This is a genomic window from Gordonia sp. GONU (assembly GCF_024733855.1).
Classification (GTDB): domain Bacteria; phylum Actinomycetota; class Actinomycetes; order Mycobacteriales; family Mycobacteriaceae; genus Gordonia; species Gordonia amicalis.
On record NZ_JANRHB010000041.1, the window covers coordinates 1 to 47481 of the forward strand.

Consider the following 47481-nt stretch of genomic DNA (forward strand, 5'->3'; position numbering starts at 1 on the left):
CGGGCGCATCCGGTGGGTACCGGATGCGCCCGCGGGGGTCGCCGCGCAGCTGGGCCCTACTCGGGCGGCGGCTGCTTGCGGAAGGTGCGCGTCGACGAATCGTCGGCCGGGGGCTCGCCACCGTCGACCTTCGGGATCTGCTCGGTCGGCCGCTCCCACGGGTTACCCGCTGACGGTGCGGCACCGGCCGGCGGGACATCCCGCTTGATCAGTCTGGTGTCGCGGTCGTCCGCGGCGGGCGGGGTGCCGACCGGACCGGCGGTCGCCACGGCGGCGTCGTCGCGACGTCCGCGGAGGAACAGCAGAACCGCGGCGGCCAGCAGGATGGCGCCGATGACGCCGAGGATGATCGGCACCCAGGTGCCGCCGATCTTCAGCTGGTTCAGGTAGCCGCTCGCCTTGTCGGCCTGGTTGGCGACGGTCTGGTCGGCCCACTTGAACGTGCCCTTGAGCGCGTCCATCCGGAACTCACGAACCGGTGCCGGAGTGGCCTCGCTCTGGTCGGGCGACTTGAAGTACTGGTGCTGGTCCTCGCGACCGTCGACGATGGTGCCGGTCTCGGGTTCGACCCACACGTGGCGGGTCGCCGCCGCGTAGCGGTGCATGGTGACCGGATCGTTCGGGCGGACCCCGCGGCCGGTGATGCCCCACCACTTGGCGGGCATGGTCAGCATGGTGCCGAGAGCGGCCTCGCCCTGGGCGTTCGGCAGCGACGACAGATCGGTCTCGGGGACGTCACACGCGAAGTGATACGTCTTGACCCCGTCGATCTCCTCCTCGCCCTGGAACTTGGCCGCGCAGTCCTGGCGGGTGTTCAGGTCGTAGTACGCGTAGTCGCGCTTCTGGACGTCGAAGCCGAACTTGTACTGGAAGCCGGTGCGGTTGTCGATGGCGACCGACACGTCGTTGACGTTGCCGCCCGGCGGGATGGCCTCGAGCTGCAACGAACTCACGGCGCCGTTGGGGACCGAGGTCTTCCGGTTCACCGACACGCGGTCGATGGTCGCGGTGAGCAAGCCGTCCTTACAGGTCCGGGTCTCACCGGCAGCGGCGACGCTCGGTTCGGTCTCCTTACCGTCGGCGTCCCGGAGCCGGTCGATCAGAACGGTCTGCGCGGACTGCAGGCTCGCCTGGCGGCTGTCCGACGGTTCGGTGATGATCGAGCGGCGTTGCTGGGTGAGGTGCGCCTCGAGTGTGCGGGCACGGTCCTCGGCCACCGAGCAACGGTCGAAGATGACGGCCGGGAACCGGTCGCCGGTCGAACCGTCGGCCGCCACCGTCGTCGCGTCGGAGGTGATGTCCAGGTCCAGCGGCACCACCTTCAGTTGCGGCACCAGGTAAAGCGGGATGGCGATGGCCGCCGCGATGAACGCGGCGCCAAAGAATGCCAGCAGTGCCGGCACGAAACGTCTCATGTGTGACTCCTGTGAATCAGCAGCTAATCGCTCTCACCCTAGCGGTCGATTCGCGCTCCGTACGCGTCAGTAGGCCCGACATGCCGCGATTTACCACCGTGCATCAGCTCATTCGTTCACGGTCGGCCCGGCGATCGCGCTCGGCCTCCTTCAGGATGCCGGCCATGTAGCCGTAGATCTCCTTGTCCGACATGGCCTTCCATCGTGGCGCCAACAGCTTCATGTATTTCTCGACGTACAGCAGCTGTTTGCCGACGAGAACCAGTTCGCGCGGCAGCCGGGCGTCGTGGGCCTTGGCCACGGCGGCGAGTTGTCGGCCCAGGTCGGTGTAGGACATCGAACCGAGATCGGTCGTCGACAGCGGGGTCGTCACCTTCTTGATGTCCTCGGCACCCTTCGCGGTCGACCCCGGCTTGTGGACGGCGCCCAGCAGGAAGATCGCGCGGCCTGCGGATTCGTAGTCGGCCCGGACCACCAGATCGACGACGAGCTGGCGAAGGATCCGGCGCGTACGCGGGGTGAACCGGCCGACGATGCCGAAGTCGAGCAACACGATCTTCCCGGTTTCGTCGACGAGGACGTTGCCGGCGTGCAGATCGCCGTGGAAGAGGCCGCCGTGGAATGCCGAGTCGAGCAGCGACAGCAACAGGTTCCGGCACAGCGCGACGCCGTCGTGACCCGCCGCCCGGACCGCGGCTGCGTCGTCGATCCGGACCGCGTGGATGCGCTCCATGGTCAGGACGCGCGGCGTCGTGAACTCGTCGTACACGTGCGGGACGCGGACACGATCCCCGAAGGGGCCCGGCTGCAGGCACTCGAACCATTCCCGCATGGTGTCCGCCTCGATCCGGAAATCCAGTTCGGCATCGAGGCCGGCCGCGAAATCCTCGACGACGTGGCGCGCGCTGAGCATCCGGCCGTACTCGGAGACCTCGACGAGACCGGCGAGCCGTTCGAGGATCGCGACGTCCGGGGCGAGCCGGTCGGCGATCCCGGGTCGCTGGATCTTGACGACCACTTCTTCGCCGCTGTGCAGGGTCGCGGTGTGGACCTGCGCGATCGACGCCGAGGCGATCGGCACCGGATCGAACTGCGCGAAGACCTCTTCGGGCGGGCGCCCGAGTTCGGCGACGAACTGTGCGCGCATCTCGTCGGGGTCGGCCGGTTTGACGCGATCGAGCAGCGTCTCGAACTCCGAGGAGAGGGCGTCGGAGAAGACGCCGGGACTCGAGGCGATGAGCTGCCCGAGCTTCACGTAGGTCGGACCCAGGTGCTCGAAGGTGGCCCGCAGTTCATGCGCCGCGCGCGCAGCAGTGGGCGCGCGACCGCGAATCGCGTCGCCTGCCGTGTGGAGGACGAACCGTCCGAGGCCCGCAGCCGCGTGGGCGGTGGTTGCCCCGAATCGCGTGACCTCGGCGATGGGCGACACCGGATGCAACTGCGTGCGCCGGCCGTCGTCGACCGAGCTGTTGATCGTCACCGTCGGCCATTGTAACGATCTCTGAAGTCCGATCCAGTGTCCGCACGTGCTGCGTCGGCTCCCGACGTGCCGTTCTGGCGATGACGCACGCGCGACGGCAGACTTGTCACGTGCCGACCCATGCGCACCTGCGCATCGGTCGCCCCGAACACATCAGCCCCCGAACACACATCAGCTCGCGAACACTTCAGTCCCTGAACATCCAGCCCTAGGAGTCCCCCGCATGCCCACGACGGTCAACGCGTACATCGCCCCGGCAGCAGATCGCCCGCTCGAGCCGACCACGATCGAACGGCGCGACCTCGGCCCGAACGACGTCGCGATCGCCATCGCCTACGCCGGGATCTGCCACTCCGACATCCACACCGCACGCGACGAATGGGGTGGCACCCGGTTCCCGGTGGTCCCGGGGCACGAGATCGCCGGTACGGTCTCTGCCGTCGGTGAGGGCGTCACCCGATACGCGGTGGGGGATCGCGTGGGCGTGGGCTGTTTCGTCGACTCCTGCCGTGAATGCGAGCCGTGCAGACTCGGTGAGGAGCAGTACTGCGAGCGCGGCAGCACCGGGACGTACAACGCGATCGGCCGCGACGGGCAACCCACACACGGCGGCTACAGCACCTCGATCGTCGTCGACGAGAACTATGTCTGCCGCATCCCGGAGGGGATCGCGCTCGACGAGGCGGCTCCGCTGCTGTGCGCGGGGATCACGCTGTACTCGCCGTTGCGGCACTGGGGTGCGGGGCCCGGCAAGAAGGTGGCGATCGTCGGTCTCGGTGGCCTCGGACATGTCGGGGTCAAGATCGCCCACGCGCTCGGCGCCGAGGTGACGGTGCTGTCGCAGTCGCTGAAGAAGATGGAGGACGGCTTGCGTCTCGGGGCGGACCACTACCACGCGACGAGTGATCCGCAGACCTTCCGCGACCTGCGCAACTCCTTCGACCTGATCCTCAACACCGTGTCCGCGAACCTGCCGATCGGCAAGTACCTGGGCATGCTCGCCCTCGACGGCACCCTCGTCGAACTCGGTCTGCCCGAACATCCGATCGACGTCCCGGCCGGTGCGCTGATCGGCAAGCGGCGCAGCTTCTCCGGTTCGATGATCGGGGGGATCGCCCAAACCCAGGAGATGCTCGACTTCTGTGCCGAGCACGGCATCGGTGCGGAGATCGAGGTGATCTCGGCCGATCGGATCAACGAGGCATATGACCGCGTGGTCGCGTCGGACGTGCGCTACCGGTTCGTGATCGACGCCGCCACGCTCTGACCCCCATCTGTTGGCCCGGCACGCCGACCGGCGGCCGGGCCGGGATGTTTGAGGGCCTCTTCGCTGGGCACCCGTAGAGGGTCGACGTGCCCGAACAACCCGTGAGGAGGCCGCGCATGAACTCGACCCGACTTCGAGCGCTGACGACCACGACAGGTCCGTTCGCCTCGGTCTACATCGACGATTCGCACAACACCGAAGATGCCGCGCACGCGATGGAATTGCGTTGGCGCGCACTGCGCGACGAACTGGTCTCGGCGGGGGCGGAACCCGCTGTCGTCGATCCGATCGGCACCGCCCTCCTCGGCCAGGTGCCGTCGGTCGGTGTCAGTGGTCGAGCGGTGATCGCCGGTCCGGAGGGAGTGATCCTCGACGAGCAGCTCATCCGTCCACCGGTGACCCCGACGGCCCGTTACTCGCCGGTGCCCTATCTCGTCCCGCTGATCGAGCACGGCACCGCGTCTCCCTGCCACGTGGTCGCCGCCGTCGACCACACCGGGGCCGACATCGAGGTCTTCGCTGCCGGTGGGGTGCCCGTGAAGACCGAAACCGTTGAGGGCGAAGGGTATCCGGTGCATCACGCGGCAAGTGCCGAGTCCCCCGGATACGGCGACCCGCAGCAGCGCAGCGACGAAGAAAGACGCAAGAACATCCGGGCGGTGGCCGAGCGCCTGACCGCCATCGTCGACGCCGACGACCCCGAGATCGTCTTCGTCATCGGCGAGACATCCTCGACCGCCGATCTGACCGCCGCGGCTCCCGAGCGGCTGGCCACGCGACTGGTCGATCTGCACCTGGGCGCGCGGCGCGGCGGAGTGGCCGCGGCCGACGTCCGCCGTGCTGTCGCCGAAGAATTCGCGCGGCGCCAGAACGAGGTGATCGCCGATGTGGCCGAACGTTTCGAGGCCGGGCTCGGTCATGAGCCGGCACTCGCCGTCGAAGGTCTCACCGCCGTCTGCGGCGCGCTGCGGAACGGCGAGGTCGAGACGCTGATCATCGGCGACCTCGACGGCGCGACGGTCGTCGACGGCGGACCGGACGCGGGTGGGATCGTGACTCTCGCACCGACTCCGGAGATTCTCTCGGAGCTCGGACTGGCACCCGAGCGGACGCTTCTGGCCGACGAGGCGCTGCCGCTCGCGGCGGTCATGATCGGCGCCGAGTTGGTGCGGGTGGACGAACGGATCGCCCCGCGTGACGGGGTGGGTGCGGTGTTGAGGTATTCGCCGCGTTCTCCGGCCCTGGGCTGAGGCCCGCCCGGCGTCGGTGATCGGAGAGGGGCAGGTTCTGATGATGCGCCGCGTTTTCCGCGACAACGGGCTGTTCCTGGCCTGTTCGGCGCTGTTTCTCGTCTTCATGCTCGGGATGATCGTGTCCGGTTGGCATGCCTTCAACGCCGAGCAGATGTCCCACGGCGCCGCGTCGGTCTCCCTGTCGGGGTACCTGCGCACCGGCGAATTCGTCGAGGCGACGTTCGAGAACTGGGAATCCGAGTTCCTCCAGATGGGCATGTACGTCGTGTTGACGGCTTTTCTGTATCAACGGGGTTCGTCGGAGTCCAAACCCGTGGATTCCGAGGCGCCGCAGGACGTGGACCCTCGCGCGGAGAAGGAGCGGGCCGGTGCCCCATGGCCGATCCGCCGCGGTGGGTGGGTTCTCGCGGTATACGAGAACTCGCTGTCGATAGCGTTTTTCGCGCTGTTCCTCGCCTCGTTCGGCCTGCACGCCTTCGGCGGCGCGCGTGCGTACAGCACCGAGCAGGAGCAACACGGTGAGGCCGCCGTAACGGTCTGGCAGTACCTCACCACATCGCAGTTCTGGTTCGAGTCGATGCAGAACTGGCAGAGCGAATTCGTGGCGGTGGCCGCGATCGTCGTGCTGTCGGTCGTACTGCGACAACGCAATTCGGCGGAATCCAAACCCGTCGCCGATCCCCACTGGCGACGGGGGCCTGATCAGGTCGTCACAGCACCATCACGATGAGCCCGACGATGATGACGAGCATCGCGATCACCAGGAGACCGACGCCGAGGAAGGCGCCGACCCCGCCGGCCGGAAAGTGTTTCGTCCGATTGGGTTGTTCGTGCGAGAGCCCCGACGTCTGGGGGGTGTCGGGTGGGGTGTCGCCGGGTGTCACACCGCCACCGGACTCCAGATCGGGTGTCTCCTCCGGCGCCGGGTCCATGGACTTGCGCTCTTCGTCAGACATGCTCGTGGCATACCCACGTCACGAAGGGCCTACACCTCGTGGGAGGCCGTCCTCTCGGATACCGGTGTTTAGAAACCGAACACCCCGGGAAGTCGCACATGTCCGGATACCCGAAACGGATTGGCGGTGAGAACACCTAGATGTCCGAAGAACTACCGATGGAGCCGGCCGAGACCGGTTCACGGGACCAGACCCCCGACGACGCCCGCCGCAAGGTGGACGAACTCGAGGAAGAACACGTCGACGAGCCTGCGGAGAAGGAGAACGTGGCTCAGCCCACGTCGGGCGACGAGGAGGACCTCGAGTCGCCGGCCGCCGGCGAGCCCGAGCCGCCGGACTGACCCCGGCGGACCGACCGTCGGTGGATGAGACAACCGTCGAGCGCCAGGAGGGCAGGAGAATCTCGAGTCTGCGAATGGTGGCCGAACACGGGTTGCCCGAGACGTTGATCACTAACGGCGAGGACCGGATTCGCGGGATCGCCGAGCAATTCGGGATGGATTTCCGCGGAGTCACCGTTACCCGTGACACCACACTCCAGATGACCCCGCGCGGCGATCTGGAGACCGTCTGGGGTGCCGACCGGGTCCCGGACGAGATCGTGGTGTTCGTGACCGAGATGCCCCGCCTGTTCGCCGTCCGCGGGGGTCTCGGCGGTGGCCGGCGTACCCGGGACAGCGTCGTGCTGGCCGAACTCGACCGGGAACGTGGGGCCGCGGTGATCTCGCTGCCGGCGCTCGGGCCATCCCCCCGGCGGCGGCTCGGCAACCTCATCGCGACGGTGGTGTCCTCGCTGAGGGATTCCTCGACCGAGTCGTTCGAGCGGTCCCGCGGACTGCTGGTCGAACGCGATGGCGAGACGGAATATGTTGTGGCCCCTGGTATCACCCCTCGGATGCGGCTGACGGCGGGAATGGTACGCGGCAACCGGCCGTGGCGACTGATCCCGACGCTCACGGGCATGACGGCGGCCGCTGCCGCGGCGGCGTCGTTCGGTGTCTACTTCTCCACCATCTGGTCGATGGCCAACGCGCTCAGTCCATGGCGTCTGGCCGCCATCTCCATACTGTCGATGGTCCTGGCAACGCTGTGGTTGATCGTCAACAACCGCCTCTGGGAAAGGACGACCGAAACCTACCGACCACGCGCCCGGCTCTACAACATGGCCACGGTCTGCACCGTCGTCTTCAGCGCGGCGGTCCTCTATGTGGGCCTGTTCGTCGCGGTCCTCATCGCCGCCATGACCGTCATAGACGAGACCTTTCTGTCCTCGCAACTCGGCTTCCGGGCCGGGCTGGGCAACTACGTCAACCTCGCATGGCTGGCGACGTCGATGGGGATCTTCGCCGGTGCGCTCGGTTCCAGCGCCGACAGCCACGACGACGTGCTCAGGGCGACATACGGCTACCGAGAACGTCTGCGACGCCGCGCCGCGAAGTCGTCACACAGTGGCGCGATGAGCGAATCCCATTGACCCGCAACCCTGTTCAATCACAAGACACGATCGGAGCCCCGACACGATGTCTCTGGATCAATCTCGAGCACCATTACTCGAAGCACTCGACGCCTACCGCCGCGAGAACCGGTACGGCTACACGCCGCCCGGCCACCGACAGGGTCGTGGCGTGGACGACCGCACGCGCACGACCATCGGAGCGGCCGCGTTCGAATCGGATGTCCTCGCGTCGGGCGGTCTCGACGACCGTCGGATGACCAACGCCTACCTGTCCGACGCCGAGGAACTCATGGCGGACGCGGTGGGCGCCGAACTCGCGTTCTTCTCCACGTGCGGCAGTTCGCTGTCGGTGAAGGCCGCGATGATGGCCGTGGCCGGTGGCGAAGGTGGGGAACTCCTCATCACCCGGGATGCCCATAAGTCGATCGTGGCAGGGCTGATCTTCTCCGGACTACGTCCGCGGTGGGTACGTCCGCGATGGGACGAGACGCTCCACCTGACGCATCCTCCGTCGCCCGCCGAGGTGCGTAAGGCGTGGGAGACGGATCCGCAGGCGTCGGGCCTGCTCATCGTGAGTCCGACGCCATATGGCACGTGTGCGGACATCCGGGCCATCGCCGACGTCTGCCACGAGTACGGCAAGCCGCTGATCGTCGACGAGGCGTGGGGCGCGCACCTGCCGTTCCACGACGAACTGCCCACGTGGGCAATGGATGCCGGAGCCGATGTCTGCGTCGTCAGCGTCCACAAGATGGGCGCGGGCTTCGAGCAGGGGTCTGTCTTCCACGTCCAGGGCGACCTGGTCGACCGCTCCCGGCTGTCACAGTGCGCGGACCTGCTGATGACCACCAGCCCGAGCGTGCCGATCTATGCCGCGTTGGACGGCTGGCGTCGATACATGGTGCGGTCTGGACGAGAAGTGCTCGGCCGAGGACTCGAGTTGGCGCGCACCATCCGTCGCAGCGTCGACGAGATAGACGGTCTGGCGGTGACACATGACGAACTGCTCCGTGAAGAGGCCAGCCACGATCTGGATGAGATGCAGGTCCTGATCGACGTGGACGGGCTGGGGGTCAGTGGTTATCAATGCGCCGACTGGCTCCGCGAACACCATTGCGTCGACCTCGGATTGAGCGACCATCGACGGATTCTCGCGACCATCTCGCACGCCGACGACGAGGACACCGCGGATCGGTTGCTGACCGCGCTGCGCGATCTCTCGTCCGCCGCAGACTCCTTTGATCCCCCTCGGGAGATCCGCCAGCCGTCTCCGGACGAGCTGCAGCTGGAGAACAGGATGCTCCCCCGTGACGCCTTCTTCGGCGACACCGAGTCGGTGTCCCTCGACGAGGCTCCGGGACGTATTGCGGCCGAACAGATCACACCGTACCCGCCCGGTATCCCGGTGGTGATACCCGGCGAGGTGCTGAACGAGCCGGTGGTCGAGTACCTGCGGACCGGGAAGAACGCCGGGATGAACCTGCCAGATGCCGCAGACGACGCCCTGGACACGATCAAGGTGGTGTGCCGCCCCTCGTGACGGCCCTCGCGTGCTCCAGCGTCCTCACCGAAGCGGAGCTACTCGTAAGCCGGGAACATGTTGTCCGACAGCACCCGTGCCAGGTGTGCAGCGTTGCGTGCGGCGGCCTGGGTCGTCTTGTCGACCGGCTCGGGGACTTCGTCGAGATCCTTGTAGTCGCGGCTGCCCATCGCCTCGTCGTTCCAGTAGGTGCTGCCCTGTCCGGCGATGGTGAAACCGATGTCATCGAGTGCGCCGAACATGTCCGCGATGATCTTGTGGGCACCGTCTTCGTTGCCGACGACACCGCACATCGCGACCTTGCCCAGCATCGCCGGGCGTCCGTGGCCGTCGGTCTCCGATACCTCGGCGTCGAGGCGTTCGAGCACTCGCTGAGCAACGCTCGACATGTGGCCGAGCCAGGTAGGGGTGGTGATCACGAGGATGTCGGCGGCCTGGATCCGTTCGAGGATCGACGGCCACTCGTCACCGTCCCCCATATCCCGTTCGACACCGGGCCGGATGTCGTGGTCGACCGCACGGATGACATCCCCGGTAACGCCCTGTTCGGCCAGTGCGTCGAGAAGGTGGCGGGCGATGAGGTCACTGCTCGACGATGCCGGTGAGGGCTTGAGGGTGCAGGTGATGGCGAGTGCTGTGGTCATGTCGGGCGGTTACCCGATACGAGTCGGATGAATCCCGGCTCTCAGCCGGGCTGACGCTCGGCGAGCATCGCCAGGCGAGTCAGGCACTCGTTCAGTCGGGGTGACATGGCGGTCTGCTGCACCACCGGCGGAACCCACTTGAGCGGGGCCGTCTCGACGAACTCCTCCATGCCGATCAGGGAGCCGTTGCCGTCCTTCTCGATCGTCATCCGGATGCGGGCGCGACCGAACGGCCAGCCGGCTGCGGACATCTCCAGCAATCCCGCCTTGGACTCCACCGACGTCGTCTCGTCGTTGAGCAGCACGGGCCAGACGCCCACCGAGTGGTGGATCTTCGCTCCCGCCTGCGGCCAGGTGGGGTCGACGTCGCGGATGCGTGATGCGCCCACGACCCAAGAGGCGTAGAGCCAGCCGTCGGACAACACCGACCAGACCTGCGCGGGGGTTGCGGATGTGTGGCGTTCGACGCGATTCATGAATGATCTCCGTTCCCTTGTGGTTTCCATGGTTTCGTGAGGTGTCTGGTGATGGTGCGGTTCAACGCTCTTCGCGGCGTTCCGCGTATGCCGTCGGAGGCAAGGGCGGCGCGTGCGGCGTTGTTGCCGCAGGCCCCGTGTACCCCGCCGCCAGGATGTGCGGCCGATCCCGCGAGATAAAGGCGGTCCACGGGTGTCGTGGCGCCCCCGAGACTCGGCGATGGACGGAAGATCAACTGCTGGAACAATTGTGCCGTTCCCCCGTTCACCGTCCCGTGGACGAGGTTGGCATCTGCGGTCTGCAGGTCGTGCGGGGTCTGCACGTGGCGGCCGATGATCATGTCCGAGACGCCCGGAGCGTGTTGTTCGAGTACCTCGTCCATCCGGGCGGCGAGAAGTCGTGCGGCCGCGTCGTCGGTGACCCCGCGGGGCAGATGGCTGTAGGACCATGCGCTCTCGGTGCCGGCGGGTGATCTTCCGGCGTCGGCGGTGGTCATCTGACCGAAGAGCAGGAAGGGGTGTTCGGGTATGTTCCCGGTCTCGATGTCGGCGGTGGAGTAGGCGATGTTGCGCGCGTCCGCGCCCAGGTGCACGGTGCCCGCGCCGCCGAGATTGGCGCTGCGCCAAGGTATCTTCCCATCGATCGCGTAGTTCACCTTCACGACCGGGGTGTCCCAGGTGAACTTCTGCAGATCGTCGAGTACGCGCCCGGGCACGTCGGCCGGGGAGAGCAGGTCCGTGTACAGCGCAGGCGCCGAGACATCGGCGAGAACGGCCCGGTCGGCCCGCCAGCGGCGTCCGCCGCTGTCGACGACACCTACCGCACGGCCGCCCCGGACCTCGATCTCGGTCACCCGGGTATCGCAATGTACCTGCGCGCCAGCACTTTCCGCGCGACGCCGAAGTGCGGCAGACAGCGCGCCCGCACCACCCACCGGGACCGGATATCCGGTGTCCTGGCCCAGCATGGTCAGCAGGTAGCCCATCACTCCGCTGCCGGGTGCATGGAGGGGAATGTCGGCGTGCAGCGCGTTGCCCAGGATGAGCAGTCCCGACTTCTCGCTGTGGAACAGTTCCCGCACCATCCGATCGGCGGGCAGGATCAAGAACCGGGCAAGGCGCAAAGCCTCCGCGGTGCCGACGGAACGCAGCAGGGACAGCACCGCGCGGACCGGCGGGAACGGGCCGAACAACGTGTCGAGGATGGCGGGCCGCAGCATCTCCCACTGCTCGACGAGATCGAGCCACGCCTGGCCGTCATGTCGGTCGAAGGCGGCGAGTTGGGCTGCGGTGTCGGCCGCGTCGGGGTGGACGACCGGTGCGTCGTCGTCCTCCGGCCCCGCCGGATGTCCGAACGCCAATGGCGCTCTGCTCCAGTTCAGGCCGTGGGCTTCGAGATCCAGGTCGGCGAACACCGGGGAGGCGACGGCGAGGGGATAGAAGGCGCTGAAGAGATCGGTCACGTAACCGGGGGTCAGCTCGGCGCTCTTGATCGCCCCGCCCACCTCGGGCGCTGCCTCGAGGACGGTCACGTCCCATCCGGCGTCGGCGAGCCGGATGGCGGAGATGAGCCCGTTGTGTCCGGCGCCCACCACGACTGCGTCTGACACTCGTTTCCCTCTCCGTGATGCGCTGCGTTCGGGTGGGTCGAGCCCACGGTGAAAAGGGGTACCCGTGCAGAGGCCGGATAAACGCGGTGAAGGTGTAGGACGGGACGGTCGGGGTAGTCCGGTGAACGTGAAGGTTTCCCTGGGTCTCGGTCGGTTGTGGCATCCGCAGGTCACCGACGATCGCCTTCGGCGGTTGTGTGCCGGACGGCCTGCCGTCATCACCGGCGCCGCTTCGGGAATGGGCCGGTCTCTGGCGAACAGACTGGCGGCGGCCGGGGTGCCGGTGCTGCTCAGTGACGTCGACGCGCAGGCACTCGCCGAGACCGCGGACTCGGCTGCGAAGAACGGAGCGACGGTGGACGCCGCCCAGGTGGACGTCGCCGACACCGCGGCCGTCACGGCTTATGCCGATGAGGTGGTCCGACGGTACGGCGCGCCGGCGCTCGTGTTCAACAACGCGGGCATCACGATGGTCGCGTCCGTCCTCGACGAGGACGACGACTATGCGCGGCGGATCCTCGCGGTCAACTTCGGCGGGGTCGTCAACGGCACCGACGCATTCCTCCGGCACCTTCATACCGCGGGGGGAGGGCGCATCGTGAACACGTCGAGCGCGTTCGGGCTGATGGGATCGCCCGCCCAATCGGCGTACTCGGCGTCGAAGTTCGCGACCCGCGGGTACTCGGAAACCGTTCAGAAACAGTTGCGAGACAATGACTCCGGTGTTCGGCTCCACATCGTCTACCCTGGCGTGGTCCACACCGCCATCGCACGACGGGCCCGGTACGTGGATTCCGCTGTGCGTGACTATGTCACCAAGGGTTTCGACCGCCGGTTGCCAGGTACCCGACCGGATGCCGCGGCGATCTCGATTCTCGCCGGTGTGCTCGGCAATCGTGACCGCATACTCGTCGGGTTCGACGCATACACCCTGGATCTGGGTGTACGAATCCTGGCCGGAGCCCTGCAGCGCCCCGTGGCGACGATGACGCGACCGGTGTTCCGGCGGATCTTGGGTGCGGGATAGTCCGGCCCGGATCAGTCGTCGGATGCCTCCTGCGAGTACAGGTTTCGCGTTGCCGGTCCTTCGAGGACCACACCGGTATGGCTGAAGCGCGACCCGTGTAGCGGACAGTCCCAGGACTGCTCGGCGTCGTTCCAGCGCAGCACGCCGTACAGATGGGTACACAGAGGCGCGACGGATCGGGTCTGTCCGGCCACCGTGCAGACGGCCTTGGGTGTCGTGCCGGAGTGCCCGACGCTGCCGTCGCCCTCGGCGGGTGAGGTGTCCGCGGGTTTCAGCAGGCCGAGGTAGCCGCCGGCCATGTATGCCGCGACCTGTGCGTTGGCCGACACCGCCGACGCCAGTGAGCCGGGCTTGGTGACCTCCGAGGTGCGCCAGGGGCGAAGGGTCTTGGACCAGGGCGGCTCCGACCCCAGGATGCGTCCGGTCATCGACAGCGCGGCCGCGACACCGTTGGTGAGTCCCCACTTCGCGAATCCCGTGGCCACCTGGACGGTCTCCATGCCGGGCAGAAGTTGCCCGACGTAGGGCAATTCGTCGATCGTCGTATAGTCCTGCGCCGACCACCGCGCGACCATTCGCGCGGTCGGGAAGTGCTTCTCGGTCCAGGCGATCATGTCCAGCGCGTGTTGGCGTTCGGATTTGGTCCGGCCCACCTCGTGACCGAAACCGCCGACCAGTAGCAGTTCGCCGTCGTGATCGTGGCGCGGAGCGGTTCGCAGGGAGACCGACGGGTTGTCGGCGCCGAGGTACATCTCGCGGGGGATCTCCCCGTCGACGACGAACGCCGCCGCATACGAACGCTGCGGGTGCACCCGGGCGAAGAACCCGGCGCGGTCGAGGAACGGGACGCCGGTCGCGAGGATCACGGACTCCGCGCGCAGGTCGCCGGCGTCGGTGGTGACGGTGTGCGGCGAGCCATTGCGCAGTCCCTGCACGTGGACACCCTCGTAGAGGTGGCCGCCGTGCGCGCGGAAGTCGTCGGCGAGGGCGCGCAGCACCACCATAGGGTCGATCTGCGCCTGTCCCTCCAGACGGATCGCGGTGTGGACGTCGAAGGGCAGCTCCGGACAGTCGACGTGCTCCACCGGGATGTCGTGCGCTCGGCAGGCCTCGAACTCCTTCTCCACCGTCTTCGCGCCCGAGGCAGTGGCTGCGAACGTCAGCGCCGCCCGCTCGTCGACCCGCAGTCCCCGGTGGGCGAGGTAGTGCCGCAGCCATGCCTGGCCTTCGCGATTCGCCTCGACGTAGTCGTGGACCGCGGCCTTTCCGTGACGACTCGAGATCGACGACAATCGAGTGCCCTGCAGGAGGGAGAGCTTGCCCGTCGTGTGTCCGGTGGCCGCGGCGCCGATGTGGCGTCGCTCGAGAACAGTGACCTTCTGACCGGCTCGAGCCAGCAGGAGTCCGGTGGTCAGACCGGTGATCCCACCGCCCACGACGACCTGGTCGTAGGTGTCGACGGTCCCGAACGGTGTGGTTTCGGGACGCACGTCCGGGAGCCCTGCGTGGTCGGTGTCATTCGCCGGGTCGAACCAGAGGGTTTTCATGGAGCTCGGGTTGCCTCGATCCGGCGCGATCAAACATTTCGCGGAGGGGAGCTGCGGGGTAGGGTTTTCGACTGGGAATCGAATACCCCCCGCCGGGGTTGTCGAGAGTACGACCGGCGAAAGGCGGATGACATGACTACGTCCACACATGGACTGGGGCGGGACGCGGCTGCCGCGGACCGTGCCGATCTCGTCGTGGTCGGGGCCGGCATCGCCGGTCTGACCGCCGCGCTCTGCGCCGCGGAAGGCGGACTGTCGGTCGTCGTCGTGAACAAGGGGCCGAGCTGGCGTCCGGATCGCGGCGAGCAGCCGACGTCGACGTTCTACGCCCAGGGCGGCGTCGCGGTGGTCATGCCCGAGGTCCGTCCCACCGACTCGGACGTCACCGACTCGATCGATCTGCACCTCGCCGACACCCTCGCCGCGGGTGGCGGCCTCAGCGACGCGGTCGCGTCGCGTCCGATCCTCGCCGACGGATGGTCGTCGGTGTCCGCACTGATCGAGTGGGGCGCCGACTTCGACCGCGATGCCGACGGGGAGCTGCTGCGCACTCGTGAAGGCGGCCACTCGGTGCGGCGCATCATCCACGCCGGTGGTGACGCCACCGGTGCCGCGATCCAGCGGGCCCTCCATGACGCCGTCGCGCAGCGTGCCGGTGCCGGTGCCGGTGCCGGTGCCGGTGCATCCATCCGCTTCCTCGACGACGCGATCGTCACCGAGGTGCGGGTGTGCGACGACCAGGTGTCCGGTGTCTCCTACCTGCGAAACGGGGGGTGGGGTGCAGTCGACGCGCCGACGGTCCTGCTCGCGACGGGTGGTGCCGGTCATCTCTACGCCGCAACGACCAATCCGGCGGGTGCCACCGGCGACGGCATCGCGCTGGCGCTCCAGGCGGGCGCGCAGGTGGCCGACCTCGAGTTCATCCAGTTCCATCCGACCATGCTCTACACACCCGGCGCCCGCGGGCGTCGGACGCTGATCAGTGAGGCGGTCCGGGGCGAGGGCGGCCGACTCGTCGATGTGTACGGACGGTCGGTGACCGACGGCGTGCACCCGATGGGCGACCTCGCGCCTCGCGACGTGGTCGCCAACGCCGTCGAGACCGCGATCGAACTGACCGGGCATCCCTGCGTCTACCTCGACATCAGTGGGGTACACGATTTCGAGCGCCGATTCCCGACGGTCAGCGCCGGAATCCGAGCGGCCGGCCTCGACCCGGCCGACCACCGCATCCCCGTCGTGCCCGGCGCGCACTATCTCTGTGGCGGAGTGGTGACCGACGACGAGGCGCGCACCGCCGTCGACGGCCTCCTCGCCGCCGGCGAGGTCGCGCGGACCGGCCTGCACGGAGCCAACCGGCTGGCGTCCAACAGCCTGCTCGAGGGGCTCGTGATGGGTCGTCGTGCTGCCGCGGTCGCCCTCGGCCGGCGTGCTCTGCGGCCGGCCACCGCGGCCGCCCCGCAGGCGCCCGGACCGATGCCGGTCCTCGACCGCGACCTGCTGCAGGACGTGATGTCGCGCCGGGTCGCGCTCCGCCGGTCCGCCGACGGACTGGCGGTCGCGGCCGAGGTGGTCGCGAACGCGCCGCGGCGTGTCCCCCGGACCGTGCGCGAGGTCGAGGATGCGGCGCTCACGCTGACCGCGTCGGCCGTCATCGCGGCGGCCACCGCCCGGACCGAGTCGCGCGGCGCGCATGTGCGCACGGACTTCCCGCAGACCGCCGAGGTCGGGGAATCCCACACGTTCCGACTCGTCGACGGCGAGATCCGCGAGACGGGGTTCGCCGGCATCGCGGTCTGACCCGATGCACGCGCAGCGATGCGTGCAAGTCGATGCGCTCGTCGGACCCGGGCGCTACATTGACGCCGATGACCCAGAGCTCACGACACCCACGCGACACCGAGCGCCGCGCCGCCGGTACCCCGGACGCTCCGCGACACGAGGCCATCGACCTCGGGCACATCACCCTCCGTGCACTGGTGTGGGGCCCGGTCGACGGACCGGTTGCGGTGTGTCTTCACGGTTTTCCCGACTCGGCGTGGACGTGGCGTCTGCTCGCCCCCGAACTCGTCGCCGCCGGCTATCGCGTCGTCGCGCCGTTCACCCGCGGATACTCGCCGTCGGACATACCGCTGGACAAGGACTTTCACGTCGCGGCCCTCGCCTACGACGCCCGGGCGATTCACCGGGCGGTCGGAGCCGGGCGGGATGCGGTGCTCATCGGGCACGACTGGGGTGCGCTGACGGTCAACGCTCTCGCACACCGCACGGACAATCCGTACTCGGCTGTGGTCGCGATGTCGGTGCCGCCGATACCCGCGATCCGGCGCGCGATCGCCGACGGTCCGGGTGCGGTCCGTCTGCTGGCGCGGCAGGCCACGATGAGCTGGTACATCGGGTTCAATCAATTGCCGTGGCTGCCGGAGCGGAGTCTGGGCTGGTTGATCCCGTTGCTGTGGCGACGCTGGCGTCTGCGGCGTGCCGGCGACCCGCGGCCCGATTACGACGGCGACATCGACCATGCGCTCGCCGCGCTGCCGACCCGCGCGCATCGATCCGCTGCCCTGGGCTACTACCGCGCGGTGCGCCGCCCACGCACCGATGCCCGCTACGCCGACCTCCGCGACGACTGGTTGGGTGAACCCCGTTGCCGCACCCTGTATCTACACGGCGCCGACGACGGGTGCATGCAGTCGAGGTTCACCGATCACGTGCGCACCGTGCTGCCCGAGGGCAGTGCCACCGCGGTCGTCGCGGGTGCCGGACACTTCCTCCACCTCGATCGCCCGGAGGAGGTGCATCGCAGGATCGTGATGTTTCTCGCCCAGACGCGCGGAGGCGGACAGGGTGGCACCGAACCGGCCTCCTTCGTAGACTGACGCCCGGGATCTTCACAGCACCGCGGGCATGGGGGACGCCGTGGCGCTTGCCGGGGGGCGCGCCGAGGTAGGCACGAGCACTCGAGAAACACTCCGAAGACCGGCGTGGCATGGCGGGATGGCGCGCAGAAGACGTGAACTTGTGCAGGTATGAAGGGGAGTCCGTATGAACGGCGAAGGCTGTTGGTCGACGGTGGTGTGCCGGCCGACCGAACGGGCGGCGCTGGGACTGTCGGGTGAGTCCGATTGGTTGCTGCAGTGCCGTCTCGCGATCGGCCACCGTGGCAACCACGCGACGGATGCGAGTACGCATCCGAGGCATGACCGCCGCCTGTGGCTGGAGTGGAACGACTTCGACGATCGCGCCCAGTCCCTCATCGAACGCAACCCCTGTCCGGTCCCGTCGCCGGAAGGTGCTGGTTGTGTCTTCTTCGTCGGTCACGGCGGACCCCACTTCTATGCGCACTCGAACGGTCACGCCCCGTCGGTGATGTCCGGCGCCGGAAACCAGCAGCGTCCGACTCCCGGACCCGAGCGCACCACGGGTTCACAGCCGCCCAACCCGCAATCGCAGCGGATGGGGTCTCACCGGTTACCCGACTCCCACCAACCGGCCCCATCCCCGACTCCGGCCGAGGCACCATCGCCAGAACCCGTGCACGGGTCCTCGCCAGCGTCGGCTCCGGGTCCGGCCTATCGGGGAGGGCGTCGTTCCACGAACGCCGAACCGCTCGTCTCCGAGGACTACCACGGTCGTCGGCACCGGTCCGGCGCACCGGATCCGGGCGGTCCCGCACGGGTGGCACAGAACACCGCGATCCCGAACCCGCCGGCACCGAACCCCGTGGCCTCGGCGCACGCCGCACCGGCACTTCCGGACATGCCGCAGATCGCACCGGCGAGGGCCGGGGAGGGCGGCGTCCCACCGCGGGCGGGAACCGCAGGCCCGAGTCCGCGGGTGGATGCCGCCGACGAACACTCGGAGTCCGAAGCCGCCCGCCGCGCTGCGATCAGCGCGGCCCTCGACGAGGTCGCCGTCGCCCTCGCGCGTCTCGCGGCAGCTCTGCGGGCCTAGTACTCGCGGTTCTCTCGGTTCGACGCGCTCACGTCGGTGCGTTCAGTGCCGCCCGAGTCGTCTGCAGCCCACCCCGCCGCCAGTACGGTAGGGGGGTACCGTTGGCGGGCGGATGCTGGTATACCTGAGTGGCATACCCCTGAGGGGTACCCGTACAACAGGAGCGACATGGACGAGCACCAGCACGGCTACATCGGCCGCAAGGACGACTATCTCAAGCGACTCCGTCGCATCGAGGGCCAGGCACGTGGGTTGCAGCGCATGGTCGAGGAGGACTCGTACTGCATCGACATCCTCACCCAGGTGTCGGCCATGACCAAGGCTCTGCAGGCGGTCAGCCTCGGTCTGCTCGAGGAGCACATGGCCCACTGCGTCGTGCACGCGGCGCAGGAGAGCGACGCTGCGGGCAAGGAGAAGGTGGACGAGGCCATGGCCGCGATCGCCCGCCTGGTGAAGTCCTGACGTCGCCCCCACGTCATCGCGCACGACATCAACCGACCACGAGGAGTACGCATGAGCACCACCAGCACCTACACCGTCACCGGCATGACCTGCGGCCACTGCGTCGCCTCGGTCCGCGAGGAGATCGCCGAGATCTCCGGGGTGACCAGCGTCGACGTGACCCTCGAAGACGGAGCCGTACGCGTCGTCGCCGACCGTGAGATCCCGCGGGAGGAGATCGCCCGAGCGGTCGCCGACGCCGGGTACTCACTGGTGTGACATGAGCATCCCCAAGGGTCCCCTGGCCTACGTCGTCGCGCTGATCGCCGCGTTCGTGATCGCCTTCGGCGTCGGCCGGGCATGGGGACCACAATCCGAACCGGTGACCCACGACGCGCCCTCGCACGGTGTCGTCGAGACGACCGGCGGCAACACCCACGGTGACATGACGAATGGGGGCGATCACTGATGTCTGCGAGTCCTGGCCTGCAACTGGTCGACCTCGACATCTCCGGCATGACCTGCGCGTCGTGCGCGAACCGCATCGAGCGGAAGCTCAACAAACTCGACGGTGTCACCGCGTCGGTGAACTACGCGACCGAACGTGCCCACGTCGAGGTTCCCACCGGGCTCGCCGCCGACGACCTCGTCGAGGTGGTTCGGGCCGCGGGCTATGACGCGTCCCCGATCCTCCCGGAACCGCCGGCCGGATCGACGGACGCGAACGTGGCGGGCACCGCGACGACCGCCGACGCGGAACTCGACGCGCTGCGTCAGCGGCTGATCGTGTCCGCGGTGCTGTCGGTCCCGGTGATTGCGCTCGCGATGATCCCGGCCTGGCAGTTCACCTACTGGCAGTGGCTGTCCCTGACGTTGGCCGCGCCGGTGGTCGTGTGGGGCGCCTATCCGTTCCACCGCGCGGCGTGGATCAATCTGCGTCACGGTGCGACGACCATGGACACCCTCGTCTCGGTCGGCACGCTCGCCGCGTTCGGCTGGTCGCTCTATGCCCTTTTCCTCGGTACGGCCGGCACGCCCGGACTCACTCACGGCTTCGACCTGCTGCCCCAACGCGCCGACGGGGCGTCGCACATCTATCTAGAGGCTGCCGCGGGCGTGACGACCTTCCTGCTGGCAGGCCGCTACTTCGAGAAGCGGGCCAAGCGTCGCGCCGGCGACGCGCTGCGTGCGCTGATGGACCTCGGCGCCAAAGACGTCGTCGTCCGACGAGGCGGCACCGAGAGTCGGATTCCGATCGGTGAGTTGGCCGTCGGCGACGAGTTCGTGGTGCGCCCGGGTGAGAGGATCGCGACCGACGGGGTCGTGGTCGAGGGCGCGTCGGCGATCGACGCGTCGATGGTGTCCGGTGAATCGGTTCCGGTCGAGGTGACCGCAGGTGACGCGGTCATCGGAGCGACGGTCAACACCAGCGGACTGCTCGTCGTCCGGGCATCTGCGGTGGGTTCCGACACCGCGCTCGCGCAGATGGCGCGCATGGTGGCCGCCGCGCAGGAGGGCAAGGCCGACGCACAGCGCCTGGCCGACCGGATCTCCTCGGTGTTCGTCCCCGCGGTGATCGCGATCTCCGTTGCCACGCTGGGTTTCTGGCTAGGTGCGGCGTCGTTGGACGACTTCGCGGGCGGCGACGTGACCTTCGCGTTCACCGCGGCGGTCGCGGTGCTCATCATCGCCTGCCCGTGTGCACTCGGGCTCGCCACCCCGACCGCCCTCATGGTCGGCACCGGTCGTGGTGCGCAACTGGGCATCCTGCTGAAGGGGCCCGAGGTGCTGGAGTCGACGCGGCGCGTCGACACCATCGTGCTGGACAAGACGGGCACCGTCACCACCGGCGACATGTCCGTGTCGACGGTGACCGCGGCCGACGGTCACGACGAGGCGCAGGTCCTCGCGTGGGCGGCCGCGGTGGAAGCCGGGTCGGAGCACCCGATCGGACTCGCCGTCGTCGAGGCCGGACGTGAGCATGTGACGGAGAAGGCCCGGGACTTCGTGTCCACGCAGGGCGCCGGAGTCTCAGGAACGGTGGGAGACAGGCGAGTACTGGTCCTCTCACCCAGCAAGGTCACCGTGCCGATGCCCGGCGAGCTCGTCGACGCGGTGGCGACCGCGGAATCGGGTGGTGCGACGGCCGTCGTCGTACTGGTCGGCGATGTGGACGCGAAAGTTGCTGCCGCTGAGATGATCCCGGTCGGAGTGATCGCGGTGTCGGATCGGATCAAGACCTCGTCGGCCGCAGCCATCGCCGAGTTCCGACGCCTGGGACTCACCCCGAAGCTGCTCACCGGCGACAACGAAGGCGCGGCGCGTGCCGTGGCCACGGAGGTCGGGATCGACGACGTCACCGCAGGGGTGAGCCCGCAGCGCAAGCTCGAGGTGATCGCCGAACTCCAGGAACGGGGCCACGTGGTCGCGATGGTCGGCGACGGCATCAACGACGCCGCCGCGCTGGCGCAGGCCGACCTCGGGCTCGCCATGGGCACCGGCACCGATGTCGCGATGGCGGCCAGCGACCTCACCGTCGTGAGTGGTGACCTCCGCGTCGTCGCCGACGCGATCCGGCTGGCGCGTCGAACCCTCGGCACGATCAAGGGAAATCTGTTCTGGGCGTTCGGGTACAACGTCGCCGCGATCCCGCTGGCCGCGGCCGGCATGCTGAACCCGATGATCGCCGGGGCAGCGATGGCGCTGTCGTCGGTGTTCGTCGTGGGCAACAGCTTGCGGTTGCGCCGGTTCCAGCCGGGCCGCTGACAACCGCCGCTGATAACCGCCCCTGAAAAGCACCCCGCAGAACTGCCCCCGAAAAAGACCCTCCTGGCGAGACCCGGCGACATATCGTCGTCGGGTCCGCTGCACAGGGCGTTCTTCGGGGGCGGTTATCCGTCGGGGATGGGGATCAGCTCGCGCTGGTCGTCACGCGTGCCGCGGCGTGGCGGCCGGCGCGTCGGCCGAAGTAGGAACCCTCGCCCAATTGCGTTCCGCTGCAATACCCCTTGCAGTCCTGCGCGATGTTGGTGGCGCTCGCGCCGGCCGCATACAGGCCCTTGATGACCGACCCCGACTCGTCGAGCACCTCGCCGTCGAGGGAGGTGGCCATGCCGCCCATGGTGAAGCCGGCGTACATCGCCTTGCCCAGCGACAGGTCGTAGGCGGCCCAGGGTCCCTTGTCCTGGGGTTCGAGGAACTCGGCCGCCTTGTGGAAGTCGGGGTCCTCCTTCTTCGCGGCGTTCTCGTTGTACCGGGCCATGGTCCGCTGGAGATTGCCCTCCGGAATCCCGAGGTCGCGTTCCATCTCCTCGATCGTCTCCCAGCCGTCGATCAGCGGGACCAGATAGTTCTGCTTCTCGTTCATGTGCGTCTCGTCGACGATGAGGTAGGCCGTCGAATCCGGTTGTTCCAGAATGAATCCCGAGGTGCGTGCGTGGTAGGAGTCCTCGGTGACGAAGCGCTCGCCGAACTTGTTGACGATGACGCCCATGACCATGCTGGCCGGCGGGTAGATCGGGGCGGTGATGAACGCCTTGTCCATGTACTTCAGCTCGGCACCCACCGACCGGCCCATGCGCAATCCGAGGCCGTCGTCGTAGGTGTTGCCCAGGACGAACGGCTTCTCCGCCAGATGCGGCGTGTGTTCGGCGACCATCTCGGGATTCATCACGAATCCGCCCGCGGCGATGATCACCGAGTTGGCCCGGATGACGCCCTCTTCGCCCGGCTTCTTCCACGCCACGCCTGCGACCGCGCCGTCGGAGTCGACGACGAGCTGACGTGCACCGGTCTCGTACCGGACCTCGACGCCGAGTTCGCCGAGGCGTTTGACGAGCAGGTCGATGACGAGTGAGGCGCCACCGGTCTCCCCGGGGACCGGCACCTTGTGGCCGCGCGGGGCGGGGACGGCCTGGTCCTTGAACGGCCAGACCTTCTCGTTGCCGGTGTACATCAGGCCCTCGGTGCCCGGCTGGATGACCGCCTTCTCCGGGTAGAAGCTGCGTTCGAAGGTGAAGCCGAGACCTTCGAGCCAGTTGAAGTGGTCGACGCTGTCGACGCAATAGGCGTGGATCTTGTCGGCCTCGGGTTCGATGGACACCGCGGTCAGGTATTTCTCCATCTCCTCGGCGGAGTCCTCCTGGCCCGTCGCCTTCTGTACGGCGGTGCCGCCGCCGAGATAGAAGAAGCCGCCCGACAGCGAGGTGGTGCCACCGGGTGCCGCGGCGCGCTCGAGCAGGAGGACGCGTGCGCCGTTCGCCGCGGCCTCCGCGGCGGCACATCCGCCGGCGATGCCGAATCCGATCACGACGACGTCGACCTCGTCGGAGAATTCGGTCACCGACTCGAGGGCGACGGTCTCCGGGATCTCGGTACTGGTAGCCATGCGGTCAGATTAGCGGACAAACTAGAACCTGTTCTAGTCTTGGCGACCATTCCTGGGGTTGGCCCGGCGACGGGGCCGTTCGTGCTGGTCAGCCGAATGGCCGTCGGACGAACGGAGGGCCTTCCGGCGCGACCCGCCGCCACCGGTGCGAACTCCGGTATCAAGAAGTGTGACCTTCTTGTCGACCCGTCGTGCGCACGCCGCGGCCCCCTGGCTGGCGGGCGTCGTCGCGGTGGGTTCCGGACTGGCGGTGGGCGAGATCGCCGCGGTTCCGGTGTCACCGGATGCGTCGCCGTACTTCGCGGTGGGATCGTCGGTGGTCGACCACTCGCCCGAGGCGGTCCGGGAATGGGCAATCGAGACCTTCGGTATCGCGGACAAGGTCGCGCTGTTCGTCGGGATGGGCGTCATCATCGCCGCGATCGCCGGCGCCTGCGGGTATCTCGAGCGCCGCAGGCCTCCGGCGGGTTCGGCGATCATCGCGGTCTTCGCGGCCGTCGGCGTGCTGGCGGCGGTGAACCGGCCCGGCGCGACGTGGACGTATGCGCTGCCCTCGATCATCGCCGGCGTCGTGGGCATCGTCGTGCTGCGGCTGCTGCTCGCCCAGCTCGACGACGAACCGTCGCCGATCGATCCCGACGTCCACACGGAAGACGATCGCCGCCAACCGCTCTCGCGGCGGTTCGTTCTCGCCGCGGGTGGTGTTGCCGTGGCCGCCGTCGCGATCGGCGTCATCGGTCGCCGCATGCTCTCCGACGCCGCCGACACCCTGGCCGACCGCGCGCGGATCCTGCTCCCGAAGCCGGCCGTCCCGGCGCCGCCGGTTCCGGCCGGCACCGAACTGAACCTCTCGGGCGCAACGTCTTTCATCACCGGTAACGACGACTTCTACCGGATCGACACCGCTCTCCAGGTGCCCACGCTCACCACGGTCGAATGGCGGCTGCGCATACACGGAGAGGTCGACAAGGAGGTGACGCTCACCTGGGATGACCTGGTGGCGATGCCGATGACCGAACGACTGGTGACGCTCGCGTGCGTGTCCAACGACGTCGGGGGAGACCTGATCGGCAACGCGAGGTGGCTCGGCGTGCCGATGCAGAGGGTCCTCGACCTCGCCGGCGTACGGCCCGGCGCCGACATGCTGCTGTCCACCAGTGTCGACGGGTGGACCTGTGGCACTCCGATCTCGACGATCACCGACGGCCGCGACGCACTGCTCGCGATCGGCATGAACGGCGGCCCGTTGCCGATCGAGCACGGTTATCCGGTCCGCCAGGTGGTCCCGGGTCTGTACGGCTACGTGTCGGCGACCAAATGGGTCGTCGACTGGGAGATCACCAGGTTCTCCGAGGCGAAGGCGTACTGGACCGACCGCGGATGGTCTGCCCTGGGACCGATCAAACTGGCCTCGCGTATCGATCGGCCCGCCAGGGGTACCTCACATCCGGCGGGCGAGGTCGTCCTCGCCGGGACCGCGTGGGCGCAGCACATCGGCGTCGAGCGCGTAGAGGTCCGCATCGACGACGGTCCGTGGCAACCCGCGGAGCTCGCGACCGAGTACAGCGTCGACACCTGGCGCCAGTGGAAGTTCGTATGGCAGGCGGACAAGGGAGATCACACCGTCACGTGCCGGGCGATCGACAAGCAGGGGCGCCCTCAGGTCGAGCGGTACCAGTCACCCGCCCCGGACGGCGCGACCGGTCTGGACGAGCGCAGATACACCATCGCCTGATCGTCTCACCAGCGGGTTCGACCGCGGATACCTGCTGCATAAAGATCATGAGCAATGCTGTTGTCAAGAGGTGAGTGAGGTATCCGACTCTCCTGAGCTGACGCTGAGAGCCCGTGTTATGTTTTCCCAACCTCTATATGTGAGCCGGGTGACAGTCATCGCTGTCGAAGCCCGAGCACTTCGTGACCTGCGTCAGGTCGTCCGCACCGCCGACACATGGCGGAGCTGCACGATTTGCACGCAGGTCACGGCGTTGTAGACATGTGCGCCGAGAAGGCGCCGAAACAAGGCGGCGCCTACCCGGCGTCGCCGCCAGACAGGGTGAGTGAAATGACAGTGGGTGTCGTGCGCGAGACAGCCCCGGGGGAGCGCCGTGTGGCGCTGGTCCCGAAGGTGGCTGCCTCGCTGGTGGGCAAAGGTGTGCCCGTCGTGGTGGAGTCGGGGGCCGGTCTCGGCGCCCTGATCCCCGACGAGGCGTACACCGAGGCCGGAGCCACGATCGGAGATCCGTATTCGGCGGATGTGGTGCTGCGCGTGTCGCCGCCGTCGGACGATGAGATCGGCAAGCTGCGCAGCGGTCAGAAACTGATCGGTTTCCTGGCTCCGCGTAATGCCGACAACAAGATCGGTGCCCTGCGTGATGCGGGTGTCGAGGCGTATGCGGTGGAGGCGATCCCGCGTATCTCCCGTGCGCAGGTGATGGACGCGTTGAGTTCGCAGGCCAACGTCGCCGGCTACAAGGCCGTGGTCGTGGCTGCCGATCAGTCGACCCGGTTCTTCCCGATGCTGACGACTGCCGCGGGCACGGTGAAGCCGGCGACGGTCCTCGTGCTCGGAGTGGGTGTGGCCGGTCTGCAGGCCCTGGCCACGGCCAAGCGTCTGGGCGGACGGACCACCGGTTACGACGTGCGGCCCGAGGTGGCCGAGCAGGTGCGGTCGGTCGGTGCGCAGTGGCTCGACCTGGGTATCGACGCCGCCGGCGAGGGCGGGTACGCCCGCGAACTCACCGAGTCCGAACGCGCCCAGCAGCAGCAGGCGCTCGAGGACGCGATCAAGGGCTTCGACGTGGTGATCACCACCGCGCTGGTGCCGGGACGCCCGGCACCGCGTCTGGTGACCGCCGCTGCGGTCGAGGGCATGAAGCCCGGCAGTGTCGTGGTGGATCTGGCCGGGGAGACCGGCGGCAACTGCGAGCTGACCGAGCCCGGTGAGACGGTCGTCAAACATGACGTGACGATCACCGCGCCGCTGAACCTTCCCGCGACCATGCCCGAGCATGCCAGCGAGCTGTACTCGAAGAACCTGCTGGCGCTGATCGAGCTGATGCTCGACGAGAACGGTGCCATCACACCGGATTTCGGTGACGAAGTGGTGGCCGCTGCGTGCGTCACCCGTGCAACCTCTGAGGGGGTGTCTGCCTGATGTACGCCGGACTTCTCGCGAATCTCGCGATCCTGGTGTTGGCCGGATTCGTTGGCTTCGCGGTCATCTCGAAGGTTCCGAACACCCTGCACACCCCGCTGATGTCGGGTACCAACGCCATTCACGGCATCGTCGTGCTCGGCGCGCTGGTGGTCCTGGGCAAGTTGCCCGCCGACGCCGGATGGGGCGTGCGCATCATCGCGTTCGTCGCGCTGGTGTTCGGCACGCTCAACGTCATCGGTGGCTTCGCGGTCACCGACCGGATGCTGGGCATGTTCAAGGGTAAGAAGGAGGCCGCCAAGTGATCGGCGCCCAGGAATCATCGGTGTCACAGTTGGTGCTCGCGGCAGGCGAGCACACGCCCAGCGAGGGCGTCTCGTATCTGGTGATGGCCCTCTACATCGTGTCGTTCTCGCTGTTCATCTACGGTCTGATGGGTCTGACCGGACCCAAGACCGCGGTGCGCGGCAACTGGATCGCCGCGACCGGTATGGGTCTGGCCGTGGCCGCGACCCTGCTCTACATCTACAACTCGGGTGCGGTCGGCGAGGACGGTCATTCGACCGTCGGGGTGCCGACGATCAACTGGATCCTGATCGTCATCGGTCTGGTTCTCGGTGTGGTGCTGGGCATTCCGCCGGCGCTGAAGACCAAGATGACGGCCATGCCGCAGCTGGTCGCGCTGTTCAACGGTGTCGGCGGCGGCACGGTGGCGCTGATCGCATGGGCGGAGTTCATCGAGACCTCCGGGTTCTCGGTCTTCCACAACACCGAACCGGCCTCGCCGCTGGTGGTCGGCTCGCTGATTGCGGCGATCATCGGTTCGATCTCGTTCTGGGGCTCGCTGGTGGCGTTCGCCAAGCTGCAGGAGATCATGCCCAAGGGTCTGGAGAAGACCTTCGTGGCGAATGCGAAGCTGTTCCAGGCGGCCAACATCGTGCTGCTGCTGGTCGCGTTGGGACTGGCGATCTACCTGGGCGTCGACGCCGCTGACGGTGGCGGGGCGAGCGTCTGGTGGATGGTCGGGCTGCTGCTCGCCGCCGGTGTGATGGGTCTGTTCGTGGTGTTCCCGATCGGTGGCGCGGACATGCCGGTGGTCATCTCGCTGCTGAATGCGATGACCGGTCTGTCGGCGGCCGCTGCGGGTATCGCGCTGGACAACACGGCACTGATCGTGGCCGGCATGATCGTCGGCGCGTCGGGCTCGATCCTGACCAACCTGATGGCCAAGGCGATGAACCGGTCGATCCCGGCCATCGTGTTCGGTTCCTTCGGTGGTGGCGACGCCGCGGCTGCCGGTGGTCCCGGCGGTGAGGGCGGCACGGTCAAGGCCACCTCGGCCGCGGATGCCGCGATCCAGATGGCGTACGCGAATCAGGTCATCGTCGTGCCCGGTTACGGTCTGGCCGTCGCGCAGGCCCAGCATGCGGTCAAGGAGATGGCGAGCCTGCTCGAGGCCAAGGGGGTGGAGGTCAAGTACGCGATCCACCCGGTCGCCGGTCGTATGCCCGGTCACATGAACGTGCTGCTGGCCGAGGCCGACGTCGCATATGACGCGATGAAGGAGATGGATGACATCAACGGCGAGTTCGGCCGTACCGATGTCGCGATCGTCATCGGCGCCAACGACGTCACCAACCCCGCGGCGCGCAACGACCCGAGCAGCCCGATTCACGGCATGCCGATCCTCAACGTCGACGAGGCACGGTCGGTGATCGTGCTCAAGCGGTCGATGAGTTCGGGCTATGCCGGCATCGAGAACCCGCTGTTCTTCGCCGACGGCACCTCGATGCTCTTCGGCGACGCGAAGAAGAGCGTCGACAGCGTCATCGAGGAACTCAAGGCGCTGTAGAAGAGAACACACTCAGAAGACCCCCGGCAGTCCACGTTTGGTGAGGCTGCCGGGGGTCTTTTGTGTGCCGGGCGCGTATCGAGCAGGAATCGAGAAGCGGCCGCGCGTGTCTGGCGGTTAGCGTCTGGTCAGACGACAGGGTCAGAGAGCGAACCAAAGGAGAGTCATGTCTGTCTGGCAGTGGTATCAGCGGAAGATGAATGAGCGCACCGTGGCCCGGATTCGCACCAAGAGCGGGACGATGTGGGGGATGGACATGGTCATCCTGCGCACCAAAGGACGCAAGTCGGGCCGAACACGAGAGACACCGCTCAGTTGGTTCCCCTACGACGGCGACTGGCTGGTCGTCGCTTCCGGTGGTGGAGAGGGCAATCCGGACTGGTATGCGAACCTCGTGGCGCATCCCGACGCCGCCGCCGTGGAACGGCACGGCGCACAACCGGTTCCGGTCACGCCGGTGGTCCTCACCGGCCCGGAACGAGAAGCCGCGTGGAATGCGGTCGTCAGTGCGCAACCCAGGTACGCGAAGTATCAGAAGAAGGCGACCCGCGAGTACCCGGTGGTGAAGCTGACGACCGCCGGAGAGTGCGCCGGGTGATCCATCGATGAGTTTTCCGCACGAGCGGTGTCTATCCCTGCACGACAACCAGACCGCTCGTCCACAAGGGAGAACATCATGACCACCGACACCACCACAACGCGTCCGTCCGACACCGGCCGGGGCCGAAACCGGCGCCGCATCAGCGGGATCGTGATCAGCGTGCTCGTCGGCGCATTCCTCGCATTCGACGTCGTGGGCAAGCTGACCCGACCGCAGTCGGTGGTCGACGGCACCGAGAAGCTCGGCTTCGACTCCGACCAGGCCATCGTCATGGGCATCGTGTTGCTCATCTGCCTTGTCGTGTATGCGATCCCGCGGACCGCCGTGTTGGGCGCGCTCGGCATCACCGCCTACCTCGGCGGCGCGGTCACCGCGAACATGCGGATCGAGGAACCGCTCTTCAGCACGGTGTTGTTCGCGGTCTACCTCGGCGTCCTGATGTGGATCGGACTCGTCCTGCGTCGACCGGAACTGCTGAAGGTCGCCGGCCTGCGCCGCTGATCGCCGACCGCGGCGCGCTCCGGACCGGCCCCGCACCCGTTATCGATCTGGAATCGGACGGGTGCGGGGCCGTTGCGCACCTCTCCTACTGTTACGCGAGTGACTGGTGTTACCAGAGTGAAGCGCTTTCGGCTGGCGGCTGCCGCCACCATCGCGGTTGCCGCGCTCGGTGGTGTGGCCGTCGGGTCGCTCCCCGCCGACGGCGCGAGTGTGGTGACGGTGGCGGATGCCGTCGACCCGGCCGGGTTGTACAACGACGCGCAGTCGAAGTTCGCCAACGGGGACGTGGCCGGCGGTCTCGCGGCCCTGCAGCAGGCGCTGACGATTGCGCCCGCAGACACCGATGCGCTTGCACTGCAGGCGATCTGGTCCGACCAGATCGACGATGCCTCGGTCAGCAACGCCGCCCTGAGTCGCTTGCGTGTGCTGAATCCACTCCTGGCCACCACAGCACGCAACGTGATCTCCGGCGTCGCCACGGCTGCGCGGATCGTGCCGGACACCACGCCCAAGCCGGTTGCCGGGCGGGTCGCGATCGTCGTTCTCGGATTCGGCCTGAACGCCAACGGAAAAATGGCCCCGGAGTTGGTGAATCGGGTGTCGGCGGGCAAATCGCAGGCCGAGATCACCACGGCTGCACCGATCGTCGTGACCGGCGGGGTGCCCAAGAACGGCATCACCGAGGCCGCCGCGATGAAGACCTGGCTGATCGACAACGGCGTCGCCGCCACGCGCATCCTGACCGAGGACAAGTCGGGATCGACCGTCGCCAACGCGCAGAACACGTCGGAGATCCTGCGTGCGAAAGGCATTCGCGACATCGTCCTGGTCACCTCGCCCAACCACATCCGTCGCGGTGCCGCGGACTTCGGGGCGACCGGACTGCGGGTCGTCGGAACCCTCACCACCGCCACCGATCTCAGCAAGTACCTCACTCCGCTGACCAAAGATCAGACGCGGGGTATCCGGCTCGAAGCCACCCGGACCGCGCGAATCCCCACGACCCACCAACCCGGAGCGCTCCCGCAGAACCTCCCCGATCCCGGCCCCGGTCTGCTCGCCGACATCGGTGGCCAGGTCCTCAAGCAGTTGCTCGACGCCGGGTCGTCGGCCATCGGTTCGGGGACCGAGGGCTGAGGTCGGTCAGAACATGACCGATCGGTAGTGGGTGACGAGTCGGCCCTTGTCGTAAATGTGGAAGGCGATACCGGGCGGCTGGCCGCGATTGACGACCTCGTTGCCCTCGAACGGGAGGTTCAGCGTCGACGCGACGCCCGGCGCGACGCACAGTGGGCGGTCGGCGAATCGGGTCACCGCGGGCGTGTGTGCGTGGCCGCACAGGAACGCGACGATGTTCGGGTGGCGTTCGACGAGGGGGACCAGTCGCTCCTCACCGGTCTGCCGGATCGAATCCATGAACGGCATGTGCAGCTCGACGGGCGGGTGATGGAAGGCGATGAACACGGGCGTCTGCGGGTCCTCCGCCTCGAGTCGAGCGGACATCCAGGTTAGCGTCTCGTCGTCGATGTAGCCGTCGTTGCGTCCGGGGATCGAGCTGTCGCACATCAGGAACAACACGTCGCCGACGCGTCGGGCGTGGTTGATCGGTCCGGAGGTCTCGGCGCCGAGCAGTGTGGCACTGAACGGTTCGCGGACGTCGTGGTTGCCGGCGGTGATGAGCATCGGCAGGGGACTCTGGAGAACGCCGAAGGCCTCTCGGTACTCGCTCGGCATACCTTCGTCGGCGATGTCACCGGTAACCAGCAGAGCGTCGATTCCGGCTGCCCGCGCGTTGATGTAGCTCAGCGTCGACTGGATGCGGCTTCGGTTGAACCGCGTCCCGTTGAAATGAAGGTCGCTGATGTGGGCGACAACGAACACGAAGAGCTCCTGTCACGGTCACTGACTCCCACGAGGCTAGTCCTAGGCCCGGCTGCGACGCGCACCACGGTGGCGCCACGAGTCGAAACACACTCCGCTCGCGTTGGTGTGGCTCATTCGTCTGACCGGCCGGTAGGTCTGATGGCGCACTGGTCCCGGCCGGCGCTCAGGTGGTGAGGGTTCGCCGGAACAGCGCCTCCAGCTCGGTGAAATGGTGTTCACAGGCCTCGTGGTGGTAGGCGGGGATGTCGGACATCGTGTACCCGTGTTCGGCCCCCGGGTAGACGGTCGCCGAATGGGTGACCCCACTCGAGATGAGTGCGTGCTCGAACCGGGCGATGGCGGTGCGGGGCAGCGAGCGATCCTTGTCGGCGTGGATGGCCAGCACGAACGCGTCGATGTCGACGAGATGGAGGTGAGGGCTGTCGGAGTCCTCGGTCACGAGCTTGCCGGTGTGGAAGATCCCGACGGCGGCGACCTCGGCGGGACGCGCGGCCGCCAGGTTCAGCGCCAGCCGGCCGCCCATGCAGTAGCCGGTGACGCCGATCGGGCCGGACGAGACACCGGGCACCGAGCGCAGGGCGTCGAGGTAGGAGACGAGGTCGGCGCGGGCGACGTCGAATGTGAGAGTCGACGCGCGGGGCATCGCCGCCCGGAAGAATGCGCCGAGAGCCCCGGGCAGCAGCGGATCGTCGGCCGGGGCCCACTCGTCGGCGGTGCCGTACCGGTAGAAGAGATGGGGCACTGCGACGACGTAACCCCACGACGCGATGCGGTCGGCCATCGCGCGGGTGCGCGGGCGGAGTCCGATCACATCGGTGATGAACAGGACGCCGGGGAGCGGCGACTCGTCCGCGGCTGCCGGCCGGGTCACATACATCTCGGTGTCGCCGTAGGCTGCGGGGACCGTGATCGTCTCGCCGTGGACGTCGGGTGTCATGGGTGACTCCTCCTGGTGGGCTGCTGCATTCAGGTCGTGCCCGCGAAACCGTCAGAGTCCGGCGGGCGGCGCCGCGGCCGCTTCCCGGGTTCGGTGCCGCGGCAGGAAGATCGCGGGCAGGAAGATCACCGCCGTGAGTGCGAACGCGACCCAGAAGGCGTAGCCGAATGCGTCGGCGAGGATCGGACCGACGACGGGCATGGCTTCCGGTGGGACGGAACCTATCTGGTCGCTACCGCCACCCGGCGCGGACAGGCCTCGGGAGGACAGCTCGTGCGTGAGTCGTTGCGTCAGGGCGGTGACCAGCAGGGCACTGCCCAACGACGCCCCGACCTGCTGAATCGCGGAGAGGGTGGGGGCCGCGCGCGTCACGACCTCCTTGCTCAGATCGCTGTAGGCGGCCGAGATCGTCGGCATCATCACCGAACCCAGGCCCATACCGCGCACGAACAGGGCGATGCTCAGCCACAGATAGGAACTGTCGGCACCCACGTGGGTGAACGGGTACGTGCCGACCATCGCCAGCACGACACCGACCGGCACGACGTACCCGGCGCCGATCCGGTCGGTGATCCGTCCGCCGATCACCATTGCCACGATCGCGCCGAGTCCCTGCGGCGCGAGCAGCAGGCCGGCATCAAGTGCGCCCTCACCACGCACGGTCTGGTAGTAGAGCGGAAGGAGGAGCATGCCGCCGAAGAGCCCGATCGCGACGAGGAACACCGTGACCGTGCCCGCGGCGAACACCCTGTTGGTGAGGAGCCGGACGTCGACGATCGAGTCGGCGCCCTTGCGCAGGCTGTGCCACGTGTAGAGGCTCAGACCCACGACACCGCCGATGAGCCACCCCAGTACATCCGCATCGCCGAAACCACCATGGGAGCTCGCACGGGACAGCCCGTAGAGCAGGCAGACCAGGCTGCCGGAGAGTACGGCGAGACCGAGGAGGTCGAGGCGGTCACGGTCCGGTGCTTTGTCTCCGTGCGGCAGTTTCCACGCCGCGAGGACCACTGCGACGATGCCGACCGGCACGTTGACCAGGAAGATCCAGTGCCAGCTCGTGTATTCGACGAGCAGACCGCCGATCACCGGTCCGAGGACGGGTCCGAGCAGCATGGGGACGCCGAGGATGGCCATCGCGCGGCCGAGCCGGTCCGGGCCCGCGGCGCGGGTGATGATGGCCTGTCCGGCCGGCAGCAGCATGCCGCCCCCGAGTCCCTGCAGGATGCGGAACACGATGAGGCTCTCGATCGACCAGGCCGCCGCACAGAGCGCGGATCCCGCGACGAACAGCGTCACCGCGGTTATCCAGGTCGGTTTCGGCCCGAAGCGATCCATCGCCCAGCCGGTCAGGGGGATGACCAGGGCCACTGCGAGCAGGTAACCCGTGACCACCCACTGGGTCGTCGACAGCGAGGCGTCGAGTTCGGAGCTCAGCGAGTCCAGGGCGACGTTGACGATGGTGGTGTCGAGAACCACCATGATCATCCCCGACACGATCACGAGACCGGTCACGACCACAGAGCGGTCGAGCTTGTTCGTCGGTGGGTCGGCGGAATATGTCATCAGAGGTCCCCGGGTAGTTTGTCCCGGCGTATACCGCGCCAACTCGGGTGGCGCAGATGGCCGGCGGTGGTCCAGTCCATGAAGCGCACCTCGCCGACGATCTTGGGCAGAACCCAGACCGCGCTCGACGCGATGGGACGGTCGAGTTTCTCGAGGAATGGGGACCGCGAGATCTTCAGCGGTTCGAGTTCCTCGGCGAGAGAGCGCAACTGCGCGTCGGTGAATCCGGTTCCGACGCGGCCCACGTAGCGCAGCCCGGTCTCCTCGGGCAGGCCGAGCAGAAGCGATCCGACGGTGTGCGACCGGTTGCCGCGCCCGGGACGATAGCCACCGACCACCACCTCGATGTCGCTCCAGTTCTTGTGCTTGAGCCACTTGGTGGAGCGTCGGCCCTGTTGATACACCGAGTCACGGCGTTTGGCGACGACACCTTCCAGGTTGTGTTCGCGGCTGTACTCGATCGCCGCACTCGCCGGCGTCGGAAGCAGCGGCGGCACATCGATGTACGTCGAGCGACGAAAGGCCGGCGCGAGTTCCTCGAGGATCTCGCGCCGTACGGACCACGGCTTGCGTAGCAACGACGTCCCGTTCAGATACAGGATGTCGAACAGGTGCAGCTTGAGTGTGTACGGCTCCTCGGTGTGCTTACGCGAGGTGAACAGCGTGAAGTTGGTTCGGCCGCTGGAGTCGATGGCCACCGCCTCACCGTCGAGCACCACATCCATGAGCCCGAGATCGTCGGTGATTCCGGCGAATTCGGGAAAATCGTTCGTCATGTCGATCCCCGAGCGGGACGTCAGCCGGAACTCGCCGCCGATCGACCGCACCAGGAGTCGATAACCGTCCCATTTGCCCTCGAACGCCCAGTCGCGCCCGTTGAGCTTGTCGATCGGCTCGTCGGTGGCGAGCATCGGTCTGGGATCAGTGAGACTGTCGGGAACCATGGGGCGCGGCTCGTCGGTCATCAGGTGGGCGAGCCAGTTCTTGTCACCGGTGCGGATCAGTGCGTACCTGCCCTGGAGCCGCTCGCCGTGCAGGCGGACGATGACCTCTTTCTCCCGCCACTTCTCCAGCTCGAAAGTGCCCTTGTCCCAGATCGATACGTGACCACCGCCGTACTCCCCGGCCGGGATGTCGCCCTCGAAGTCGGCATAATCCATCGGATGGTCCTCGGTCTGGACCGCGAGTCGGTTCTGGTCCGGATCGGTGGGGAGGTTCTTCGGCACCGCCCACGAGACCAGCACGCCGTCGTGTTCGAGACGGAAGTCGTAGTGGAGTCGCCGTGCGTGGTGCTCCTGGATCACGAAGATCGGTGCGCGGGGCGCGGATTCCGGATGATCCTCGTCCACGTCGTCCTCCGATTCCCGGAGGCGTTGCCGATGGTTCTCGTCGCCGAAGGGTTCCGGCGTCTTCGACTCGTCGCGTTTACGACGGTACTCACGCAGATTGATGATCTGACCCGACCGCGTCTCCTCCGCGTGGTCGTCGCCGGCGCCGTCATGGTCGTCGGAGGTGATGTTCTCCCGCAACGTGTCCGGGTCGGCGAGATCGTCACCGGTATCGGAGGAACCGACGACGTCGTCCGAGGTGGCCGGATCGTCGTCGTACGGAGCGTCGAGACCCGCCAGGAGATCGCCGACGTCGGCCACTCGGTCGAGGACCTCGGTGTAGAGCAACTGGGCGATAGTGGGGTCCTCGATCTCATCCCAGGTACGGGGCGCGGCGACCCACGGTTGTTCGCGTCCGCGCAGCGAATACGGCGACAGGGTGGTCTTCGAGGCGTTGTTCTGACTCCAGTCGATGAAGACCTTGTCGTCGCGGATCTTCTTCGACATGTTGGCGGTGATGAAATCACTGTGCTGCCGCGCGAACTCGTCGGCCACCTCACGGGCGACCTTCCGGGCGGCTTCCGAGCTCACCGGTTTGGGCAGCCGGGCGTAGATGTGAATACCCTTGCCGCCGCTGGTCACCGGGTAGGTGGTGGTGCCGCCCAGCCAGTTGCGGATCTCCACCGCCACGGCCGCGGTCTCGTGCAGGGGGACACGCGGACCGGGGTCGAGGTCGAAGACGATCCGGTTGGCCATGCGTTCGCCGTCGGGGCCGATCGGCAGCCGCCACTGCGGGACATGGATCTCGAGCGCAGCCATCTGGGCCAGCCAGACGAGCGTGGCGCGATCCTCGGCCAGCGCGTATTCGATGACCCGCTCGCTGTGCTGGATGCCATGGCGGCGAACCCAGTCGGGCGCGCTGTCGGGCAGATCCTTCTCGAAGAACGGCGTCGACTCGACACCGTTGGGCCAGCGTTTGCGGGTGACGATGCGGTTCCGCAGGTGCGGCAGCATCACATCGGCGATGCGCGAGTAGTAGTCGATGACGTCGTATTTGCGTGTCCCGGTCGCCGGATAGAGCACCTTGGAGAGATTGGTGATCGAGATCCGGCGGCCGTCGACCTCCAGGATCTCTCCGCCTGCCATCACTCCATTGTCCACACCCGACGGCCGGAGGCCGGTGGATCGCCTGCGCGGGTGTCGGCCCGGACGTGTTTGCGCCCGGTTGCCGACGTCGCACACGAACTCCTGGCACAATGGCCGACATGCGCTCGATCTGGAAGGGCGATCTCAGCTTTGGCCTGGTGAATGTACCGGTCAAGGTCTATTCCGCGACGGAGAGTCACGACCGCAAGTCCTACCAGGTCGACTCCTCCGACGGCACCCGCATCCGTTACCGGCGCGTGCGCGAGGGAACCGACTCCGAGGTCGACTACTCCGACATCGCCAACGCCTACGAATCGGAATCGGGCGAGACGGTGATCCTGACCAAGGACGACCTGTCGACGCTGCCGGTGCAGAAGAGCCCGGAGATCTCGATCCTCGAGTTCGTGCCGGTCGAACAGGTCGATCCGATCTACTTCGACAAACCGTATTACCTGGAACCGTCGTCGAAGTCGCCCAAGGCCTATGTGCTGTTGGCCAAGGCGCTCGAGGAAACCGATCGCCTGGCGATCGCGACGTTCACCCTGCGGAACCGCACGCGGGTCGCGGCGCTGCGCGTCGTCGACGGCGTGATGACCCTGCAGACACTCCTATGGCCGGATGAAGTTCGCAAACCCGACTTCGGTTTTCTCGACGAGGACACCGAGATCCGCGACCAGGAACTGAAGATGGCGGCGTCGCTGATCGAGTCGATGGCCTCCGACTACGATCCGTCCGAGTTCGAGGACACCTATCAGAACGAGCTGGCCAAACTCATCGAGGCGAAAGCCGAGGGCAGCGAGGCGTTCCCCGAGTCGGATGAGGAGAAGCCCGGCGAGGAGGATTCCGAGGTCGCGGATCTGCTTGCGGCTCTGCGTGCCTCGGTGAAGGACCGCGGGGCTTCCGACGAGGACGAGGCGGACAAGAAGGACACGGCCGAGAAGAAGGCTGCCAAGAAGGCTCCCGCCAAGAAGGCCGCGGCGAAGAAGGCTCCCGCCAAGAAGGCGACCTCGAAGAGCAGCTCTGGATCGTCGGGCTCCAAGAGCACGGCGAAGAAGACGCCCGCCAAGAAGGCCTCCCGCCGGGCGAGCTGATCGTCCTCACCGGCGGAAATTCGCTGGCCTGAGAACGTCGGCGTCCGGCAAGCTCGAGGGGTGAGCACCGACGTCGACACCCGTCTGCCGCGCGCCCTGAAGCCCCTGGCGCGACGGCAGTACCGGCTGTTGGCGTCGGGCCTGATCCTGGCGATGTTCGGTGACGGGATCTGGACGATCGCGGTGATCTGGCAGGTCATCGCCCTCGGTGGCGGACCGGGACAGGTGTCGCTGGCGACCGGGACGGCAGCGGTCGGGATGCTCGTCTCGACCCTCGCCGGCGGTGTGCTGGCCGACCGGATCTCGCAGCGCCACATCATGATCGGCCTCGAAGTCACCAAGATGGTGGCCTTCGGCGCCGTCGGTGTGGCGTCCGTGGCCGGTGTTCTCGATCTCTGGATGGTCGTGGTGGCATCGCTGCTCGCGGGCGCCACGATGGGCATGTACTACCCGGCATACTCGGCGCTGCTGCCCGGTGTGGTCTCGTCGTCGGAACTGCAGGCGGCGAACGGTATCGAGGGCTTCTTCCGCCCGGTGGTGTTCCAGGCGGTCGGTCCGATGGTGGCCGGGGCCGTCATCGGGGCCACCGCGCCGGGGCAGGCGGTCGTGCTGGCCGCGATCGCGTCCATCGCGTCGGGGTTCTGTTATCTGGTGATGACCCCGGTGACGTCGCGACGACTGGGCGAACCGGCGAGTTCCGAGTCGGAGATCGCGCCCACCGGCGCAGGGGCCGGCGGTGTGGTCGTCGACCTCGTCGAGGGCTTCGTGTACATGATCCGCACCCCGTGGCTGTGGGGGACGCTGTTCTTCGCGTGTGTCCTGGTGCTGGCGACCCTGGGTCCGATCGAGGTGCTCGTGCCCTTCGCCCTGCGTGAGCGCGTCGAGGGTGGCGCCTCGCAGCATGCGTGGGTGCTGGCCGGATTCGGTATCGGCGCGGCCGTCACATCGTTGGTGTTCGCGTCGCTGCCGATGCCCCGGCGGTATCTGACGGTCATGTTCGGGGTCTGGTCGTTCTCGAGCGTGCCGCTCGTCCTGATGGGGGTCGCCGATTCGACCTGGCTGTTCGTCGCGGCGGGCTTCGGTATGGGAGTCCTGTTCGACGGCCCGATGGTGTTGTGGGGGACGCTGCTTCAGCGTCGTGTCCCGCCGGCACTGCTCGGCCGGATAGCAAGTCTCGACTTCTTCGTGTCGGTCGCGCTGATGCCGGTGTCGATGGCGATCGCCGCTCCGGTCTCGTCGGCGATCGGGTTGACCGCGACGTTCGTCCTGGCCGGTCTCCTGCCGGTGCCGATCGCGTGGGCGTTCTACGTCGCGGCCCGCATGTGGCGCGACGAGATCGAGAACCCACTCGTCGACGATGTGCCGCCGACGCTGGTGGCGGTCAACGACTGACCAGTCCGCCGCTGTCTCGGGTTACCGCAGCACCTCCGCGGCGCCCGCGAGCACCAGGTCCGTGAGGTGTTGCAGTAGAGGCGAACTGAGCTTCCAGTATTGCCAGTAGAGCGGGACGTCGAGGTGATGGTCGGCGATCAGGTGCACCCGGCCGTCGTCGAGTGCCTCGCGGATCTGGACGACGGGTACTGCGCCCCAACCGATTCCGAGGGTCACCGCACGGTGGTACTCGGTCGACGCCGGGATGTAGGCGGCCGGCGGATCGACGGCGCGGCCGGCCAGCGCCGCGACCATGTTCAGCTGGATGTGGTCGTTGCGGTCGAACTGGACCATCGGGGCCTTCGACAAAGCCTCGGCGTCGAGACCGTCGGGCAGCCAGGTCTCGATGAATTCCGGTGTCGCGACGGGCAGATACCGCATGCTGCCGAGCGGGTGGAGGGTGCAGCCACGCACGGCCAGGGGTTCCGACGTCACCGCGGCGAGTACGTCACCCGACTTCAGCAGAGCGCCGCTGCGCGTCTCGTCGTCGCGGAACACCTCGACCGCCACCGCGTGCTCCCGGTGGAACCGGGCAAGAACCGGAAGCAGCCAGGTCGCCAGCGAGTCCGCATTCGTCGCGATGGGGAGATGAACCCGGGGCCGTGCGGTGACCGGGGCATCGTCGTCGCCGGGGTCTCCGACGAACTCGGCGCGGGTCTCGGCGAGCAGCAACTCCCACTGCCTGGCGAGCCGGACCAGCACCTCGCCGTCGGGGGTCGCCGACGCCGGTTTGGTCCGGCGCAGCACCACCCGGCCGACCGCCGACTCCAGCGCCTTGATCCGCTGACTCACCGCCGAGGGCGTGATGTGCAGCGACGCCGCCGCCGCGTCGAACGTCCCTTCACGCACGACCGCCGCCAGCGTGCGCAGACCTTCCTGGCTGATGTCCATGCGACCACGCTAGATGAAGTACAGCTCATGATTCATCAGAAACATTCGCTGTACTGATCGACGCGGCGGTCATAACGTTCGCAGGGTGTCCACCTACCTCCTCCCCGCGATCGCCGGGCTGCTCACCGGCGCGGGCCTGATCGTCGCGATCGGTCCGCAGAACGTCTTCGTCCTCCGGCAGGGCGTCACACGCCGGCACACGGGTGTGATCGTGGCCGTGTGCGCGATCTCCGACGTCGTGCTGATCGTCGCGGGGGTGGCGGGACTCGGCGCGATCGTCGCCGCCCACCCTCAGGTGATCACCGTCGCCAAGATCGTCGGCGGTCTCTATGTGCTCGGGCTCGGACTGCTCGCCGCGAAACGCTGTCTCCGCAGCAACGAGGCCATCGCCGCGAACGCCGACGAGGCCGAATCGGCCGGTCGGTGGGTCGCCGTCGGCACCGCGCTGGCGCTCACCTGGCTCAATCCGCACGTCTACCTCGACACCGTCCTGACCATGGGTGCGATCGCCAACGGTCACGGAAACGGCAAGTGGGCCTTCGCCATCGGGGCGTGTCTGGCCAGCATCGTGTGGTTCGCCGCGCTCGGTGGAGGCGCCCGCCGGCTGTCCCACATCTTCGCCAGCCCGCGCGCGTGGAAGATCCTCGACGCCGTCGTGGCGGTCATCATGATCGGGATGGCGATCGCGCTCTTCGCGTCGGTGTGACCTCGCTGTGACATCGATGCCCGGATTGCCCGCCCGCGACGTGCCTAGTCGAGACCTTTTTCCGGTACACCGGACAGGGTGACCCTCAGTTCCTCTGCCCCGCCGGCGACTTGCGTGCCCGAGACGCGGTCGTTCGATGTGCGTGCGGTGGTGTCCGACACCCGGGCCGTCCTCGCCCGCGGCGACCTCGCTGCCGCCGCGGCGACACTGACCTACTACGCCGCGATCGCCGTGGTGCCGTGGGTGCTGCTGGGCATCTGGTCGACCACGTGGATTCGCGGGGCGTCGTCCGCGGAGAGCACGTGGCTGGGTCTCGACGTGCTCATCCCACCCGACATGGGCGCCCGAGGGGTCTTCGACGAGGCGGTTCTGATCGGCACCGGACTGTCCGTGCTGAGCGCTCTCGTACTCCTCTTCCCGGCATCGTTCTACGGGGAGGGCCTACGCCGGGCCTGCCTGACTTTCTATCCGAAACGGGATCGCTTCACCGGGTGGCGATCCCGGTTGTCGGTCCTCGCGCTGTTCGTCTTGGTCCCGCCGCTGGCGCACATCGCGGTCACGGTCGGCGGGTCGATCACGGGACTGGCGCCCGACGGCGGTGGCTCCGGAGGTTTCTGGGACCTCGCGACCCGTGTGGTCGTCGGATTCGTCACCGTCTGGCTGAGTCTCGCGGTGGCGTTGACGTGGGTGTACTGGAAGGTGACCCCAGGGCGTCCGAGCCTGGCGGTCGCCGGGGTCACCGCGCTCGTCACGGCGTCGTTCATCGCCGGATTCGCGCAGGGATTCCTGCTGTTCCTGTCCCTGCCGATCGACGTCGGTATCCCCTACGGCGGCCTGCGCGTCATCGGTGGAGTGGTGGCGGTCGGGCTCTGGCTCTACGTCCTGCACGTGCTGGTGATCGTCGGATGGGCTCTCGGGCACGCCCTCGACGGCGCTCGGGTCGACGACCGTGTCGGCTGAACCACGTCGCCTCGCCGGTGACCGACGGCGCGCACGTAGGTCGCACCGGGACACCGTGCTCGACGCGTGGTCGGAGCTGCACGGCGGAATCGATCCACGCGCATCGTTCTGGGTCGAACGGTGGGTTCTCCTCAGCAACGCGTGTGCGCGACCACTCGTGCGGTTGGGTGTCACGCCGAACGCGATCACCGTCTGCGGGGCCGCGGTCACCGCAATCGCGTTCGCGGTGACCTTTGCCGGACCCGAATGGTTCGCAGTGGCGGCTGTCCTCATCCTGGTGGCCGCCGTTCTCGACGGCGTCGACGGCGCCATCGCCGCCCAGACCGGTTCGGCGACGCAATGGGGCCGGGTTCTCGACACCATGGCCGATCGCTGGTCGGACATCTTCCTCGCGGGAATCGTCGTGATGGCCGGTGCGCCTCCGTGGCTGGGGGTGGTGATCGCGGTGCTGACCCTGTTCCTGGAGGGAACTCGGGCGACGGCCCAGGCGGCCGGGATGGCCGGCCCCGGAAGGGTCACGGTCTGGGAGCGGCCCTCGCGCGTCATCCTCGCCTTGGTTGCGACGGTCGCGGCCACCGTCGTGTGGCAGGTCGGTCTGTCCGACGGTGATGCCGACGCGCTGGCGGCGCTCATCGCCGGGGTCGGTGCGATCCTGGCGATGATCGGCCTTCTCCAGCTGTTCGTCGCGGTGTTCCGGCAGACCCGCGGCCGCCCGCCTGACTCAGACTCGTCGCTGGCGTAGGCCGGCGAGCGCGAGCAGGACTGCGCCGGCGGCGATCCAGCCGAGCAGGATCCACACCGGACCGGCGGTCGAGGCGTCGGGGAAGTAGGCGACCGACCGGGTGAGGGTGCCGCCCGCTCCGGTCGGCAGCCACTGGCCGAGCGTTCCCCACGGCGCGGGGAGCAGATACGGCGAGGAGGCGAGCCCGGAGAGCGGGTTGGAGATCAGCATCATCAGGATCGCCGCGACACCGACGCCGGGTGTCCCGAGGAGTGCGCCGGCGCCGGCGGCGAACCAGGAGATGGCGCCGATCAGAAGCGCCAGCGCCATGGCGACCGGCACCACGCGTCCGTCGATCACGCCCAGCCACGACCAGACCGCCGCGAAACCGAGTCCGGCGACCAGTGGGCCGATGAGGACGACGGTGGCCTGCATCCACACCCGCCCGGCGAGAGCGATCGCGGCCGATGCGCCGAGTGCGATACCCGCGATGAGCAGCGGGAGCAGACCGGCCGCGAATCCGGTGCCGCGGGCATCGGTGGACGGCGGAGCGACCACCGACTCGGTGGTGACCGGCAACGACTGCGCGGTGGCGATGCCCGTCCCGACCCCGGCCACGATCTGCGCCAGCGCCGGCGATCCCGCCTCGGACGTCAGGACGGTGACGCCCTGCGCGCCTACGGTGACGGCGCCGACGATGTCGCGGGTCTCGATCGCACGCCGGGCGGCGGCGGCGTCGGCGAACTGCTCGACGACGAAGGCGTCGTCTCCGGCCTGGGCGGCCAGCGCGGACTCGATGGCCTGTGCGGCGCGTGCCGGCGCGACCAGGCCGAGGGGGACGTCGTGCGGCTCGGGGTCCACCGCGAGGGAGACGAACATGGCGGCGATCGTGCTGACGACGATCGGTATGGCGAGGACGAGCACGGCAACAAGTCGCCAGGACGGTCCGTGAGGCGCGGGCTCCGACCTCTTCTCGGTGAGGGGCAGTTGATCTGACGGTTCGATGTACGTGGTCATCGCGACCTCCCAAAAAGAACGAACTCTCGTTTTAGAAGTATGCACCCCGGATGGATGATCAATCAAGAACGAAGATTCGTTTTATACTCGTCGAATGCCGAAGATCAGCGAGGAACGCAAGCTCGAGCGGAGCCGGCAGATCCTCGACGCCGCGCGCCGGTGCTTCGCCGAGAAGGGTTTCCATCGCGCGTCGATGTCCGACGTCATCCGGGAGTCGGGCCTGAGCGCCGGGGCGGTCTACTCGTACTACTCGTCGAAGGAGCAACTGATCGCCGCGGTCGCGCGGTCGGTCTTCCAGGCATACGAAGCGGGCCTCGGCGACCTCGCCGACGGTGACGGCGCTCCCGCCTCGCCCGAGAACGCCGTCCGGGTGCTCGCGGCGCACGTGATGGCCGAGATCGCACCGCTGACCGACGACTTCCGGATGGTGATGACCATCTGGGGTGAGGCGGCCAACAACCCCGAGCTGCGCGAGATCGTCCGCGAGATCGTCCTGGGGCTCCGCGCAGTTTTCGAGCGCGTCCTGATCAGGTGGCGCGACGCCGGCCACGAACTTCCTGGTGATCCGGCAGATCTGGCCTTGCCGATGGTGTCGGTGATGCAGGGCATCGTCGTGCAGCAGTCACTCGTCGGGGACGTCGACCTCGATGCCTATGTGGACACCTGGTGTGCGCTGATGCGTGCCGCCGGCTTCGGCGACCGGGACTGATCGGCCGGACCTGCCTACCATCGAGGCGAGTGCGCCGAGGCTCCGATCACCCGCCGGCCGGCCCGTGCCGACGGCCCATCCGATCGGAGCCTCGGTGCCGAACATCGGGTGAGCCTGTGCTCGCCCCCCGATCTCGACTTGTGATGAGGAACAGATGACCAACGACTCGGTGGTTCTCGCCGATGCCGACGGCCGACCGTGTGGTACCGCCGACCGCGAAGGCGTGCACGGCGTCGACACCCCGTTGCACTTCGCGTTCTCGTGCCACCTGGTCGACGGCAACCGGATCCTCATGACCCGTCGGGCCCTGTCCAAGCGCAGCTGGCCGGGAGTGTGGACCAATTCGTTCTGTGGCCATCCGCGTCCGGGCGAGTCCGTCGTCGACGCCGTGCACCGGTATGCGCAGCGTGAGCTCGGGATCGACGTCGACGAGGTGCGCTGCATCCTGCCCGACTTCCGGTACCGCGCCGTCGATGCGAGCGGCATCGTCGAGAACGAGATCTGCCCCGTGTTCGTCGCACGGCCGGTGGGATCGCTCGAGCCGAATCCGGATGAGGTCGCCGAGTACGCCTGGGCCGAGGTCCCGGATGTGTGGGACCTGGTGGCACGCACTCCCTGGGCGGTGAGCCCCTGGTTCGCCGACCAGGTGCGGCAGCTCCCGGGTCCCGATCCCCACGGGTTCGTCGACGGCGCGCTTGTGGATTCGACCCATCCGATCACGGCACGGGCGTCGAATCCATGATGTCGGGACCAGCGGACACGGCATACCCGCCGTCGTCGGCCCGTCGTTCACATTCCCATCGTCACACCGCAGGAGCCGTCGGATGATGCATCTACCCGGTCATACCGAAGTGGTCCCGCCACATCGTCGGTACGACGCCGTCGCCGAGGCGAGTGCGGCGCTGGTGATCAGGTCGTACTCGAGCTCGTTCGGACTCGCCTCCCGCCTGCTCACCCCCGCGATCCGCCGCGACGTGCGCAACATCTACGCGCTCGTCCGCGTCGCCGACGAGATCGTCGACGCACCGCGGCCCGAGCAGGGTCTGGTGGACCGGCGCAACGAACTCGACCAGCTCGAGGAACAGACCGCCGCGGCGATGATCACCGGGTCGAGCAGCAACCTGGTCGTGCACGCCTTCGCGCGGACCGCGCGCCGCGTCGGGATCGACCTGGACCTCGTGACGCCGTTCTTCTCGTCCATGCGTGCGGATCTCACGCAGATCGAGCATGACTTCGAGAGCCTCGCCGCCTACATCTACGGCTCCGCCGAGGTCGTCGGACTGATGTGCCTGCGGGCGTTCCTGGCCCAGGAGCCCAAGTCCGAGGCCCGCTACAAGCACCTCGCGCCCGGTGCGCGTCGTCTCGGAGCCGCGTTCCAGAAGATCAACTTCCTACGCGACTTCGGAGAGGACAGTGACGGACTGGGTCGCCGATACCTCGTCGGCCTGGACCCCGATCGCCCCGATGACGGGGCTTGGTCGCTGTGGCTCGACGACATCGATCTCGATCTCACCGCCGCCGCGGCGGCGATCCCGTACCTTCCGGCGAACAGCCGGGTCGCCGTCTGCACCGCACACGACCTCTTCGCCGAACTGACCGCACGCCTACGGGAGTCCTCGGCCGCCGAGGCCAGGAGGCAACGCGTCCGAGTTCCCAACGCCGGCAAGGCGAAGATCGCGGCCGCCGCCGTCGCCCGCCGCGGTATGCCGCGCACACCGAGGGGATTGACCTCATGACCGCACGCAAACGAATCGTCGTCATCGGTGGCGGTGTCGCCGGACTGGCCACCGCCGCACTGCTCGCCCACGACGGGCACGACGTCGAGGTGATCGAGAAGAACGACGACCTCGGTGGACGCGCCGGGCTGTGGAGCGCCGACGGGTTCCGGTTCGACACCGGGCCGTCGTGGTGGCTGATGCCGGAGGTCTTCGACCATTACTTCCAGATGCTCGGTACCTCGACCGAGGAACAGCTCGACCTCGTCCGGCTCGACCCGGGGTACCGAGTCTTCTTCGGGGACAACGACTCCGACGAACCACCGATCGACATCTTCGGCGACTTCGAGCGCAATCGCGAGGTGTTCGAGCAGATCGAACCGGGTGCCGGAGCCGCTCTCGAGTCCTACCTCCGGACCGCGCGACAGGCATATGACCTCGCCGTCGAACGGTTCCTGTACACCAGCTTCGACTCCGTACGCGCGTTCCTGAGCCTGCCGGTATTGCGGCATGCGCCGACCCTCGTGTCACTGCTGACCCGCTCGTTGCAGTCCTTCATCTCCGCGCGCTTCAGCGATCGGCGCCTGCAGCAGGTGCTCGGGTACCCGGCGGTGTTCCTCGGTTCGTCGCCGGAGCGGACACCGTCGATGTACCACCTGATGAGCTGGCTCGATCTCGCCGACGGAGTCCGATATCCGCAGGGCGGCTTCACGACTCTCGTCGACGCACTCGAACGCGTCGCACGCGAACGCGGCGTGGTGATCCACACCGGTACGGCGGCGACCGCCGTGCTGACGCGGAAGCGACCAGGTCGTCTACGTCGGCGCCGCGCCGAGGTCGTCGGGGTTCGCGTGCAGGGAGCTGACGGTTCCCCGCGAGATGTGCTCGCCGACATCGTGGTCGGTGCGGCCGACCTGCACCACCTCGAGACGAAGCTGCTCCCCGACGACCTGCAGACCTTCCCGCAGCGGTACTGGGAGCGGGCGACCTCGGGGCCGGGTGCGGTGCTGGCCTATCTCGGCGTGAGCGGTGAGCTGCCCGAACTGGCCCACCACTCGCTGTTCTTCACCGAGGACTGGAAGACCAACTTCGACGCCATCTTCGAAACACCCACGCGGGTACCCGATCCCGCATCGCTGTACGTGTGCAAGCCGTCGGCGACCGACGAGTCGGTTGCCCCCGACGGTCACGAGAACGTCTTCATCCTCGTCCCGGTCCCGCCCGATCCGGGTCTGGGACACGGTGGGGTCAACGGTGGCGGCGACCCCGACATCGAGAAGGTCGCCGACCGTGCCATCGCGATGATCGGACAGTGGTCCGGTGTCCCCGACCTCGCCGACCGCATCGTCGTCCGGCGCACCGTCGGTCCCGCGGACTTCGTCGACAACGTGAACTCGTGGTGCGGTGGAGCTCTGGGGCCGGCACACACTTTGCGCCAGAGCGCATTCCTGCGTTCGACGAACCGCTCACGCAAGGTCGAGGGGTTGTACTACGCAGGATCGAGCACCCGGCCGGGCATCGGCCTGCCGATGTGCCTGATCAGTGCCGAACTGATCCGCAAGCGGCTCAACGGAGATCACTCCGTAGGGCCCACGCCGACGCGCTGACCCCTGCCGTCTGAGGTGTGCGGAGCGCAAGCCGCCGGGCTGAGTAGCGACGAAGGAGCGTATCGAAGTCGACGGCCCCCTGCCGCTTGAGCCTGGATGCACCGATTTGGGGTGAGGTTTCTGGTGTTTGATGGGGTGTTGAGAAGCGAGATGCCTTGCTGCAGTGCAAGAATGGGACTTGTCTAAGGAACACATTCAGGCACGAAGA

Annotated in this window: 44 protein-coding genes; 30 read left to right on the plus strand and 14 right to left on the minus strand. The window is 67.8% G+C overall.

All coding sequences use genetic code 11. The features are described 5' to 3' along the window. Positions 1-56: 56 nt before the first annotated feature. Together NWF34_RS22785 and NWF34_RS22790 are read right to left on the minus strand one after the other, a co-directional pair. Positions 57-1415, minus strand: a complete 1359-nt coding sequence (locus NWF34_RS22785) for a DUF3068 domain-containing protein (protein ID WP_258326159.1) — start codon at positions 1413-1415, stop codon at positions 57-59. 103 nt (positions 1416-1518) lie between these two features. Continuing rightward, positions 1519-2895 carry an AarF/ABC1/UbiB kinase family protein gene (locus NWF34_RS22790; protein ID WP_258326160.1) on the minus strand — a complete coding sequence of 459 codons (1377 nt, stop codon included), beginning with the start codon at positions 2893-2895 and terminating at the stop codon, positions 1519-1521. Positions 2896-3118: 223 nt separating this feature from the next. On the opposite strand from NWF34_RS22790, the gene NWF34_RS22795 reads away from it, so the two are divergent. From NWF34_RS22795 to NWF34_RS22805, 3 genes are all read left to right on the plus strand, one after another. Beyond that, complete coding sequence (locus tag NWF34_RS22795; protein WP_258326161.1) at positions 3119-4162, plus strand: NAD(P)-dependent alcohol dehydrogenase; 1044 nt, start codon at positions 3119-3121, stop codon at positions 4160-4162. 116 nt (positions 4163-4278) lie between these two features. After that, positions 4279-5412 carry a hypothetical protein gene (locus NWF34_RS22800; RefSeq protein ID WP_258326162.1) on the plus strand — a complete coding sequence of 378 codons (1134 nt, stop codon included), beginning with the start codon at positions 4279-4281 and terminating at the stop codon, positions 5410-5412. 40 nt (positions 5413-5452) lie between these two features. Further along, the gene (locus tag NWF34_RS22805; RefSeq protein ID WP_258326163.1) at positions 5453-6145 is read left to right on the plus strand and encodes a DUF6766 family protein; all 693 of its coding nucleotides are present in this window, start codon (positions 5453-5455) and stop codon (positions 6143-6145) included. Here NWF34_RS22805 and NWF34_RS22810 read toward each other — a convergent pair. Next, positions 6126-6371, minus strand: coding sequence for a DUF6480 family protein (locus NWF34_RS22810; protein WP_024499189.1), 246 nt, complete (start codon positions 6369-6371; stop codon positions 6126-6128). The genes NWF34_RS22805 and NWF34_RS22810 overlap by 20 nt on opposite strands. 140 nt (positions 6372-6511) lie before the next feature. Between NWF34_RS22810 and NWF34_RS22815 the strand changes: the two genes are divergently transcribed. From NWF34_RS22815 to NWF34_RS22825, 3 genes are all read left to right on the plus strand, one after another. Further along, the gene (locus NWF34_RS22815; RefSeq protein ID WP_024499190.1) at positions 6512-6712 is read left to right on the plus strand and encodes a hypothetical protein; all 201 of its coding nucleotides are present in this window, start codon (positions 6512-6514) and stop codon (positions 6710-6712) included. 74 nt (positions 6713-6786) lie between these two features. Beyond that, positions 6787-7845, plus strand: a complete 1059-nt coding sequence (locus NWF34_RS22820) for a hypothetical protein (RefSeq protein ID WP_051349629.1) — start codon at positions 6787-6789, stop codon at positions 7843-7845. A 46-nt stretch (positions 7846-7891) separates the two neighbouring features. Next, a complete protein-coding gene (locus NWF34_RS22825; protein ID WP_191834609.1) occupies positions 7892-9367 on the plus strand; it encodes an aminotransferase class I/II-fold pyridoxal phosphate-dependent enzyme in 1476 nt (491 codons plus the stop codon). 38 nt (positions 9368-9405) lie between these two features. Here NWF34_RS22825 and NWF34_RS22830 read toward each other — a convergent pair whose 3' ends face one another. The 3 genes from NWF34_RS22830 to NWF34_RS22840 are packed head-to-tail and all read right to left on the minus strand — an operon-like array spanning position 9406 to position 12097. Next, positions 9406-10011: a flavodoxin family protein gene (locus tag NWF34_RS22830; RefSeq protein WP_024499193.1), complete on the minus strand. Its 606-nt coding sequence runs from the start codon at positions 10009-10011 to the stop codon at positions 9406-9408. A 41-nt stretch (positions 10012-10052) separates the two neighbouring features. Then, positions 10053-10487, minus strand: a complete 435-nt coding sequence (locus tag NWF34_RS22835) for an SRPBCC family protein (RefSeq protein WP_024499194.1) — start codon at positions 10485-10487, stop codon at positions 10053-10055. Continuing rightward, positions 10484-12097 carry an NAD(P)/FAD-dependent oxidoreductase gene (locus NWF34_RS22840; protein WP_024499195.1) on the minus strand — a complete coding sequence of 538 codons (1614 nt, stop codon included), beginning with the start codon at positions 12095-12097 and terminating at the stop codon, positions 10484-10486. The genes NWF34_RS22835 and NWF34_RS22840 overlap by 4 nt, the downstream gene beginning before the upstream one ends. Positions 12098-12224: 127 nt before the next feature. On the opposite strand from NWF34_RS22840, the gene NWF34_RS22845 reads away from it, so the two are divergent. Then, the gene (locus NWF34_RS22845; protein WP_024499196.1) at positions 12225-13124 is read left to right on the plus strand and encodes an SDR family oxidoreductase; all 900 of its coding nucleotides are present in this window, start codon (positions 12225-12227) and stop codon (positions 13122-13124) included. A gap of 11 nt (positions 13125-13135) precedes the next feature. Here NWF34_RS22845 and NWF34_RS22850 read toward each other — a convergent pair whose 3' ends face one another. After that, complete coding sequence (locus tag NWF34_RS22850) at positions 13136-14671, minus strand: FAD-dependent oxidoreductase (RefSeq protein ID WP_024499197.1); 1536 nt, start codon at positions 14669-14671, stop codon at positions 13136-13138. Between the two features lie 132 nt (positions 14672-14803). Here NWF34_RS22850 and nadB point away from each other — a divergent pair, with 132 nt between their 5' ends. The 7 genes from nadB (at position 14804) to NWF34_RS22885 (ending at position 21832) form a co-directional block, all read left to right on the plus strand. Beyond that, a complete protein-coding gene (nadB, locus tag NWF34_RS22855; protein WP_258326164.1) occupies positions 14804-16471 on the plus strand; it encodes an L-aspartate oxidase in 1668 nt (555 codons plus the stop codon). 68 nt (positions 16472-16539) lie between these two features. Further along, positions 16540-17550 (plus strand): alpha/beta hydrolase, encoded by a 1011-nt coding sequence (locus NWF34_RS22860; protein ID WP_191834608.1) that lies wholly within the window; start codon positions 16540-16542, stop codon positions 17548-17550. 166 nt (positions 17551-17716) lie between these two features. After that, entirely contained in the window at positions 17717-18625 is a 909-nt protein-coding gene (locus tag NWF34_RS22865) for a hypothetical protein (protein ID WP_024499200.1), read from the plus strand. A gap of 168 nt (positions 18626-18793) precedes the next feature. Continuing rightward, positions 18794-19087: a metal-sensitive transcriptional regulator gene (locus NWF34_RS22870; RefSeq protein WP_005196646.1), complete on the plus strand. Its 294-nt coding sequence runs from the start codon at positions 18794-18796 to the stop codon at positions 19085-19087. A 51-nt stretch (positions 19088-19138) separates the two neighbouring features. Then, on the plus strand, positions 19139-19345 hold the full coding sequence (locus NWF34_RS22875; RefSeq protein ID WP_024498319.1) for a heavy-metal-associated domain-containing protein: 207 nt from the start codon (positions 19139-19141) through the stop codon (positions 19343-19345). Position 19346: 1 nt separating this feature from the next. After that, entirely contained in the window at positions 19347-19535 is a 189-nt protein-coding gene (locus NWF34_RS22880) for a hypothetical protein (protein WP_024498320.1), read from the plus strand. Then, the gene (locus NWF34_RS22885) at positions 19535-21832 is read left to right on the plus strand and encodes a cation-translocating P-type ATPase (RefSeq protein WP_024498321.1); all 2298 of its coding nucleotides are present in this window, start codon (positions 19535-19537) and stop codon (positions 21830-21832) included. Before NWF34_RS22880 ends, NWF34_RS22885 begins: the two co-directional genes overlap by 1 nt. Positions 21833-21977: 145 nt before the next feature. Here the strand turns inward: NWF34_RS22885 and NWF34_RS22890 are convergent, their stop codons facing one another. After that, the gene (locus NWF34_RS22890) at positions 21978-23453 is read right to left on the minus strand and encodes an FAD-binding protein (RefSeq protein ID WP_258326165.1); all 1476 of its coding nucleotides are present in this window, start codon (positions 23451-23453) and stop codon (positions 21978-21980) included. 178 nt (positions 23454-23631) lie between these two features. On the opposite strand from NWF34_RS22890, the gene NWF34_RS22895 reads away from it, so the two are divergent. From NWF34_RS22895 to NWF34_RS22925, 7 genes are all read left to right on the plus strand, one after another. Then, a complete protein-coding gene (locus NWF34_RS22895; protein ID WP_375295701.1) occupies positions 23632-25188 on the plus strand; it encodes a molybdopterin-dependent oxidoreductase in 1557 nt (518 codons plus the stop codon). Positions 25189-25518: 330 nt separating this feature from the next. Next, positions 25519-26610, plus strand: coding sequence for a Re/Si-specific NAD(P)(+) transhydrogenase subunit alpha (locus NWF34_RS22900; protein WP_024498324.1), 1092 nt, complete (start codon positions 25519-25521; stop codon positions 26608-26610). After that, positions 26610-26915, plus strand: a complete 306-nt coding sequence (locus NWF34_RS22905) for an NAD(P) transhydrogenase subunit alpha (RefSeq protein WP_004020381.1) — start codon at positions 26610-26612, stop codon at positions 26913-26915. Before NWF34_RS22900 ends, NWF34_RS22905 begins: the two co-directional genes overlap by 1 nt. Before the next feature lie 20 nt (positions 26916-26935). Next, positions 26936-28462 (plus strand): NAD(P)(+) transhydrogenase (Re/Si-specific) subunit beta, encoded by a 1527-nt coding sequence (locus tag NWF34_RS22910; protein WP_024498325.1) that lies wholly within the window; start codon positions 26936-26938, stop codon positions 28460-28462. Positions 28463-28628: 166 nt separating this feature from the next. After that, positions 28629-29060, plus strand: a complete 432-nt coding sequence (locus tag NWF34_RS22915; RefSeq protein ID WP_258326167.1) for a nitroreductase family deazaflavin-dependent oxidoreductase — start codon at positions 28629-28631, stop codon at positions 29058-29060. Positions 29061-29138: 78 nt separating this feature from the next. Next, positions 29139-29564, plus strand: coding sequence for a DoxX family protein (locus tag NWF34_RS22920; protein WP_258326168.1), 426 nt, complete (start codon positions 29139-29141; stop codon positions 29562-29564). A gap of 117 nt (positions 29565-29681) precedes the next feature. Further along, positions 29682-30701, plus strand: coding sequence for a YdcF family protein (locus NWF34_RS22925; protein ID WP_258326169.1), 1020 nt, complete (start codon positions 29682-29684; stop codon positions 30699-30701). Between the two features lie 6 nt (positions 30702-30707). On the opposite strand, the gene NWF34_RS22930 is transcribed toward NWF34_RS22925, so the two are convergent. From NWF34_RS22930 to NWF34_RS22945, 4 genes are all read right to left on the minus strand, one after another. After that, complete coding sequence (locus tag NWF34_RS22930) at positions 30708-31445, minus strand: metallophosphoesterase (protein ID WP_258326170.1); 738 nt, start codon at positions 31443-31445, stop codon at positions 30708-30710. 166 nt (positions 31446-31611) lie between these two features. Continuing rightward, positions 31612-32385 carry a dienelactone hydrolase family protein gene (locus tag NWF34_RS22935; protein WP_258326171.1) on the minus strand — a complete coding sequence of 258 codons (774 nt, stop codon included), beginning with the start codon at positions 32383-32385 and terminating at the stop codon, positions 31612-31614. A 51-nt stretch (positions 32386-32436) separates the two neighbouring features. Continuing rightward, positions 32437-33951, minus strand: coding sequence for a DHA2 family efflux MFS transporter permease subunit (locus NWF34_RS22940; RefSeq protein ID WP_258326172.1), 1515 nt, complete (start codon positions 33949-33951; stop codon positions 32437-32439). Beyond that, positions 33951-36425, minus strand: coding sequence for an ATP-dependent DNA ligase (locus NWF34_RS22945; RefSeq protein WP_024499411.1), 2475 nt, complete (start codon positions 36423-36425; stop codon positions 33951-33953). Before NWF34_RS22945 ends, NWF34_RS22940 begins: the two co-directional genes overlap by 1 nt. A gap of 110 nt (positions 36426-36535) precedes the next feature. Between NWF34_RS22945 and NWF34_RS22950 the strand changes: the two genes are divergently transcribed. Together NWF34_RS22950 and NWF34_RS22955 are read left to right on the plus strand one after the other, a co-directional pair. Beyond that, positions 36536-37516 carry a Ku protein gene (locus NWF34_RS22950; RefSeq protein ID WP_024499412.1) on the plus strand — a complete coding sequence of 327 codons (981 nt, stop codon included), beginning with the start codon at positions 36536-36538 and terminating at the stop codon, positions 37514-37516. A 60-nt stretch (positions 37517-37576) separates the two neighbouring features. Beyond that, the gene (locus NWF34_RS22955) at positions 37577-38908 is read left to right on the plus strand and encodes an MFS transporter (protein WP_258326173.1); all 1332 of its coding nucleotides are present in this window, start codon (positions 37577-37579) and stop codon (positions 38906-38908) included. Between the two features lie 21 nt (positions 38909-38929). Here the strand turns inward: NWF34_RS22955 and NWF34_RS22960 are convergent, their stop codons facing one another. Beyond that, positions 38930-39838 carry a LysR family transcriptional regulator ArgP gene (locus tag NWF34_RS22960; protein WP_024499414.1) on the minus strand — a complete coding sequence of 303 codons (909 nt, stop codon included), beginning with the start codon at positions 39836-39838 and terminating at the stop codon, positions 38930-38932. An 85-nt stretch (positions 39839-39923) separates the two neighbouring features. Here NWF34_RS22960 and NWF34_RS22965 point away from each other — a divergent pair, with 85 nt between their 5' ends. The 3 genes from NWF34_RS22965 (at position 39924) to NWF34_RS22975 (ending at position 42246) form a co-directional block, all read left to right on the plus strand. After that, positions 39924-40544 carry a LysE/ArgO family amino acid transporter gene (locus tag NWF34_RS22965; RefSeq protein WP_024499415.1) on the plus strand — a complete coding sequence of 207 codons (621 nt, stop codon included), beginning with the start codon at positions 39924-39926 and terminating at the stop codon, positions 40542-40544. A 78-nt stretch (positions 40545-40622) separates the two neighbouring features. Beyond that, entirely contained in the window at positions 40623-41504 is an 882-nt protein-coding gene (locus tag NWF34_RS22970) for a YhjD/YihY/BrkB family envelope integrity protein (protein ID WP_024499416.1), read from the plus strand. 55 nt (positions 41505-41559) lie between these two features. Continuing rightward, positions 41560-42246: a CDP-alcohol phosphatidyltransferase family protein gene (locus NWF34_RS22975; protein ID WP_024499417.1), complete on the plus strand. Its 687-nt coding sequence runs from the start codon at positions 41560-41562 to the stop codon at positions 42244-42246. On the opposite strand, the gene NWF34_RS22980 is transcribed toward NWF34_RS22975, so the two are convergent. Continuing rightward, a complete protein-coding gene (locus NWF34_RS22980; protein WP_024499418.1) occupies positions 42226-43242 on the minus strand; it encodes a hypothetical protein in 1017 nt (338 codons plus the stop codon). The two genes, NWF34_RS22975 and NWF34_RS22980, sit on opposite strands and share 21 nt — an antisense overlap. 94 nt (positions 43243-43336) lie before the next feature. Here NWF34_RS22980 and NWF34_RS22985 point away from each other — a divergent pair, with 94 nt between their 5' ends. From NWF34_RS22985 to crtI, 4 genes are all read left to right on the plus strand, one after another. Then, positions 43337-43951, plus strand: a complete 615-nt coding sequence (locus NWF34_RS22985) for a TetR/AcrR family transcriptional regulator (protein WP_024499419.1) — start codon at positions 43337-43339, stop codon at positions 43949-43951. A 154-nt stretch (positions 43952-44105) separates the two neighbouring features. Then, complete coding sequence (gene idi / locus NWF34_RS22990; protein ID WP_024499420.1) at positions 44106-44693, plus strand: isopentenyl-diphosphate Delta-isomerase; 588 nt, start codon at positions 44106-44108, stop codon at positions 44691-44693. An 82-nt stretch (positions 44694-44775) separates the two neighbouring features. Further along, positions 44776-45687 carry a squalene/phytoene synthase family protein gene (locus tag NWF34_RS22995; RefSeq protein ID WP_024499421.1) on the plus strand — a complete coding sequence of 304 codons (912 nt, stop codon included), beginning with the start codon at positions 44776-44778 and terminating at the stop codon, positions 45685-45687. Continuing rightward, a complete protein-coding gene (gene crtI / locus NWF34_RS23000) occupies positions 45684-47273 on the plus strand; it encodes a phytoene desaturase family protein (RefSeq protein ID WP_024499422.1) in 1590 nt (529 codons plus the stop codon). The genes NWF34_RS22995 and crtI overlap by 4 nt, the downstream gene beginning before the upstream one ends. Positions 47274-47481: the final 208 nt, after the last annotated feature.

Excerpts from the sequence above, each read along its gene's own strand:
- NWF34_RS22935 (WP_258326171.1), bottom strand. The coding sequence starts at position 32,385 with ATGACACCCGACGTCCACGGCGAGACGATCACGGTCCCCGCAGCCTAC.
- NWF34_RS22905 (WP_004020381.1), top strand. The coding sequence starts at position 26,610 with ATGTACGCCGGACTTCTCGCGAATCTCGCGATCCTGGTGTTGGCCGGA.
- NWF34_RS22900 (WP_024498324.1), top strand. The coding sequence starts at position 25,519 with ATGACAGTGGGTGTCGTGCGCGAGACAGCCCCGGGGGAGCGCCGTGTG.
- NWF34_RS22865 (WP_024499200.1), top strand. The coding sequence starts at position 17,717 with ATGAACGGCGAAGGCTGTTGGTCGACGGTGGTGTGCCGGCCGACCGAA.
- NWF34_RS22815 (WP_024499190.1), top strand. The coding sequence starts at position 6,512 with ATGTCCGAAGAACTACCGATGGAGCCGGCCGAGACCGGTTCACGGGAC.
- NWF34_RS22805 (WP_258326163.1), top strand. The coding sequence starts at position 5,453 with ATGATGCGCCGCGTTTTCCGCGACAACGGGCTGTTCCTGGCCTGTTCG.
- NWF34_RS22995 (WP_024499421.1), top strand. The coding sequence starts at position 44,776 with ATGATGCATCTACCCGGTCATACCGAAGTGGTCCCGCCACATCGTCGG.
- NWF34_RS22820 (WP_051349629.1), top strand. The coding sequence starts at position 6,787 with ATGGTGGCCGAACACGGGTTGCCCGAGACGTTGATCACTAACGGCGAG.
- NWF34_RS22875 (WP_024498319.1), top strand. The coding sequence starts at position 19,139 with ATGAGCACCACCAGCACCTACACCGTCACCGGCATGACCTGCGGCCAC.
- NWF34_RS22940 (WP_258326172.1), bottom strand. The coding sequence starts at position 33,951 with ATGACATATTCCGCCGACCCACCGACGAACAAGCTCGACCGCTCTGTG.
- NWF34_RS22980 (WP_024499418.1), bottom strand. The coding sequence starts at position 43,242 with ATGACCACGTACATCGAACCGTCAGATCAACTGCCCCTCACCGAGAAG.
- NWF34_RS22830 (WP_024499193.1), bottom strand. The coding sequence starts at position 10,011 with ATGACCACAGCACTCGCCATCACCTGCACCCTCAAGCCCTCACCGGCA.
- NWF34_RS22950 (WP_024499412.1), top strand. The coding sequence starts at position 36,536 with ATGGCCGACATGCGCTCGATCTGGAAGGGCGATCTCAGCTTTGGCCTG.
- NWF34_RS22985 (WP_024499419.1), top strand. The coding sequence starts at position 43,337 with ATGCCGAAGATCAGCGAGGAACGCAAGCTCGAGCGGAGCCGGCAGATC.
- NWF34_RS22870 (WP_005196646.1), top strand. The coding sequence starts at position 18,794 with ATGGACGAGCACCAGCACGGCTACATCGGCCGCAAGGACGACTATCTC.
- nadB (WP_258326164.1), top strand. The coding sequence starts at position 14,804 with ATGACTACGTCCACACATGGACTGGGGCGGGACGCGGCTGCCGCGGAC.
- crtI (WP_024499422.1), top strand. The coding sequence starts at position 45,684 with ATGACCGCACGCAAACGAATCGTCGTCATCGGTGGCGGTGTCGCCGGA.
- NWF34_RS22920 (WP_258326168.1), top strand. The coding sequence starts at position 29,139 with ATGACCACCGACACCACCACAACGCGTCCGTCCGACACCGGCCGGGGC.
- NWF34_RS22960 (WP_024499414.1), bottom strand. The coding sequence starts at position 39,838 with ATGGACATCAGCCAGGAAGGTCTGCGCACGCTGGCGGCGGTCGTGCGT.
- NWF34_RS22835 (WP_024499194.1), bottom strand. The coding sequence starts at position 10,487 with ATGAATCGCGTCGAACGCCACACATCCGCAACCCCCGCGCAGGTCTGG.
- NWF34_RS22915 (WP_258326167.1), top strand. The coding sequence starts at position 28,629 with ATGTCTGTCTGGCAGTGGTATCAGCGGAAGATGAATGAGCGCACCGTG.
- NWF34_RS22880 (WP_024498320.1), top strand. The coding sequence starts at position 19,347 with ATGAGCATCCCCAAGGGTCCCCTGGCCTACGTCGTCGCGCTGATCGCC.
- NWF34_RS22800 (WP_258326162.1), top strand. The coding sequence starts at position 4,279 with ATGAACTCGACCCGACTTCGAGCGCTGACGACCACGACAGGTCCGTTC.
- NWF34_RS22825 (WP_191834609.1), top strand. The coding sequence starts at position 7,892 with ATGTCTCTGGATCAATCTCGAGCACCATTACTCGAAGCACTCGACGCC.
- NWF34_RS22850 (WP_024499197.1), bottom strand. The coding sequence starts at position 14,671 with ATGAAAACCCTCTGGTTCGACCCGGCGAATGACACCGACCACGCAGGG.
- NWF34_RS22890 (WP_258326165.1), bottom strand. The coding sequence starts at position 23,453 with ATGGCTACCAGTACCGAGATCCCGGAGACCGTCGCCCTCGAGTCGGTG.
- NWF34_RS22785 (WP_258326159.1), bottom strand. The coding sequence starts at position 1,415 with ATGAGACGTTTCGTGCCGGCACTGCTGGCATTCTTTGGCGCCGCGTTC.
- NWF34_RS22810 (WP_024499189.1), bottom strand. The coding sequence starts at position 6,371 with ATGTCTGACGAAGAGCGCAAGTCCATGGACCCGGCGCCGGAGGAGACA.
- NWF34_RS22860 (WP_191834608.1), top strand. The coding sequence starts at position 16,540 with ATGACCCAGAGCTCACGACACCCACGCGACACCGAGCGCCGCGCCGCC.
- NWF34_RS22945 (WP_024499411.1), bottom strand. The coding sequence starts at position 36,425 with ATGGCAGGCGGAGAGATCCTGGAGGTCGACGGCCGCCGGATCTCGATC.
- idi (WP_024499420.1), top strand. The coding sequence starts at position 44,106 with ATGACCAACGACTCGGTGGTTCTCGCCGATGCCGACGGCCGACCGTGT.
- NWF34_RS22795 (WP_258326161.1), top strand. The coding sequence starts at position 3,119 with ATGCCCACGACGGTCAACGCGTACATCGCCCCGGCAGCAGATCGCCCG.
- NWF34_RS22885 (WP_024498321.1), top strand. The coding sequence starts at position 19,535 with ATGTCTGCGAGTCCTGGCCTGCAACTGGTCGACCTCGACATCTCCGGC.